The sequence below is a fragment of the Streptomyces sp. NPDC001194 genome (genome assembly GCF_042896985.1).
GTDB lineage: Bacteria > Actinomycetota > Actinomycetes > Streptomycetales > Streptomycetaceae > Streptomyces.
Map to the genome: position 1 here is coordinate 1 of NZ_JBIAXU010000025.1, position 56,738 is coordinate 56,738.

49 protein-coding genes and 1 pseudogene are annotated in these 56,738 nt (G+C 71.8%); 23 read left to right on the top strand and 27 right to left on the bottom strand.

What is annotated here, in order from left to right; genetic code table 11:
• Positions 1-128: 128 nt before the first annotated feature.
• Positions 129-701 carry a cob(I)yrinic acid a,c-diamide adenosyltransferase gene (locus ACFY1T_RS32655; RefSeq protein WP_390791406.1) on the bottom strand — a complete coding sequence of 191 codons (573 nt, stop codon included), beginning with the start codon at positions 699-701 and terminating at the stop codon, positions 129-131.
• Between the two features lie 12 nt (positions 702-713).
• Here ACFY1T_RS32655 and ACFY1T_RS32660 point away from each other — a divergent pair, with 12 nt between their 5' ends.
• The 4 genes from ACFY1T_RS32660 to ACFY1T_RS32675 all read left to right on the top strand — a co-directional run bounded on the left by ACFY1T_RS32660 (position 714) and on the right by ACFY1T_RS32675 (position 5,320).
• A complete protein-coding gene (locus ACFY1T_RS32660; RefSeq protein WP_390791407.1) occupies positions 714-1,073 on the top strand; it encodes a hypothetical protein in 360 nt (119 codons plus the stop codon).
• A 254-nt stretch (positions 1,074-1,327) separates the two neighbouring features.
• Positions 1,328-2,176: a 3-hydroxyacyl-CoA dehydrogenase family protein gene (locus ACFY1T_RS32665; RefSeq protein WP_030153790.1), complete on the top strand. Its 849-nt coding sequence runs from the start codon at positions 1,328-1,330 to the stop codon at positions 2,174-2,176.
• A gap of 172 nt (positions 2,177-2,348) precedes the next feature.
• Positions 2,349-2,672 (top strand): STAS domain-containing protein, encoded by a 324-nt coding sequence (locus ACFY1T_RS32670; RefSeq protein ID WP_030857175.1) that lies wholly within the window; start codon positions 2,349-2,351, stop codon positions 2,670-2,672.
• Positions 2,673-2,863: 191 nt separating this feature from the next.
• Positions 2,864-5,320: an ATP-binding protein gene (locus ACFY1T_RS32675; protein ID WP_390791408.1), complete on the top strand. Its 2,457-nt coding sequence runs from the start codon at positions 2,864-2,866 to the stop codon at positions 5,318-5,320.
• An 82-nt stretch (positions 5,321-5,402) separates the two neighbouring features.
• Here ACFY1T_RS32675 and nucS read toward each other — a convergent pair whose 3' ends face one another.
• On the bottom strand, positions 5,403-6,074 hold the full coding sequence (gene nucS, locus ACFY1T_RS32680) for an endonuclease NucS (protein WP_030857179.1): 672 nt from the start codon (positions 6,072-6,074) through the stop codon (positions 5,403-5,405).
• A gap of 219 nt (positions 6,075-6,293) precedes the next feature.
• Here nucS and ACFY1T_RS32685 point away from each other — a divergent pair, with 219 nt between their 5' ends.
• Positions 6,294-6,686, top strand: a complete 393-nt coding sequence (locus tag ACFY1T_RS32685; protein WP_030153794.1) for an SCO5389 family protein — start codon at positions 6,294-6,296, stop codon at positions 6,684-6,686.
• A gap of 62 nt (positions 6,687-6,748) precedes the next feature.
• Here the strand turns inward: ACFY1T_RS32685 and ACFY1T_RS32690 are convergent, their stop codons facing one another.
• Entirely contained in the window at positions 6,749-7,768 is a 1,020-nt protein-coding gene (locus ACFY1T_RS32690) for an LLM class flavin-dependent oxidoreductase (protein ID WP_390791409.1), read from the bottom strand.
• 241 nt (positions 7,769-8,009) lie between these two features.
• On the opposite strand from ACFY1T_RS32690, the gene ACFY1T_RS32695 reads away from it, so the two are divergent.
• Positions 8,010-8,336, top strand: a complete 327-nt coding sequence (locus tag ACFY1T_RS32695) for a hypothetical protein (protein ID WP_030857183.1) — start codon at positions 8,010-8,012, stop codon at positions 8,334-8,336.
• Positions 8,337-8,360: 24 nt separating this feature from the next.
• Here the strand turns inward: ACFY1T_RS32695 and ACFY1T_RS32700 are convergent, their stop codons facing one another.
• The 7 genes from ACFY1T_RS32700 to mce form a co-directional block, all read right to left on the bottom strand.
• Positions 8,361-9,203: an ABC transporter permease gene (locus ACFY1T_RS32700; RefSeq protein WP_390791410.1), complete on the bottom strand. Its 843-nt coding sequence runs from the start codon at positions 9,201-9,203 to the stop codon at positions 8,361-8,363.
• Positions 9,200-10,315 (bottom strand): ABC transporter ATP-binding protein, encoded by a 1,116-nt coding sequence (locus tag ACFY1T_RS32705; protein WP_051804965.1) that lies wholly within the window; start codon positions 10,313-10,315, stop codon positions 9,200-9,202. The genes ACFY1T_RS32700 and ACFY1T_RS32705 overlap by 4 nt, the downstream gene beginning before the upstream one ends.
• Before the next feature lie 188 nt (positions 10,316-10,503).
• Complete coding sequence (locus tag ACFY1T_RS32710) at positions 10,504-11,283, bottom strand: ABC transporter permease subunit (protein ID WP_390791411.1); 780 nt, start codon at positions 11,281-11,283, stop codon at positions 10,504-10,506.
• Positions 11,284-11,285: 2 nt separating this feature from the next.
• Entirely contained in the window at positions 11,286-12,305 is a 1,020-nt protein-coding gene (locus ACFY1T_RS32715) for an ABC transporter ATP-binding protein (protein WP_390791412.1), read from the bottom strand.
• A gap of 149 nt (positions 12,306-12,454) precedes the next feature.
• Positions 12,455-13,393 carry a cellulose-binding protein gene (locus tag ACFY1T_RS32720; protein WP_030153801.1) on the bottom strand — a complete coding sequence of 313 codons (939 nt, stop codon included), beginning with the start codon at positions 13,391-13,393 and terminating at the stop codon, positions 12,455-12,457.
• 193 nt (positions 13,394-13,586) lie between these two features.
• Entirely contained in the window at positions 13,587-18,122 is a 4,536-nt protein-coding gene (scy, locus tag ACFY1T_RS32725; protein ID WP_390791413.1) for a polarized growth protein Scy, read from the bottom strand.
• Positions 18,123-18,314: 192 nt separating this feature from the next.
• Entirely contained in the window at positions 18,315-18,743 is a 429-nt protein-coding gene (gene mce / locus ACFY1T_RS32730) for a methylmalonyl-CoA epimerase (protein WP_229336428.1), read from the bottom strand.
• 136 nt (positions 18,744-18,879) lie between these two features.
• Between mce and ACFY1T_RS32735 the strand changes: the two genes are divergently transcribed.
• The gene (locus ACFY1T_RS32735) at positions 18,880-20,076 is read left to right on the top strand and encodes an acetyl-CoA C-acetyltransferase (protein WP_390791414.1); all 1,197 of its coding nucleotides are present in this window, start codon (positions 18,880-18,882) and stop codon (positions 20,074-20,076) included.
• Between the two features lie 58 nt (positions 20,077-20,134).
• A complete protein-coding gene (gene meaB / locus ACFY1T_RS32740; RefSeq protein ID WP_390791415.1) occupies positions 20,135-21,094 on the top strand; it encodes a methylmalonyl Co-A mutase-associated GTPase MeaB in 960 nt (319 codons plus the stop codon).
• An 81-nt stretch (positions 21,095-21,175) separates the two neighbouring features.
• Here meaB and ACFY1T_RS32745 read toward each other — a convergent pair whose 3' ends face one another.
• The 6 genes from ACFY1T_RS32745 to ACFY1T_RS32770 all read right to left on the bottom strand — a co-directional run bounded on the left by ACFY1T_RS32745 (position 21,176) and on the right by ACFY1T_RS32770 (position 24,705).
• Positions 21,176-21,250, bottom strand: coding sequence for a 50S ribosomal protein bL37 (locus ACFY1T_RS32745; RefSeq protein WP_099895366.1), 75 nt, complete (start codon positions 21,248-21,250; stop codon positions 21,176-21,178).
• A 94-nt stretch (positions 21,251-21,344) separates the two neighbouring features.
• On the bottom strand, positions 21,345-21,911 hold the full coding sequence (locus tag ACFY1T_RS32750) for a PepSY domain-containing protein (protein ID WP_390791416.1): 567 nt from the start codon (positions 21,909-21,911) through the stop codon (positions 21,345-21,347).
• Positions 21,912-22,049: 138 nt separating this feature from the next.
• On the bottom strand, positions 22,050-22,526 hold the full coding sequence (locus tag ACFY1T_RS32755) for a MarR family winged helix-turn-helix transcriptional regulator (protein WP_030857204.1): 477 nt from the start codon (positions 22,524-22,526) through the stop codon (positions 22,050-22,052).
• A 63-nt stretch (positions 22,527-22,589) separates the two neighbouring features.
• Positions 22,590-23,420 carry an AIM24 family protein gene (locus ACFY1T_RS32760; RefSeq protein WP_390791417.1) on the bottom strand — a complete coding sequence of 277 codons (831 nt, stop codon included), beginning with the start codon at positions 23,418-23,420 and terminating at the stop codon, positions 22,590-22,592.
• Entirely contained in the window at positions 23,417-24,067 is a 651-nt protein-coding gene (locus ACFY1T_RS32765; protein ID WP_390791418.1) for an AIM24 family protein, read from the bottom strand. The genes ACFY1T_RS32760 and ACFY1T_RS32765 overlap by 4 nt, the downstream gene beginning before the upstream one ends.
• Positions 24,067-24,705 carry an AIM24 family protein gene (locus ACFY1T_RS32770; RefSeq protein ID WP_053689446.1) on the bottom strand — a complete coding sequence of 213 codons (639 nt, stop codon included), beginning with the start codon at positions 24,703-24,705 and terminating at the stop codon, positions 24,067-24,069. Before ACFY1T_RS32770 ends, ACFY1T_RS32765 begins: the two co-directional genes overlap by 1 nt.
• 172 nt (positions 24,706-24,877) lie before the next feature.
• On the opposite strand from ACFY1T_RS32770, the gene ACFY1T_RS32775 reads away from it, so the two are divergent.
• The 4 genes from ACFY1T_RS32775 (at position 24,878) to ACFY1T_RS32790 (ending at position 29,402) form a co-directional block, all read left to right on the top strand.
• Positions 24,878-25,228, top strand: a complete 351-nt coding sequence (locus ACFY1T_RS32775) for a DUF3817 domain-containing protein (protein ID WP_030153811.1) — start codon at positions 24,878-24,880, stop codon at positions 25,226-25,228.
• The gene (locus ACFY1T_RS32780) at positions 25,225-25,515 is read left to right on the top strand and encodes an MTH1187 family thiamine-binding protein (protein WP_390791419.1); all 291 of its coding nucleotides are present in this window, start codon (positions 25,225-25,227) and stop codon (positions 25,513-25,515) included. The genes ACFY1T_RS32775 and ACFY1T_RS32780 overlap by 4 nt, the downstream gene beginning before the upstream one ends.
• Before the next feature lie 95 nt (positions 25,516-25,610).
• On the top strand, positions 25,611-27,410 hold the full coding sequence (locus ACFY1T_RS32785; protein ID WP_390791420.1) for a glycosyltransferase family 2 protein: 1,800 nt from the start codon (positions 25,611-25,613) through the stop codon (positions 27,408-27,410).
• A gap of 3 nt (positions 27,411-27,413) precedes the next feature.
• Entirely contained in the window at positions 27,414-29,402 is a 1,989-nt protein-coding gene (locus tag ACFY1T_RS32790; protein ID WP_390791421.1) for a galactose oxidase-like domain-containing protein, read from the top strand.
• A 7-nt stretch (positions 29,403-29,409) separates the two neighbouring features.
• Here the strand turns inward: ACFY1T_RS32790 and ACFY1T_RS32795 are convergent, their stop codons facing one another.
• Both ACFY1T_RS32795 and ACFY1T_RS32800 read right to left on the bottom strand, forming a co-directional pair.
• A complete protein-coding gene (locus tag ACFY1T_RS32795; RefSeq protein WP_390791422.1) occupies positions 29,410-30,441 on the bottom strand; it encodes a glycoside hydrolase family 6 protein in 1,032 nt (343 codons plus the stop codon).
• 100 nt (positions 30,442-30,541) lie between these two features.
• Positions 30,542-31,543 (bottom strand): DUF5937 family protein, encoded by a 1,002-nt coding sequence (locus ACFY1T_RS32800; protein WP_390791423.1) that lies wholly within the window; start codon positions 31,541-31,543, stop codon positions 30,542-30,544.
• Between the two features lie 94 nt (positions 31,544-31,637).
• Here ACFY1T_RS32800 and ACFY1T_RS32805 point away from each other — a divergent pair.
• The 4 genes and pseudogenes from ACFY1T_RS32805 to ACFY1T_RS32820 all read left to right on the top strand — a co-directional run bounded on the left by ACFY1T_RS32805 (position 31,638) and on the right by ACFY1T_RS32820 (position 35,586).
• Positions 31,638-32,893, top strand: a pseudogene (locus ACFY1T_RS32805) (MFS transporter).
• 10 nt (positions 32,894-32,903) lie between these two features.
• Positions 32,904-33,410 carry a MarR family winged helix-turn-helix transcriptional regulator gene (locus ACFY1T_RS32810; protein WP_030857223.1) on the top strand — a complete coding sequence of 169 codons (507 nt, stop codon included), beginning with the start codon at positions 32,904-32,906 and terminating at the stop codon, positions 33,408-33,410.
• 59 nt (positions 33,411-33,469) lie between these two features.
• Entirely contained in the window at positions 33,470-33,799 is a 330-nt protein-coding gene (locus tag ACFY1T_RS32815; protein WP_390791424.1) for a DUF3817 domain-containing protein, read from the top strand.
• Between the two features lie 86 nt (positions 33,800-33,885).
• Positions 33,886-35,586: a methylmalonyl-CoA mutase gene (locus ACFY1T_RS32820; RefSeq protein ID WP_030857227.1), complete on the top strand. Its 1,701-nt coding sequence runs from the start codon at positions 33,886-33,888 to the stop codon at positions 35,584-35,586.
• 107 nt (positions 35,587-35,693) lie between these two features.
• Here the strand turns inward: ACFY1T_RS32820 and ACFY1T_RS32825 are convergent, their stop codons facing one another.
• Positions 35,694-36,320 (bottom strand): TetR/AcrR family transcriptional regulator, encoded by a 627-nt coding sequence (locus ACFY1T_RS32825; protein ID WP_390791425.1) that lies wholly within the window; start codon positions 36,318-36,320, stop codon positions 35,694-35,696.
• A 242-nt stretch (positions 36,321-36,562) separates the two neighbouring features.
• On the opposite strand from ACFY1T_RS32825, the gene ACFY1T_RS32830 reads away from it, so the two are divergent.
• The 4 genes from ACFY1T_RS32830 (at position 36,563) to ACFY1T_RS32845 (ending at position 40,758) form a co-directional block, all read left to right on the top strand.
• Positions 36,563-37,570: a tetratricopeptide repeat protein gene (locus tag ACFY1T_RS32830; protein WP_390791426.1), complete on the top strand. Its 1,008-nt coding sequence runs from the start codon at positions 36,563-36,565 to the stop codon at positions 37,568-37,570.
• A gap of 596 nt (positions 37,571-38,166) precedes the next feature.
• Entirely contained in the window at positions 38,167-38,817 is a 651-nt protein-coding gene (locus tag ACFY1T_RS32835; RefSeq protein WP_030857233.1) for a DUF6230 family protein, read from the top strand.
• A gap of 107 nt (positions 38,818-38,924) precedes the next feature.
• A complete protein-coding gene (locus tag ACFY1T_RS32840) occupies positions 38,925-39,464 on the top strand; it encodes a DUF6114 domain-containing protein (RefSeq protein ID WP_390791427.1) in 540 nt (179 codons plus the stop codon).
• Complete coding sequence (locus ACFY1T_RS32845) at positions 39,454-40,758, top strand: hypothetical protein (protein WP_390791428.1); 1,305 nt, start codon at positions 39,454-39,456, stop codon at positions 40,756-40,758. Before ACFY1T_RS32840 ends, ACFY1T_RS32845 begins: the two co-directional genes overlap by 11 nt.
• Before the next feature lie 111 nt (positions 40,759-40,869).
• Here ACFY1T_RS32845 and pyk read toward each other — a convergent pair whose 3' ends face one another.
• The 3 genes from pyk to pta all read right to left on the bottom strand — a co-directional run bounded on the left by pyk (position 40,870) and on the right by pta (position 45,741).
• Positions 40,870-42,300, bottom strand: a complete 1,431-nt coding sequence (gene pyk, locus ACFY1T_RS32850) for a pyruvate kinase (protein ID WP_030857239.1) — start codon at positions 42,298-42,300, stop codon at positions 40,870-40,872.
• A gap of 61 nt (positions 42,301-42,361) precedes the next feature.
• Positions 42,362-43,579: an acetate kinase gene (locus ACFY1T_RS32855; protein WP_390791429.1), complete on the bottom strand. Its 1,218-nt coding sequence runs from the start codon at positions 43,577-43,579 to the stop codon at positions 42,362-42,364.
• Between the two features lie 68 nt (positions 43,580-43,647).
• Positions 43,648-45,741, bottom strand: a complete 2,094-nt coding sequence (gene pta, locus ACFY1T_RS32860) for a phosphate acetyltransferase (RefSeq protein WP_390791430.1) — start codon at positions 45,739-45,741, stop codon at positions 43,648-43,650.
• Positions 45,742-46,043: 302 nt separating this feature from the next.
• Here pta and ACFY1T_RS32865 point away from each other — a divergent pair, with 302 nt between their 5' ends.
• Complete coding sequence (locus ACFY1T_RS32865) at positions 46,044-47,069, top strand: ATP-dependent 6-phosphofructokinase (RefSeq protein WP_390791431.1); 1,026 nt, start codon at positions 46,044-46,046, stop codon at positions 47,067-47,069.
• A gap of 202 nt (positions 47,070-47,271) precedes the next feature.
• Here ACFY1T_RS32865 and ACFY1T_RS32870 read toward each other — a convergent pair whose 3' ends face one another.
• Positions 47,272-47,895, bottom strand: coding sequence for a helix-turn-helix transcriptional regulator (locus ACFY1T_RS32870; RefSeq protein WP_030857247.1), 624 nt, complete (start codon positions 47,893-47,895; stop codon positions 47,272-47,274).
• Positions 47,896-48,299: 404 nt separating this feature from the next.
• Here ACFY1T_RS32870 and ACFY1T_RS32875 point away from each other — a divergent pair, with 404 nt between their 5' ends.
• Positions 48,300-48,695, top strand: coding sequence for a MerR family transcriptional regulator (locus tag ACFY1T_RS32875; protein ID WP_030857249.1), 396 nt, complete (start codon positions 48,300-48,302; stop codon positions 48,693-48,695).
• A gap of 14 nt (positions 48,696-48,709) precedes the next feature.
• Entirely contained in the window at positions 48,710-49,066 is a 357-nt protein-coding gene (gene trxA / locus ACFY1T_RS32880; RefSeq protein ID WP_390791432.1) for a thioredoxin, read from the top strand.
• Here the strand turns inward: trxA and glgB are convergent.
• From glgB to ACFY1T_RS32900, 4 genes are all read right to left on the bottom strand, one after another.
• A complete protein-coding gene (glgB, locus tag ACFY1T_RS32885) occupies positions 49,056-51,338 on the bottom strand; it encodes a 1,4-alpha-glucan branching enzyme (RefSeq protein WP_390791433.1) in 2,283 nt (760 codons plus the stop codon). The genes trxA and glgB overlap by 11 nt on opposite strands.
• Positions 51,335-52,780 carry a maltokinase gene (locus tag ACFY1T_RS32890; RefSeq protein ID WP_390791434.1) on the bottom strand — a complete coding sequence of 482 codons (1,446 nt, stop codon included), beginning with the start codon at positions 52,778-52,780 and terminating at the stop codon, positions 51,335-51,337. The genes glgB and ACFY1T_RS32890 overlap by 4 nt, the downstream gene beginning before the upstream one ends.
• 153 nt (positions 52,781-52,933) lie before the next feature.
• Positions 52,934-54,628, bottom strand: a complete 1,695-nt coding sequence (gene treS, locus ACFY1T_RS32895) for a maltose alpha-D-glucosyltransferase (protein ID WP_390791435.1) — start codon at positions 54,626-54,628, stop codon at positions 52,934-52,936.
• Complete coding sequence (locus ACFY1T_RS32900) at positions 54,625-56,619, bottom strand: maltotransferase domain-containing protein (protein WP_390791436.1); 1,995 nt, start codon at positions 56,617-56,619, stop codon at positions 54,625-54,627. The genes treS and ACFY1T_RS32900 overlap by 4 nt, the downstream gene beginning before the upstream one ends.
• Positions 56,620-56,738 lie beyond the last annotated feature (119 nt).

The window sequence follows — 56,738 nt, forward strand, 5'->3', positions numbered from 1 at the left end:
TGTAGATGTCGCAATCCACACCGAACCCGGAGGCCCTCACCCATTTCAAGAACCCAGCACGCGTGTCACCAACGTCCCGGAACAACACACCTAGGGCGTGTCCGCGAAGTCCCGCCCGCCCCGCGACCCTAGCGCTCGCCGCCGGGCACCCAGAGGACGTCGCCGATCTCCTTGTTGGCCGTACGGGCCAGGATGAAGAGGAGGTCGGAGAGGCGGTTGAGGTAGGTCGCGGTCAGCGGGTTCATCGCCTCGCCGTGCACCTCCAGCGCCGCCCAGGTGGAGCGCTCGGCGCGGCGGACCACGGTGCAGGCCTGGTGCAGCAGGGCCGCGCCGGGAGTGCCGCCGGGGAGGATGAAGCTGCGCAGCTTCTCCAGCCGCTCGTTGAAGGTGTCGCAGTCGGCTTCGAGCTTGTCGACGTAGAACTGCTCGACGCGCAGCGGCGGGTACTCGGGGTTCTCGACGACCGGGGTGCAGAGGTCGGCGCCGACGTCGAACAGGTCGTTCTGCACCCGTACCAGGACCTTCACGACATCCTCCGGCAGTCCGCCGAGGGCGATCGCCGTGCCGATGGCCGCGTTGGCCTCGTTGGCGTCGGCGTAGGCGGAGATCCGCAGATCGGTCTTGGCCGTCCGGCTCATGTCGCCGAGAGCGGTCGTGCCCTTGTCGCCGGTGCGGGTGTAGATGCGCGTGAGGTTCACCATGCGGCCAGCGTAGTGAGCCGCCCGCGGAAATGGCAGGCGGGACCACTCGTCTCCCGGCTGACGTCCGCGGTCGAGGGCCACGCGGGCCCGGAAGCGCAGAGATCGCATTTTGACGGACATGTTCGCCTCTGGTGGCGGGCCGGGACGGCCAAGTGGGTCGACGTCGTATCGGGGTTCCCGGCCTCCCGCCATCCCCGGGGGTCGGCGGAGCGTGCGGAGGCCGAGGGCGGGGCCCGTGCCGTCCGCGAGGCGGTGGACGCCGGCGACCCGTACGCGGCGAGCGGTGACGCCGCGACCTGGCTCGCCATCGCGCTCCGCGCCTCGACGCGCGGATCCGCGAGGACGTCCGCCACCTCGCCGCCCGCGGTCTGATGGCCCTGGATCCGGGCCACGTGGACGCCGCCGAGCGGGAGGTGGGACGGCTGGAGGCGATCGAGGAGCGGTACCGCTCGGGGGGTTGCGGGTGAACTGCCCGAGTTCGGCGGGCGGCTGGGCCGGATCGGTGTGATGTCCGTCAGTTGAGACGTGACGCGTGTTACTTCGCGGTCACACGAACCCTCGCTGGCGCTAGTCTCCGCCGGAGAGGCTTACGAGACTGGGCCGTATGGAAGAACGTGGGGTGTGCAGTGGCTGGGAAGCTCGCCGTCATCGGTGCCGGACTGATGGGTTCCGGAATCGCTCAGGTCTCCGCTCAGGCGGGGTGGGACGTCGTACTGCGTGATGTCACCGACGCCGCGCTGACCCGCGGCACCGACGGCATCAAGGCCTCGTACGACAAGTTCGTCTCCAAGGGCAGGATGACGGCCGAGGACGCCGAGGCCGCGCTCGCCCGCATCAAGACCACCACCGACCTCGACGCGGTCGCCGACGCCGACATCGTCGTCGAGGCCGTCTTCGAGAAGCTCGAGGTCAAGCACGAGATCTTCCGTGCGCTCGACAAGCTCGTGCGCGACGACGCGATCCTCGCGTCCAACACCTCCGCCATTCCGATCACCAAGATCGCGGCCGTGACGGAGCGTCCGGAGCGCGTCGTCGGCGCGCACTTCTTCTCGCCCGTCCCGATGATGCAGCTCTGCGAGCTCGTCCGCGGTTACAAGACGAGCGACGAGACCCTCGCCGCCACCCGCGCGTTCGCCGAGTCCGTCGGCAAGACCTGCATCGTCGTCAACCGCGACGTCGCCGGGTTCGTGACGACCCGTCTGATCTCCGCGCTCGTCGTCGAAGCGGCGAAGCTGTACGAATCGGGCGTGGCGTCCGCCGAGGACATCGACATCGCCTGCAAGCTGGGGTTCGGCCACGCCATGGGGCCGCTCGCCACCGCCGACCTCACCGGCGTCGACATCCTGCTGCACGCCACCAGCAACATCTACACCGAGTCCCAGGACGAGAAGTTCGCGCCGCCGGAGCTCATGCGCCGCATGGTCGACGCCGGCGACATCGGCCGCAAGAGCGGCCAGGGCTTCTACAAGCACTGAAGCGACATTGAGCGCCAGTTCGAATATCCGCACCCGCACGGGTGAATTAGGTATCGGTTCGCTCACGGTCGGCAACCTCTCTGCCCGAACGGCAGTCAGATGCAGTGAGAGTTGCCGACCGCGGACCAGTCGGATCCCTACGTACCCGTACCCAGGACTGCCGGGAGCACATATGCACATCAGGGGCGACCACGCCGAACTCGCTGTCGGGGGCCGCCTCGACGTGCGCAGCGCGGCGGACGCCCGTACGGCCCTCCACACCGCCCTCGACGACGGCCACGGCGACCTCGTGCTCGACCTCGCCGGGCTCGACTCCTGGGACGCGACCGGGCTCGGCGTGATCATGGGAGCCCACCGGCGGGCCGGCCGGACCGGCCGCCGCCTCGTCCTGCGCGGGGTGCCGCCGCAGATGCAGCGCCTCCTCGTCGCCACCCGGCTGCACCGCATCCTCGCGATCGAGGGCGGGCTGGAAGCGGAATCCCTCCCGAGGGTCTGACGCGGTCACCGTCCACCCCTCCTGCGGAAACGTAACGGTCCGGTGGTGATGGCACCCCTGCGGTTCCGTGCAGGACCGGGCACCGTCTAGGGTTCGGGCGGAAACCGGACCCGTAGCGACAGCGGAATGTGCGAAGGCCGGACGGTACGACACGACGGCTACGGCGCAGGGCGCGATCGGGGGACTAGGTCATGGACCGCACGCAGGGGCAGCCCGAACCGGTGGAGCAGCCCGCGACGGCGCCCGCACCTCCAGCGACGGCGTCGGCGCCTCCCGCGACGGCCTCCGCGGCGCCCGCACCGGCCGTCGCCGGGCCCGCCGTCGCGCGCGTCGTCACCCTCACCGCCGGGGACTTCACGCTCACCGTGAACCCCGTCGACGGCAGCGAGATCGAACCGCGCCGCCCCGGCACCGGCGGCAGCGCCCCCGCCAAGCGCGACGCCGCCGGCCGCGCCGCCCGTCACGCCGCCGCGCGGCCGCCCGTCCTGCCCGGCCCCGCCGTCCCGGCCATGCTCCTCGCCCGCGAGGAGGAGCGTGAGCGCCTCGTGCGGCTGCTGGGCCGCGGCCGCTCCGTACGGCTGACCGGACCCGCCGGCTCCGGCCGCAGCTCCCTGCTCGACGCGGTCGCCGCCGACTGCACGCGCCTGGCGCCCGACGGCGTCGTACGGCTCAGCGGGTACGGGCACCAGCAGCCCGGCGAGCTGCTGCACGCCCTGTACGCCGCCGTGTACGAGGCCTCGCACGAGCGGCCCGAGCGGACCCAACTCCTCGCCCGCGTACGGGACATCGGCGCCATCGTGCTCCTCGACGACCTGGAGATGGGCGGCGCCGCCCTCGACGAGCTGCTGCGCGCCACCCCCGAGTGCGCCTACCTGCTGGCCACCACCCCCGACACCCGCGCCCCCTCCGACGACTCGCACCTGGAGGAGATGTTCCTCGGCGGGCTCGGCGGGGCCGACTGCGTGGAACTGCTCGAAGCGGGCACGGGCCGGGCGCTGACCGAGGAGGAGGCCGCCTGGGCGGGCGACCTGCGGTTCGCGTCCGAGGGACTGCCGCTGCGCTTCGTCCAGGCGGCGGCGCTGCTGCGCCAGCGCGACGAGCGAAACCTTTCCTCGGCCGGTGACGAGGACGAGGAGCCCGGGGTCTTCGAGGAGCGGCCGCGCGACGCCGCGCTCATACCGCTGCCGACGCTGGCCGAGGGCGCGGCCCCCGCCGAGCTGCTGGCCTCCCGGGTCAGCGAGTCCGCCCGGGCGGCGCTGCGGATCGCGTGCGCGCTGGGCGGGGAGCTCCCGCACCACGCCCACCTGCCGGCGCTCGTGGGGGACACCCACGCCGACGCGGCGGTCGCCGAACTGCTGGGCTGCGGACTGCTCACCCCGGTCGGCACCCGCTACCGCCTGGCCGCCGGGGTCGCACGGCAGCTGGAGGAGGCCGGATACGGGGACACCGCGGCCGAGGAGGCCCGTACGGCCGCCCGCCACTACGCCTGGTGGACCGGGCACGCCTCGGTGACCCCGGAGCGGGTCGCGGCGGAGGCCGACGCGGTGCTGGCGGCGCTGGCCGGCGCGGACGTGGTGGCCGCCGTACTGCTGGCCCGGACCGCGGCCCCGGCGTTCGCGGCCTCGCGGCACTGGGAGGCCTGGGAGCGGGTGCTGCGCTCGGGGGCCGAGGCGGCGCGCAAGGCCGGAGAGGTCGCGGAGCAGGCCTACTTCCACCACGAGCTCGGCGTACTCGCACTGTGCGAGGGGCGGCTGGACCGGGCGCGGGCCGAACTGGAGGCCTCCATAGGCCTGAAGGGCGCCCTCGCCGACAAGCGGGGCACGGTGGCGGGCCGGCGGGCGCTCGCGCTCGTCGCCGACCGCGAGAAGGCGGGCGTGGAGGTGTCCCCGCCGCTGCGGCTGGAACCGCCGGCGCTGGCTCCGGCGCCCGCCGGGACCTCGCCGGCCCCGGAGACTTCGCCGCCCGCGGGGGCCTCAACGGCCGCGGAGGCCGTGACGACCGTGCTGCCGGTGGCCGGAGCCTCGGCGGCGCCCGCGGCGCAGGTGGCACCCGTGGTGCCGGTGATCGGGCGCTCCGAGGCCCCGACGACCCTCACGGAGGTCTTCGAGGAGGCCTTCCCCCTCGACCCGAAGCCGGCGCCGCCGGTGGTGCCCGCGGCCGGGCCCGCGCGGGCGCCGCGCAGGCTGCCGCTGCGCAAGCCGGTGCTGCTGGCGGCGGCGGGGGCGCTGACGGTGGTGGCGCTGGGCACGGTCATGGCCCTGGCGATGTCGGGGTCGGACGACCCCGGGACCCCGGCGGGCGGCGACGGCCCGGCAGCGTCCTCGACGCCGACGCCCGGGGCATCGGTGCCGGGCGTGCCGGGTACGAGCGGGAACGATCCTGCACCGGACCCTGGAACCCCGGCCCCCGACGCCACCGACCCCGGCTCCCCGGAGTCGACCCTCAGCCCGGACCCGAACCAGCCGCCGCGGCCGCCGTCGCGCAAGCCGGTCACGCCGCCGCCCTCGCAGAAGCCGTCCCCGGACGGGCCGAAGCCGCCGACCCCGGACACGTCGCCGACACCGTCGGCTCCCACGCCCACGCCCACGCAGCCGGATCCGACGCCCACCGCGACGGCCACACCGGCCAGCCCGACGGCGACGTCGTAACAGCGGCGCGCCGGGTCCGGCCCGGCGCGCCGCCGCATGCTCAGAGCCGCATGCTCACAGCCGCGCGCTCACAGCCGCGCGCTCAGAACAGGCGGAGCTTGTCGTCCTCGATGCCGCGGAGGGCGTTGTAGTCCAGCACCACGCAGTCCATGCCGCGGTCCGTGGCCAGAACGCGGGCCTGCGGCTTGATCTCCTGGGCCGCGAAAACGCCGCGCACCGGCGCCAGGTGCGGGTCCCGGTTCAGGAGTTCCAGGTAGCGGGTCAGCTGCTCGACGCCGTCGATCTCGCCGCGCCGCTTGATCTCCACGGCCACCGTCGCGCCGGAGGCGTCCCGGCACAGGATGTCCACCGGACCGATCGCCGTCATGTACTCGCGCCGGATCAGCGTGTACCCGTCGCCCAGCGTTTCGATGCGGTCCGCCAGGAGCTCCTGGAGGTGTGCCTCCACACCGTCCTTGATGAGACCCGGGTCGATGCCCAGCTCATGGGAGGAGTCGTGGAGGACTTCCTCCATGGTGATGATGAGCTTCTCGCCCGCCTTGTTGACGACCGTCCAGACGCCGGCCTCGTCCCCGCTCCCCTCCTTGAGGGTGCAGGGGGGCGACATCCAGTTGAGCGGTTTGTACGCCCGGTCGTCCGCGTGGATCGAGACACTGCCGTCGGCCTTCACGAGGATCAGACGGGGTGCCGAGGGCAGATGGGCGGTGAGCCGGCCCGCGTAGTCGACGGAGCAGCGGGCAATGACGAGACGCATGGTCGGCAACGCTACTCGACGGGAACCCCTCCACGCGATTCGCCCCCGAAAGCCCCGTTCGCCGATGGCGCGTTGTATGCGCATTCTCCTGGTGCGCCACCCATGGGGCGCCTACCGTGGTGAGCGGGAGGTGGCGGAGCGTGCACTCTGCGTCGCGACCTCCTTCCCTGCCCGTAAGACTCCGGCAACCCAACGGCCGGGGTCGCGAGAGGAGAACCCATGTCGCTCGACGTCTCACCGGCCCTACTCGAACAGGCCGAGCGAGGCGAGGTCGACGAAGCCGCTTTCGTCGACTGCGTCCGGACCTCCCTGCCCTTCGCGTGGGAGATGATCAGCTCGCTGGTGGCCCAGCTGAAGGTGGACGGCGGAGAGTTCGCCGACAACCAGACGCCGCCGCCCGACGAGCAGGCGCGTGGACAGCTGCTGCGTGCTCTCGCGAGTGACGCGATACGTGGTGCGCTGCAGCGGCACTTCGGGGTGCGCCTGGCGTTCCAGAACTGCCACCGGGTGGCCGTGTTCCCGCTGGATCCCTCGTCGGACGACCGGCTCGCCAAGTTCACTTCGATCCGTGGCCAGCTGCTCAACCAGTCGCCCGAGCTCCGGGACTGCTGACCGACCGTACTTCGCTGCCGCTCCGTATCGGGGGAGGTGCCATTGATACCGGGGCGGCAGCCTCAACCGAGACGGGGCAGGACCTCGGCGCCGAGGCGCCGTACGTTCTCCTCCGTCGCGGCGAGATCCCCGGAGCCTTCCGCGAGCAGCGCGAAGCGCGTGATGCCCGTCCGCTCCGAGGTGGCGGCCAGCCGGTTCGCCGCCTGCCGCGGGGTGCCCACGGGGTGCAGGTCGCACAGCAGCTCGGTGTAGGCGACGGGGTCCCGCATCGCGCGCTCCCGGCCGTCCACCGTCACGTGCGCGTCCAGCCCCTGCTTCAGCCAGCCCGGCATCGCCTTCAGCAGGGCCTCGCGGGCGTCCGCCGTACGGTCCGCCAGCTGGCACACCCCCGCCGACACGTGCGGAGCGTGCGGGTCGCGGCCCGCCGCCGCGGCCGTACGCCGGTACAGCGCGACCATCTCCGCCTTGTCCTCGTCCCCGCAGTGCATGCCCAGCAGCATCGGCAGCCCCCGCTCGGCGGCCAGGCGCACCGAGGCGGGGGAGGTGCACGCGACGATCACTTCCGGCCCTGATCCGTCCCCGTCCAGCGCCTCCGACGGACGCGGTACGACGGCCACTTCGCGGAACCCGTACCTTTCGCCGCCGGCCGCCACCCGCGGCTCGGCCAGCCAGCGCCGCAGCAGGTCGAGCCCCTCCGGGAACTCCTTCTCGTAGGCGTCCAGGCCGCCGCCGAAGACCTCCAGGTCCACCCAGGGTCCGCCCCGGCCCACCCCCAGGGTGAAGCGGCCGCCCGAGGTCAGGTGCAGCAGCGCCGCCTGCTCCCCGAGGGCCACCGGGTGCGTGTTCGGCAGCACGCTCACGGCCGTGCCCACCCGCAGTCGCCGGGTCCGCCCCAGCAGCAGGGCCGCCAGGGTCACCGCCGACGGGCAGACCCCGTACGGGACGAAGTGGTGCTCGGCGAGCCACACCGAGTCCAGCCCCGCCTCCTCGGCCACCTCCGCGGTGCGCACCGCCCGGTGCAGCGCCTCCCCCTGCCCCTGGCCCGGGAACTGGGCCGCCAGTACAAACGCTCCTACACGCATCGCCTTCGCCTTCCTCGTGGCTGACGCGGCCTCCCCCAGGTGGACCGGTTCATCTGATGGCAACAACGTCTGACACGTGCCAAAGGCACGGCCTGACACGAAAGTTATTGGGATAGTCAGGACAGCCCACCGCGAGCGCGTCGCGGACGGCCGACCTCTGTCAGCCACCCTGCGGGTACCCGGCCTCGCTGCGCGTAGTCTGGGAGAAAGTCACTTCAGTCCGCCCATACGTGAGGTATACGTGTCACCGCGCCACAACCGCCCCAGGGGCGGCGAGACTCCGGACGAACGCCCCAGCACCGGTCTCGACCGGTACGGGCTCGAGCGCACGGAGGAGTACCAGGGCGAGGAGTGGAAGGTCCGGCACGTCGCGGGCGCGAGCGCGGCGGGCAAGCGCTACCGCTGCCCGGGCTGCGACCAGGAGATCCCCTCGGGCACCCCGCACCTGGTGGCCTGGCCGGAGTACGGCGGCGTGGACGACCGCCGGCACTGGCACAAGGCCTGCTGGAACGCGAAGGACCGCCGCACCTCGAGGGTGCAGCGGTCCAGGAACGCTCCCAAGTACTAGCGGGTACCGGCGAGTACCGGGGGCTCAGACGTCGCGGCGGCCGACCACCGCGTACGAGCCCGCGACCGCGGCGCCCGTCACCAGCAGGATCAGCAGGACCTGGGTCAGGCTGTTCGGCGAGTTCCCGGTGTCGGCGTTCGGCAGGCCGAACAGCCCCATGAGGGCGACCGGGGCGTTGTACCGGAGGATGGCGCTGCCGAGCGGGGCCAGGGTCTCCCACATGCTGAGCATGCCCCCTATCACCGGCGGCAGCGTGACCAGCCCCAGCATCACGGCGATCGCTCCGGCGGAGTGCCGCAGCATGGCCCCGATGGCGAGGGCGAGGACCCCGAGCAGGGTGACGTAGACGCAGCCGGCCAGTGCGCGGGCCCATTCGCCGCCGCCGTGCGCCCCGGCACCGGCGCCGCCGCGCAGGATCGCGGAGGCGAGGCCCACGGTCGCCACCGACCCGGCGACGGCCGCGAAGGCGACGCCGGCGAAGACGAGGTACTTCGCGGTCAGCACCCGGGCCCGGTCGGGGGCGGCGGTGAGGGTCGTACGGATCATGCCGGTGCCGTACTCGGAGGTGATCGTCAGGACGCCGAGCACCATCACGGGGATCTGCCCCACCAGCAGTCCGAAGAGCGCGGGCGCCGTGAGCGGCACCTCCTGGTAGTCGCTCGCGCGCGTCTCGGAGACGGCGAGCACCCCGATGCCGACGACGAGGAGCACCATCGAGCCGAGCGTCCACACGGTCGAGCGCACCGAGATCAGCTTCGTCCACTCCGAGGCGACGGCGTGCCCGAGGTGCGGCCGGGGTGTCTGGAGCGGCGAGCTGTAGCTCTTCGGCCGGTCCGCGGTCGCCGCGGTGTTCGTGGAGCCGGTCATCGGGTGTCCTCGGTGGTGGTCCGGTCGGTGCCGGCGAGCTCGCCGGGGTCGCTGGGCATCAGGAAGGGCTGCCCGCCCGCTCCGGGCGGCGGGGGCGCGAAGAAGGCGCCCCGCGGCACCTCGGGCGCCTTGAGCTCGTCCTCCCAGGCGGGGACGGTCAGCGGCTCGGGCTCCCACAGCTCGGCGCGCGGGTCCTCGGTGGAGGTGTACTCCACGTCGGCCTGGGTCATCCGCATGTAGGCCTCCTCCAGCGAGGCCCGGTGCGGGGACAGCTCCCACAGCCGTACGCCGGCCTCGTGGGCGAGGTCGGAGATCCGGGGGAGCTCCAGGCCGGTCACGCGCAGTGTTCCCTCGGGCTCCTGGAGGACCCGGCCGCCGGCTTTGGTCAGGGCTTCACCCAGTGCATCCCGGCCAGCGTGATCATTGTCGGCCGCGCGCACCCGCGCGAATCCGGCCGAGTTGTGCGCGATGAATTCCTGGGTGCCCATGTCGGCCAGCAGCCGCCCGCGGCCGATCACGATGAGGTGGTCGGCGGTCAGCGCCATCTCGCTCATCAGATGTGAGGAGACGAACACCGTGCGGCCCTCGGCGGCGAGCCGGCGCATGAGGGTGCGGACCCAGAGGATGCCCTCGGGGTCGAGCCCGTTGACCGGCTCGTCGAAGAGCAGCACCTGGGGGTCGCCGAGGAGGGCGGCGGCGATGCCGAGCCGCTGGCCCATGCCGAGCGAGAAGCCCTTCGTACGCTGCCGGGAGACGTCCTGGAGGCCGACGACGGCCAGTACCTCGTCCACGCGCTTCTCGGGGATGCCGGAGAGCTGGGCGAGGGAGAGCAGGTGCCTGCGGGCGCGGCGGCCGCCGTGCACGGCTTTGGCGTCGAGCAGGGCCCCGACGTGCCGCTGGGCGTTCGGCAGCTGCCGGAAGGGCAGGCCGTTGATCGTCACGCTGCCCGAGGTGGGCCGGTCCAGGCCGAGGATCATGCGCATGGTGGTGGACTTCCCGGAGCCGTTGGGCCCCAGGAATCCCGTCACGTGACCCGGCCTGACCTGGAAGGACAGCTGGTCGACGGCGGTCTTGGCGCCGTAGCGCTTGGTCAGGCCGACAGCCTCGATCATTGCTCTGCCTCTGCTCTGCCCCTTGCCAGGACCGGACGGCTTTCGTCCGCGTAAGAGTTAAGAGGATATCGAGTCGCCTGCGGTTCCACCCCGGACCGGATCCCTGAGCTGCCCCTGACTCCGACCCGGGGATGACCCGTAGTACGTGAGGCGTCCGCCCCGGGACGGACGCCTCACGCACCGGGGGATCAGGCGTCGCGCTTCTTCAGCACCAGGTAGCCCCCGAGCACGGCGGCCAGCACCCACAGCGCCATGATCCCGAAGCCGCCCCACGGCCCGTAGGGGGCCTCGGCGCTGTCCATCGCCCCCGGGATCACCTGCATGATCTTGGAGCCGGCCTGGTCCGGGAAGTACTGGGCGACCTTCCGGGTGGCGCTGACCGCCCCGAGGATCGTCGAGACCAGGAAGAAGAACGGCATCAGGATGCCGAGCGACAGCATCGAGCTGCGCAGGATCGTCGCCACGCCCATCGAGAACAGGGCGATCATGGCCATGTAGAGGCCGGCGCCGATCACGGCGCGCAGGACGTTCGGCGCGTCGATGCCGATGCTGCGGTCGCCCAGGATGGCCTGTCCCAGGAAGAAGGACAGGAAGCTGGTGACGAGGCCCACGACCAGAGCGAGCCCGGTGGCCACGATCAGCTTGCCGGCCAGGAAGCTCGCCCGTCGCGGTACGGCCGCCAGCGAGGTGCGGATCATGCCCGAGCTGTACTCGGTGCCCACCACCAGCACACCGAAGACGATCATGGCGAGCTGGCCGAGGGTCATGCCCGCGAAGCTGGCCAGGGTCGGGTCGAAGGTGACCTGCTGCTCCTTCGGCATGTCGTTGAAGGTGGCGTTGAAGACGGCGCACAGGCCGGCGCTCACGCCGACCGTGACCACCAGTGCGGCGACCAGGGTCCAGGTGGTGGAGGCGACCGTACGGATCTTGGTCCACTCGGACCGGAGAACGGCGGGGAAGGAGGACATGGTCACTGCCCGCCCTTGCGCGTCGCCTCGTACCCGGCGCCCCACGCGGGGGCGTCGGCGGGCCCGGCCGGATCGCCGGCGGGGCCGGGCCCCGGAGGAAGCCCCGGTTCTCCCGGCGCGTGGGCGTGGTACTCGACGGAGTCCGCCGTCATGCGCATGAACGCTTCCTCCAGTGAGGCCCGTTGCGGGCTGAGCTCGTGCAGCACGATCTGGTGCTGCGCGGCCAGCTCGCCGAGCTGCTCCACGGCGACGCCGTCGATCTCCAGTACGCCGGTGGCCGGAACGCTGATGGCGTCGATCCCGGCTTCGTGCAGGACGTCCTTGAGCCGCTCCTGCTGCGGAGAGCGCAGCCGGACGTAGCTGCGCGAGTTCTTGTGAATGAAATCAGCCATCGACATGTCGGCCAGAAGCTTTCCCTGGCCGATGACGATCAAATGGTCCGCGGTCAGCGCCATTTCGCTCATCAGATGGGACGAGACGAAGATCGTCCGCCCCTCGGCCGCCAACCCCTTCATGAGATTTCGGATCCAGAGAATTCCCTCCGGGTCCAGACCATTGACGGGCTCGTCGAACATGAGGATCTCCGGATCGCCCAGCAGCGCGGAGGCGATTCCCAGCCGCTGGCCCATGCCGAGCGAAAATCCTTTCGACTTCTTCTTCGCCACGGCCGTCAGCCCGACAAGATCCAGCACCTCCGCGACCCGGCGCTCCGGGATGCGGTTCGACTGGGCAAGACAGAGAAGGTTGTTGTAAGCGCTGCGGCCGCCGTTCATGGCTTTCGCGTCCAGCAGCGCACCGATGTGCTTCAGCGGCTCCGGCAGTTCCCGGTAGTGCTTCCCGTCGATCCGGACCGTACCGCTGGTCGGGTTGTCGAGGTCGAGCATCATGCGCATGGTCGTGGACTTCCCGGCCCCGTTGGGGCCGAGGAAGCCGGTCACCACCCCCGGTCTGACCTGGAAGCTGAGGTGGTCCACGGCGGTCTTCGCGCCGAATCGTTTGGTAAGGCCCTCAAGCTCGATCATGCCGCTCACGCTAGAACGCCCGAGGGCCCCACGCCACCTCAAACAGGTGACATAGGGCCCTCGGGCAGGACGTTCGTCCACGGGCCGGTAGACGCAGGCCGTCCGACCGGTCGACCGCCGGTGAACTGCCGTGCGTGCTACCGCGCGTACTAGCGGCTCTGCTGCGCCGGAACGCCGCGGGTGACCGGCTCGTCGTCGACGATCGGGTTGGCCGCCGCGACGGCCGCACCGGTCAGCGTGGCCAGCATCTCGCGGACGTTGGTGAGCTGGGCGTTGATCGAGTCGCGGCGGTTGGTGAGCGCCGCCAGCTCGCGCTCGGACTCGCTGCGGATGCGGTCCGCCTTCGCGTTGGCGTCGGCGACGATGTCCTCGGCCTGGCGCTGCGCGGTCTCCACCGTCTGGCGGGCGCGGCGCTCGGCGTCGGTACGGAGCTTCTCGGCCTCCAGGCGCAGCTGCTCGGCGCGGTGCTCGATCTCCGCGAGGCGCTTCTCGGCCTTGGCCTGACGCGAGGCCAGGTCGCGCTCGGACTGCTCGCGGCGCTTGGCGAGGTTCGTCTCGAAGTCCGCGGCGGCCTGGGCGGCCTTGGCGCGGGTCTCCTCGAACAGGGCGTCGGCCTCCTCGCGCTTGGAGGCGGCGTCCTTCTGGGCCTCGGCGCGCAGGGTGGAGGCGTCGCCCTTGGCCTTCTCGACGATGCGGACGCCCTCGTCCTCCGCCTTCGACTTGCGGTCGGCGGCGAACGACTCGGCGTCGTTGCGCACCTGCTGGGCAGCCGACTCGGCGAGCTCGCGGTGCTGCTCGGCCGCGCGACGGGCCTCCTCGCGCAGGTCCTTCGCCTCCTCCTCGGCCAGGCGCAGGATCTTCTCGACCCGGGCGCCGAGGCCGGCGTACGACGGCTCGGCGTCGCTCACCTGGGCCTGGGCGTTCTGCGTCTCGAGGTGCAGCTCCTCGATCCGCTTTTCCAGAGAGTTGATACGTCCAAGGGCGCTGTCGCGGTCGGAGACCAGCTTGGTAATGCGGTCGTCCACCTGACCGCGGTCGTAACCACGCCGCACGAGCTCGAAGCCGAAGGGGGAGGAAGTGTCGCTCATGGGGTTCCTGTCGAATGAGACCGATGAGGTGCTACGTGAGGTGTTAGGGGAATCCTAGGCGCCCGAGCGGCGTGTCATCGAGTCAATCCGCGTTTGATCTGGACAATGACACCCCTTTTGAGTGGCAAGGCGACAGAATGCTTGTCACTCGTCCGCCTGAACCTTCATCAGGAACACACATCCCGATCGATTGCTAGCCCTCCGACGCCTTCCCACCCGAACGGGTGGAACCGGCTGAGGCTCCGGCCTTCACGCCCCCCGCGCCCTGACCGCCGACCGCCGGCTTTCCGCCGCCCGAAGGCGCCTCGAATGATTCCAACGCCTCAAGAACGTCCTGGACACGGGAGATCTCCGCCTGAATGTCCTCGCGCCTGCGCACCAGGACTTCCAGCTCACGGCGCCCCTCGTCGACCAGCCGCTCGGCCTCCGCATTCGCCTCCGCGAGGGCCTTCTCGGCCTCCCGGGACAGCTCGGCCTTCTTCTGCTCGGCCTCCTTGAGCAGCGCCTCGGCCTTGCGCACCGCGGCGATGCGGACCTTGCTCGCCTCGCTGCTCGCGTCCGACACCAGCGCCTTGGCCTTCGCCTCGGCCTCGACGCTCTGCTCGGTCGCCGCCCGCACCAGCTTGTCCACGCGCTCGCCGGCCGACTTCATCTGCTCGGCGGACTCGCGGCGGGCCCGCTCGTGCAGCTCCTCGACCTCGCCCTCGACGCGGGAGCGCAGCTCCTCCGCCCGCTCCCTTATGGCGGCCGCGTCCGTGCGCGCACCGACCAGCAGCTCGTCCGCGTCCGTACGGGCCTTCTCCACCAGGGAGTTGCCCTCGACGGTCGCCTCCGAGGAGATCCGCGCGGCCTCCTTGCGGGCCGCGTCGACCATCGCGTCGGCCTGCTCCTCGGCCGCCGTCGTGGCCGCCAGGGCCTGCGCCTGCGCGTCGTTCGTGAGCTTGTCCGCCTCGGCCGCCGCCTCGGTGATGAGCCGGTCCACCTGCTCCGCGGCCTCGCTGCGCCGCTTGTTGGCGGCTTCGCGGGCCTCGTCCAGCAGCCGCTCGGACTCGGTGCGGGCCTCCGTACGGGTGCGCTCCGCAGCCGTCGCCGCCTCGGCCTTGACCCGCTCGGCCTCCGAGCGGGTGCGGGTCGCGTGCTCCTGCGCCGAGGCCAGGGCCTCCGAGGCCTCCGCCCGCAGCCGTTCGGCCTCGGACTGCGCCTCGCCGACCGTGCGCTCGTTGTCCTTGCGGGTCTGCTCGGTGAGCTTGTCCGCCTCGGACGCCGCCTCCGTGATGAGCCGATCCGCCTGTTCGGCCGCCTCGCTGCGCAGCCGGTTCGCCTCCGCGCGCGCGTCGTCGAGCGTCTGCTCCGACTCCCGCTCGGCGCTCGCCAGCGTCTCGTTCGCCGCGACCGTGACCCGGTCGGCCTCCGCGGTGGCCTCGCCGATGATCCGGCCGCCCTCCGCACGGGCGTCGTCCAGGGTCCGCGCCGCCTCGGCACGCAGCCGCTCGGCCTCGGCCGCGGCCTCGCCGACCGTGGCCTCGTTGGCCGCGCGCGTCTCGTCGACCAGCCGGTCGCCCTCGTTGCGGGCGTCGACCAGGACCCGCGCCGCGTCCCGCTCGGCCGCGGCCAGCGTGTCGGACGCCTGGCGGGTGAGCCGCTCTGCCTTCGCCGTCGCCTCGCCGACCGCGCTCTCGTTCGCGGCGCGCGTCTCCTCGGTGAGCCGGTCCGCCTCGGACGCGGCCTCGGTGATGAGCCGGTCCGCCTGCTCGGCGGCCTCCGTACGCAGCCGGTTGGCCTCGGAGCGGGCCTCGTCCAGGGTGTCCGCCGCCTCGGCGCGGGTGGCGTCGGCCGCCAGGGCCGCCTCGGCGGTGAGCCGTTCGGCCTCCGCAGCCGCCTCGCCGATCGTGACCGCGTTCGCGGCCTCGGTCTCGTCGGTGAGCCGCTTCGCCTCCGCCGTCGCCTCCGCGACGATCCGGCCGCCCTCGGCGCGCGAGGACTCCAGGGCCTCCGCCGCCTCGCCGCGGATCCGGTTCGCGTCGTCCCGGGCGTCGGCCCGGGTGCGGGCCGCGTCGCGCTCGGCCGCGGCCAGTGCGTCCGTCGCCTCCGTACGCAGGCGCTGCGCGTACTCGGCGGTGTCGCTGCGCAGCTGCTCCGCCTCGGCGATCGCGTCGCCGACCGTACGCTCGGCCAGCGCCTTCGCCGCGTCCGTCTCGGCCCGCGCCTCGGTGCGGATCCGGTTGGCGTCCTCGGTGGCCCGCTCGCGCTCGTCGTAGGCGTCCGTGCGGACCCGCGCGGCCTCCTCCTCGGCCTCCGCCTTCGTACGCTCCGCCGCGTGCTCGGCGGCGCTGCGCAGCCCTGCGATCTCCTCGTCGGCCTGCTCGTGCAGACCGGCGACGGCGTCCCGCACCTGCTGGGCCGTGGCCTCCGCGGCCGAAACCAGCTCCGCGGCGCGCCGCTCCGCCTCCTCGGTCAGACGGGCCGCCTCGGCCTGCGCCTCCTCGGAGCGCTTGCGGGCCGAGGCCAGCAGCTCCTCGCTCTGCTCGCGGGCCTGGGCCCGCTCGCTGTCCGCGTCCGTACGCGCCGACGCGAGCGTCTCCTCGGCCTCCCGGCGGCGCCGGGCGGCCTCCTCCTGCGCGGCGGCCAGCGCCTCGGCGGCCTCCGCGGCGACCCGCTCGGCGGCGGCCTTCGCCTCCGTGCGCAGCCGGTTCGCGGTCTCCTGCGCCTCCGTGCGCACCCGCTCCGCCTCGGACTCCGCCTCGCTGCGCAGCCGTACGGCGACCTGCTCGGCCTCCGCGCGGGTGCGGCCGGCGTCGTCCGCGGCGTCCGTGCGCAGCTGGTCGGCCTCCGCCTCCGACTGCGCCTGGAGGGTGCGGATCCGCTCCGCCGACTCGGCGCGCAGCCGGTCGGCCTCCTCCGAGGTCTCCCGGCGGATGTTCTCCGCCGCCCCGCGGGCGTCGCGCAGCGTCTGCTCGGCCGTGGCCAGCCGGCCCTCGGCCTCCGTGTGCAGGCGTACGAGCTCCTCGTCGGCCTCCGCCCGCTTCGCCGCGAGGGCCCGCTCGGTCTCCTCGCGCCGCGTACGGGCCGCCGCGTCGGCCTCGGCCCGTACGGACTCCGCCTGCTCCTCGGCCTCGTCGCGCAGCCGCTCCGCCTCGGCGCGGGTCCGCTCCAGCGTCTCCTCGGCCTGCCTGCGCAAGGTCGTGGCCCGCTCGACGGCCTCGGCGCGGACCCGCTCGCTCTCGGCGCTCGCGCCGCCGCGCAGCTCGTCCGCGTCCGACTTGGCCTTGCCCAGGAGCTCCTCGGCGGTCCGGGCCGCCTCCTCGATCTGCTGGACGGCCTCGCGGCGCGCCTCGCCGCGGATCCGCTCGCCCTCGGCGACGGCCTCCGCGCGCAGCTGCTCGGCCTCGCCGCGCAGCCGCCGGGCCTCCTCCTGGAGCTCGACGGTGCGGGCCCGGTACTCCTCGGTGTCGTCCTTCGCCGCGCCCTTGAGCTCGTCGGCCGTGGCCGCCGCCTGGGCGCGCAGCCGCTCCGACTCCGACTCGGCCTCGCGGCGGATCCGCTCGGCCTCCTCGGAGGCGGCGCGGGTGGTGGCCCGGGCGTCCTCCGAGGCCTTGTTCAGTACGTCTTCCGCGGTGCGGGCCGCCTTCGCCAGCTGGGCGGCCGTGTCCTCGGCCGCCGCCGCGCGGGCCTGCTCCGCGGCCTCGGCGCGCAGCCGCTCCACGCCGGCGCGGGCGTCGGCGAGGGTCTGCTCGGCCTCGGCCTTGAGGACCTCGGCCTCCTTGGTGGCCTCGCCGACCAGCCGGGCCACCTGCTCCTTGGCGGTGCGGGTGCGCTGCTCGTTCACCGACTCCGCCGAGGCGAGCTGCCGGGCGGCGCTCTCCTTGGCGTCCGCGAGCAGCTTCTCGGCCTCGGAGCGCGCGCTGCGCAGGGCGCCGTCGGCCTCCTGGACCCGCTGCTCGGCCACCCGGCCGAGGTCGAGGGTCTGCTGCCGGGTCTGCTCGGCCTCGGCGCTGCTGCTCGTGCGCAGCCGCTCGGCGTGCTCGGTGGCCTCCTGGGCCTGCGCGGAGGCGGCGGTCAGCAGCCGCTCGGCCTCCTTGCGGGCGCGCAGCAGGGTCGCCTCGGTCTCCGTACGGGCGGCCTCGGCGTCGGCGGTCAGCCGGCGGCGGGTCTCCTCGGCGATGCGGGCTGCCTCGGCGCGGGCCGCGTTCAGGGACTGCTCGGCCTCGGCGCGCGACTCGTCCATGAGCCGGCGGGCCTGGGACTCCGTACGGGCGCGCAGCTGCTCGGCCCAGGCCACGTTCTCGTTGACGTGCGCCTCGACCGTCTGGCGGCGCTCGTTGAGCTCCTGGTCCAGGCGCTGGCGGCGGTTGACGGCCTCGGCGTGCAGCTCGGCCTGCAGGCGCGCCTGGTGCTCGGCGTGCTCCTGGAGGATGCGCTGGGTCTGCGCCCGGGCATCGCGCAGTTCGCGCTCGGCGTCCGAGCGCATCTGGTCGGCCTGGATCTGGGCATTGCGGAGCAGCTGCTCCGCCTGGTAGCCCATGTCCGCGCCGTCGTAGGCGGGGCGGGACGCCAGATTGCGGCGCACCTCGTGGAGCTTGGCGCGCAGCACTTCGACTTGGTAGCCGAGGTCTTCGGCGTGCTGGACGGCCTTCCCGCGCTCCTTCTTCAGCCGCTCCATCTCGGCTTCGAAGCGCGAGAGATGGTCGGCTTCAGCCTGATGGCTCTCCTGGCTTTCGTAGCCCCGCACAGCGCGGTCCCATCCGTCCCCTGGTCGCAAGCTCACTCCCAATTGAGCATCGCTCGCCCGCTGAACGACGCCCCCGGGGAATGGTGTCAGATACCGGGGCAGGGGTCACAGGCCCCGACCCCGTCTCCGCACCGAACCCCGGCCGAGCCATGGCCACTCTACCGGCCGGGGAATCGGGCCATCAGTGGTCCGTCAGTGGTCGGGGTTCGAGGTGACCAGTTCGGTGAGGACTCCGTGGCAGTCCTTGGGGTGCAGGAAGGTGATCGAGGAGCCCATGGAGCCCGTGCGGGGCTGGTCGTAGAGGACCCTGACGCCCTTGCCGCGGATGGCCTCCGAGTCGCCCTGGACGTCCTCGGTGCCGAAGGCGATGTGGTGCACGCCCTCGCCGTTCTTCGCCAGCCACTTGCCCACCGCGGAGTCCTCCCGGGTGGGTTCGAGGAGCTGGAGGTAGGAGGCCCCGCCGTCGGAGGTCTCGTTGATCTTGAGCATGGCCTCGCGCACCCCCTGCTCCTCGTTGACCTCGGTGTGGAACACCTCGAAGCCGTACGTGGCACGGTAGAACTCGACAGTCTTGTCCAGGTCGAAGCAGGCGATCCCGATGTGGTCGATTCTTGTCAGCATGGGACCAGTGCACCGCTGCGGAGGGCGGTCACGCAACGTGCCAGCGATCACACCGACTGGCCGGTGACGGCGCGGGTACTGCTCAGTACATTCATGTAAACCCTCGTTCACCCTCATCTTCAAGGGGCTGTGCTCCATGTCCGGAACGAACAACACCACGTCAGTGATCGTCGCCGGGGCCCGCACCCCCATGGGGCGGCTGCTCGGCTCGCTGAAGTCCTTCTCGGGCGCCGACCTCGGCGGGTTCGCCATCAAGTCCGCCCTGGAGCGGGCGGGCATCGCCGGCGACCAGGTGCAATACGTGATCATGGGCCAGGTGCTGCAGGCCGGTGCGGGCCAGATCCCGGCCCGCCAGGCGGCGGTCAAGGGCGGCATCCCCATGAACGTCCCGGCGCTCACGATCAACAAGGTGTGCCTCTCGGGCCTCGACGCGATCGCGCTGGCCGACCAGCTCATCCGCGCGGGCGAGTTCGACATCGTGGTCGCGGGCGGCCAGGAGTCCATGACCAACGCCCCGCACCTGCTGCCGAAGTCTCGAGAGGGCTTCAAGTACGGCGCGATCGAAATGCTGGACGCGATGGCCTACGACGGCCTCACCGACGCCTTCGAGAACATCGCGATGGGCGAGTCCACGGAGAAGCACAACGCCCGCCTGGGCATCGAGCGGGCCCCGCAGGACGAGTTCGCCGCCACCTCGCACCAGCGGGCCGCCGCCGCGCAGAAGAACGGCGTCTTCGACGCCGAGATCACCCCGGTCGAGATCCCGCAGCGCAAGGGCGACCCGGTCCTCTTCTCCCAGGACGAGGGCATCCGCCCGGAGACCACGGTCGAGTCCCTCGGCAAGCTGCGCCCCGCGTTCGCGAAGGACGGCACGATCACGGCCGGCACCTCCTCGCAGATCTCCGACGGCGCCGCCGCGGTGGTCGTGATGAGCAAGGCGAAGGCCGAGGAGCTGGGTCTGGAGTGGATCGCCGAGATCGGCGCCCACGGCAATGTGGCCGGTCCCGACAACTCGCTGCAGTCGCAGCCGTCGAACGCGATCCTGCACGCCCTGGAGAAGGAGGGCCTCCAGGTCTCCGACCTGGACCTCATCGAGATCAACGAGGCCTTCGCGGCGGTCGCCGTGCAGTCAATGAAGGACCTCGGCGTCACCCCGGAAAGGGTGAACGTCAACGGTGGCGCCATCGCCCTGGGCCACCCGATCGGCATGTCCGGCGCCCGCGTGGTGCTGCACCTCGCGCTGGAGCTCAAGCGCCGGGGCGGCGGGGTCGGCGCGGCCGCGCTGTGCGGCGGCGGCGGCCAGGGCGACGCCCTGATCGTCCGCGTGCCGTAAGGCGGCAGTCCGAAGAAGCAGTTCTTGATCCCTACCCGAACCGAGGAGCGCAGCACGTATGACGGTGGACGTCCCCCAGCTGGTGGCCCAGGCGCGTGAGGGCAGGCCGAGAGCGGTGGCCCGGCTGATCTCGCTGGTCGAGGGGGCGTCCCCGCAGCTGCGCGAGGTGATGGCGGCCCTGGCCCCGCTGACGGGCGGGGCGTACGTGGTGGGCCTGACCGGCTCCCCGGGCGTCGGCAAGTCCACGTCGACCTCGGCGCTGGTCTCCGCGTACCGCAAGGCGGGCAAGCGGGTCGGCGTCCTCGCCGTCGACCCGTCCTCGCCGTTCTCCGGCGGTGCGCTGCTCGGGGACCGGGTCCGGATGTCGGACCACGCCTCCGACCCGGGGGTCTACATCCGCTCCATGGCCACCCGCGGCCACCTGGGCGGTCTCGCCTGGGCCGCCCCGCAGGCGATCCGGGTGCTGGACGCGGCGGGCTGCGAGGTGATCCTGGTCGAGACGGTCGGGGTCGGACAGTCGGAGGTGGAGATCGCCTCGCAGGCCGACACCTCGGTGGTGCTCCTGGCGCCCGGGATGGGCGACGGGATCCAGGCCGCCAAGGCGGGCATCCTGGAGATCGGCGACGTGTACGTGGTGAACAAGGCGGACCGGGACGGCGCCGACGCCACCGCCCGGGAGCTGAACCACATGCTGGGCCTCGGGGAGTCCCGGGGCGCGGGCGACTGGCGGCCGCCGATCGTCAAGACGGTCGCGGCGCGCGGCCAGGGCATCGACGAGCTGGTCGAGGCCCTGGAGAAGCACCGGGCGTGGATGGACGAGCGCGGGGTGCTGGCCGAGCGCCGTACGTCCCGGGCCGCGCGCGAGGTGGAGACCATCGCGGTGACGACCCTGCGGGCCCGGATGGCCGACGTGCGCGGGGACGCGCACCTCGACGCCCTCGCGGCCCGGGTCGCGGCCGGCGAGATGGACCCCTACGCGGCCGCGGACACGCTCCTGGCGACGCTGACGGAGTCCTGAGCGGCCGTACGGCGTACGCACGCGAGAGCCGCGCCCCGGTCTTCGGGGGCGCGGCTCTCGTACGTCCGGGGAACGGACCGGTCAGGCGTTGGGACGCTTGCCGTGGTTCGCCTTCTTCTTCTTGCGTGCTCGCTTCTTGTTGCCGCGCTTGGCCATGACGCCACTCCCTCGAAGATCGGGGTAATCCGGGCGTTCGCCAGTCTAGGGGCGCCCGATCGGGTCCGCACGGGAACCGGTGGACCGGCGCGTTTCAGTTGCCGTCGTCGTCGGAGTCCGATCCGGACACCGTCGCCTTGCCCGACGTGGCGTCGACGTGGACGTTGGTGGTCTTGTTCCCGGACTGGATCTCCACGTTCCAGTAGCGGGAGCCGTTGTCGTCATCGTCGTCCCATTCCACGGACCGGACCTGGCCGGAATGGGCGGCCACGGCCGCCTTCATCGCCTTCTGGGCGGTGACCTTCGCGCCGACCAGCGCCTTGTTCCCGCCGTCGCCGTCGTCATCGCTGTCGGCGTTCTCGGTGAACACCTTGCCGCTGCGGGTGTCGACCGTCAGTTCCGCGTGCTTGCCGTTCTTGCCGATGACGTCGACGTGCCAGACGGCGCCGTCCCTGTCGAGGGACTCCACGACGCCGGGGTACTTCTTCAGCGCCGCGGCGGCGGCGCCCGCGGCGTCCACGTCGGCGCGGACCGGGGCGGCCGCGGGGGCGGATCTCGCCGTGTCGGCGGTGTGCGCGGCGGCGGCGGCCGCCGCCGGGCCCCCGGTGATCAGGACGACGGCCGCGGCCGTCGCGACGCAGGCCTTGTGCTTGCGGTGCATGGCTGACCTCCTCTGGCCGGCCATGCGCTTACGGTTGCTCGGCGGGCGGCCGGCGAGCGAGCGTTACCCCTCATTCTCGGGGCCGCCGCCGGGGACGGCACCCCGGATGGGCGCCGTCCGCGCGGTACCGGGCCGCCGTCAGGCCATGCCGCGTTCGTCCCGCAGGTGCGCCGCGACCGGCTCCAGCGAGGCGCGCAGCGCCGCCAGGGCCTCCGGCGGCAGCAGGTCGATGAAGTGCCGGCGGACGGACGCCACGTGGTGCGGGGCGACCTTCCGCATGAGCTCCATGCCCTCGTCGGTCAGGACGGCGTACAGGCCCCGGCGGTCGGACTCGCAGTTCACCCGGACGACCAGGCCCGCCGTCTCCATGCGGGTGATCTGGTGGGACAGCCGGCTCTTGGACTGGAGCGTCGACGTCGCGAGATCGCTCATCCGCATCCGGTGGTCCTGCGACTCCGAGAGGTTCACGAGGATCTCGTAGTCGTTGTTGGTGAGTCCGAAGGGCTGGAGATCCTTTTCCAGCTGGTGCATCAGCAGCCTGCTGACGTCCAGATGGGTGCGCCAGGTGCACTGCTCGGCCTCGGTCAGCCAGCGTGTGGCCGTCTCGGTCTCCATGGTCTCCATGAATGAACTCTACCTAAGAAGTTGAATTACGTACAAAAAGGGAGGTGGAATATGTCAGAGTCCCAGGCGCCGCTGGAGATCGCCCAGCTGCCCCGGCATCCGCGGCACGCCCAGCTGCCCCAGCGGACCCTGCTGCCCGTGGCCGCCGCCGTACCCGGCCCCGGGCACGCCCGCCGACTCCGCGCCGGCCCCGACGGCACCGATCGCCTGCTCCGCCATCAGCATCTCCGAGGACTGCAGCAGCACCGTCCCGGCCCCGACGAACTCGAACTGGTGCTCCTCGCCCGAGCTGCCGCCGATGCCGGTCAGCGACCGCAGGCCGCCGAGGACGCCCGACATGTAGCCGTGGTCGTAGTGGTGGCAGGGGGACGGGCAGTCCGCCCAGCCCACCAGCGCCTGCGGGTCCACGCGCAGCGGCGGCTCCATGAACACCACCGGTCCGTTGGACGCCGCCACGAACTTCCCCGTTCCGATCAGGGTCAGGAAACCCGGCACGATCGACTGCTTCAGGGCGAGCGTGGGCTGGTAGGCCAGCAGGTTGCCCGACCGGATCGTCAGGTTTCCATTGTCCAGGTCGTACGAGTTCACGTCGAATGCCCGGTCGGCCAGGAGCATCTTGCCCTGGCCCTCGGCCACCACCCAGTCGGCGGCGTGCATCGGCGAGTGGAAGCTGGTGCGCAGCAGCCGGTCGAAGCGGCCGTTGCCGACGCCGTTGAACTCCATGCGCCCGTAATAGGCGATCATCTTGCCCTTCTGCAGGAACCACTGGCTCCCTTTGAGCTCCACGCAGAAGGTGTAGGCGTTCACGTTGTCGTCGGAGGGCAGGGTGTGCGGGTCGAAGACCGTCGGGCCGCCGGGCCCGCCGATGACAGGACCAAAGTTCACAGCTTCTCCTCCGAGGCCTGCACGTACACCGCTCCCTGTCCCGACAGCTCCAGCTGGAAGGCCTCGCCCGAGCCGCGCCCCACCATGTCCCGCCAGCCGAGCGCGGTGGAGAGCTTGTTCCTGACGTCCCCGTGGTGGGCCACGTACGCCTGCGGGTCGACGTGGACCGGCCGGTTCGGGGTGATGGGCAGCTCGATGACCCCGCCGTGGGCCATGACGGCGACGGAGCCGTGCCCCTTGAGGGTGGTGGTGAACAGGCCCTGGCCGGTCACCTGACCGCGGACCATGCCCATGACGCCGCCCTGCGAGCCCATGAACATGGTGCCCTGCTGGAGCGTGCCGTCGAAGGCGAGCAGCCGGTCGGCCTCGACGTACAGGGTCTCGCCGGTCAGGTTGATCACCTGGATGTGGTGGCCGCCGTGGCCGAACATCACGGTGCCGCTGCCCTCGACCGCCATCAGCGGAGTCTGCTCGTTCGCCACGCGGCGCCCGATCATGCCCATCACCCCGCCCTGACCGCCGGTCAGGCTCGGGGTGAAGGAGACGTCGCCGCGGTACGCGAGCATCGCGCCGCGCTGGCTGAACATCCTCTGCCCCGGGACCACCTGGGCCTCGACCATCTTCGAGTTGATCTCGCGGAACGGCATCAGATGTCGCCCCCGATGGTGTTGCGCTCGCTGGGCTGCACGTAGACCAGGCCCTCGCCCTCGAAGCGGATCTGGAAGGCCTCGCCCGAGCCCTCTCCGATCAGGGTCCGGAAGTTGATCCCCGACTGGAAGGACTGCTGGAGGTTCCCGGTGTGCGCGATGTACGCCCCCGGGTCGACGGAGAGCGGGTACTGGGCGCTGACGCGCAGCACCACCGCCGGGCCGTCGGACATGATCGCCGCCTGCCCCGAGCCCTCGACGGTGGTGGTGAACAGGCCGTTGCCCGTCGCCCCGCCGCGCAGGCCGGTGAAGGTGGTGCCGGTGCGCAGGCCGGCGTCGGTGCACAGCAGGTTGCTGGACTCGACGTAGAGCTTCTCACCGCGCAGGTTGACCAGGTTGATCTCGCTCGCGCGGTCGGCGAAGAAGCAGGTGCCGTGCCCCTGCACTTCCATCACGGTCATCTGCTCACCCGTCAGTCGACGGGTCACCATGCCCCGGAGGCCTTCGCCGCCGCCGGTCATCTTCTTGAAGGCCATCTGACCGTCGTACGCGACCATGGAGCCGTTCTTCGCTTTCACGGCATCCCCGGTCAGGTCGACGGCGAGCACCTTGCTGCCTTGGAGTCGGAACTGAGCCACGGGATGACGTTATCGGCAGCGGGCGGAGGCGAACAGGGCCCGGTGGCCGATATCCGGCGACCGCGGCATCCCGCACACTCGGGACGCGGCCCCGCGGCGGCCCCGCCGCAAGATCGGGCAGGGCGGCTGAGAGACTGGAACGGACCCCCGGCCACCACCCCGAAGGTTCATCGTGGACATCAAGACCGCTTCCGCCCTGCACCGGCTGCGCCTCATCTCCGTACCGGAGGCGCTGTCGTTCCCGGCCCTGCTGATCTTCGGATCGGTGCTGAGCCGCATCTCCGACATCGACTACCTGATGATGCCGCTCGGCATCCTGCACGGGATCCTGTTCGTCATCTACGCGGTCTTCCTGCTGGACGTGTGGAACAAGGCGAAGTGGCCGGTCAAGAAGGTCGCCCTGTTCTTCCTGCTGGCGCTGCTGCCCTTCGGCGGCCTCTACGGCGACAAGCTCCTCAAGCGCGAGGAGGCCGACAGCGTCATGGCGGCCCGCGCCCGGCGCGAGGCGGCGAACGCAGCGTGATCGTCGCGTTCTCGGTGACCCCGCTGGAGGTCGGTGAAGAGGTCGGCGAGTACGTGGCCGACGCGGTGCGCGTCGTCAGGGAGTCGGGACTGCCGAACCGCACGGACGCCATGTTCACCTCGGTCGAGGGGGAGTGGGACGAGGTGATGGACGTGGTCAAGCGCGCGGTGGCGGCCGTGGAGGAGCGGGCGCCGCGGGTCTCCCTGGTCCTCAAGGCCGACATCCGCCCCGGAGTGGTCGACGGCCTGACGTCCAAGGTGGAGACGGTGGAGCGCCACCTGGCCTAGTCCGGCCCCCCGTTCGGCCGAGCCCCGTTCGACACGCCCAGGGTTTGTCACCTTTTGTGGTGATATAACCCTGGGCTTCGAGCACTGGAGGGGCCGTGCGGCCGGAAGGCTTCGACTACGAGACCCACAGCCGCCTCGCCGGTCCGTTCGCGGAGCCGGACGCCGACACCACCGGCCCCTACCGGGTGGGTTACCGCTCCCTGCTGTCGCGCGAGCAGCTCCGCACCCGAATACGCGCCGTCCTCCTCATGGCCCTGGCTCCCGTCGCCGCGGCCGGGCTGCTGCTCTACCTCGTCTGGCCCACGCACCGGACCGTCCGCGAGGGCGGTGAGCGCTGGCTGATCCGGCTCGACGCCGCGATGCTCTGCTCCATCGCGATGATCATGCTCTTCATGCTGGTCAACGTCCTGTCGGTGGCCCACGCCACGATGGTCGCCCGCGACCCCGTACCGGTGCCGCCCCAACCCGGCACCAAGGTCGCCTTCCTCACCACCTACGTCCCCGGCAAAGAGCCGATCGCCATGGTGCGGGCCACCCTCCTCGGGGCGGTCGCCCTGCGGCACGACGGCCCGCTCGACGTATGGCTGCTCGACGAGGGCGACGACCCCGAGGTCCGGGCCCTGTGCACGGAGCTCGGCGTACGGCACTTCACCCGCAAGGGCGTCGCCGGCTGGAACACCCCCAAGGGCCCCCACCGCGAGCGGACCAAGCACGGCAACTACAACGCCTGGCTGGCCGCGCACGGCGACGACTACGAGTTCTTCGCCTCCGTCGACACCGACCACGTCCCGCTGCCGAACTTCCTGGAGCGGATGCTCGGCTACTTCCGCGACCCGGACACCGCCTTCGTCGTCGGCCCCCAGGTGTACGGCAACTACACCGGCGCCGTCACCAAGGCCGCCGAATCCCAGCAGTACCTCTTCCACGCACTCATCCAGCGCGCCGGCAACCGCTACGGCGCCCCCATGTTCGTCGGCACCAACAACGCCGTGCGGATCAGCGCCCTCAAGCAGGTCGGCGGGCTCTACGACTCCCTCACCGAGGACATGGCCACCGGATTCGAGCTGCACCGCCGGCGCAATCCGGCCTCCGGGCGGTTCTGGAGGTCCGTCTACACACCCGACGTCCTCGCCGTCGGCGAGGGCCCGGCCTCGTGGACCGACTTCTTCACCCAGCAGCTGCGCTGGTCGCGCGGGACGTACGAAACCCTCTTCCGGCAGTACGGGAAAGGCATCCTCCGGATGCCGCCCGGGCGGGTGCTCAACTACACCCTGATGCTCGTCTACTACCCGATGACGGCCGTCAACTGGCTCCTCGGCGTCCTCAGCTGCGTCCTGTTCCTGTGGTTCGGCGCCTCCGGCACCCAGGTCTCCTCCGAGGTGTGGCTGATGCTCTACACCGACGCGGCCGCCCTCCAGGTGGGCCTGTACCTGTGGAACCGCCGCCACAACGTCTCCCCCCACGAACCCGAGGGCTCCGGCGGCCTGGCCGGCATGGCGATGTCCGCCGTCTGCGCCCCCGTCTACCTCGCCTCGCTCGCCGCGGCCCTGCTGCGCACCCGGAGCGGGTTCGTCGTCACCCCCAAGGGCGGCGACTCCAGCCCCGACCGGCTGCGCACCTTCCGGATCCACCTCGGCTGGGCCGCCGTCCTCGCCCTCTCCCTCGCCGCCTCGGTCCGGCTCGGCCACACGCACGCGGCGATGCGCACCTGGGCGGTGCTCGCCCTGCTGATCGCCCTCGCACCGGTGGCCGTGTGGGCCTGGACCCTGCTGCGCGAGCGCCGGGGCCGGGCCGCCGCCCCCGCCCGGACCGCCGGATCCCTGGAGCTCGGGCTCGGCCGCGGGCCGGGCGAGGAGCCGGAGCCGGCCTTCGCCACGCCGACGGGAGGGAACTGACCCATGGCCTACCGGCCTTCGAAGCAGTTCAAGAACACCGTGCTGGGCACCGGTGCCCTCGTGGCGCTGGCCGCGCTCAACGCACCCGCCGCGCTCTCCTTCGCGCAGGAGCGCTACCACTCGTACAAGATCGGACAGTCCGGCTACAAGATCCGGTACGGCTCGTGGGGAAGGGTCGCGATGCCCGCGGAGTACCGGATCAACGCGATGCACGCGGCCCTGCTGCACACGGGCAAGGTGCTGCTGATCGCCGGCTCCGGGAACAACCAGAAGAAGTTCGACCAGGGCACCTTCGACACCGTCCTGTGGGACCCGAAGGACGACAGCTTCAAGAAGATCCCGACGCCGGAGGACTTCTTCTGCTCGGGCCACAGCCAACTGCCCGACGGGCGTCTGCTGGTAGCGGGCGGCACCGCCCGCTACGAGGTGCTGGACGGCAAGGTCACCCGCGCGGGCGGCGGGATGCGGGTCAAGAACGAGAACCCCGACAAGGCGGTCCGGCTGAGGAAGGGCACCCGGTTCCGGTCCCCGTCCGGGGTGGAGTACGTGTCGAAGTTCGACGTCACCGTGGCGAAGGCCACGCGCGAGTTCGAGGTCACGTACGGGAGGAAGGGGCGGCTGAAGCCCTGGCAGAGCAAGGTGGTGGCCTCGGAGGCGCGGGTCTTCGTCGAGGCGGTCCGCGCCGGCGCCGAGGGGCTGACGACCGAGGCCGCGCAGTACCGGATCCTCGGGCTCGAGGGGAAGGACGCCGACGACGTCTACGGGCTCGCGGAGCGCCTCAGCGTCGAGAAGCAGGACTTCCAGGGCATCAAGTCGGCGTACGAGTTCGACCCGGCGGCCGAGAAGTACGTCCCCGTCGACCCGATGAAGGACGCCCGCTGGTACCCGACGCTGGTGGCGCTGCAGCACGGGAGGGTGCTCGCGGTCTCCGGACTCAACGACGTGGGGGACGTGGTCCCCGGCGACAACGAGTACTACGAGCCGAAGACGAAGAAGTGGACCCGGGGCCCCTTCCGCTACTTCCCGACCTACCCCGCGCTCTTCCTCATGCAGGGCGGCAAGCTGCTCTACACCGGCTCCAACGCGGGCTACGGCCCGGCCGACAAGGGGCGCGAGCCCGGCGTGTGGGACCTGAAGGACAACACGTTCAAGAAGGTGGCGGGGCTGGCCGACCCCGACCGGCTGGAGACCTCGTCCTCGGTGCTGCTGCCACCGGCCCAGGACCAGCGGGTGATGGTGCTGGGCGGCGGCGGGGTCGGCGAGTCGAAGCTGTCGTCGAGCCGGACCGCGATCGTGGACCTCAAGGAGGACGACCCGGTCTTCCGCTCCTCGGCGCGGCTGCCGCAGGGCACCCGGTACCTGAGCAGCGTGCTGCTGCCGGACGACTCCGTGTTCACCACCGGCGGCTCCCGCGACTACCGGGGCCGGGGCGCCAGCGACGTGTACAAGGCGCAGTTCTACCACCCGCGCACCGACTCCTTCGTCGCCGCCGCCGATCCCACGGTGGGCCGCAACTACCACTCCGAGGCGCTGCTGCTGCCCGACGGGCGGATCGCGACCTTCGGCTCCGACCCCCTCTTCGCGGACAAGGACAACACCCGGCTCGGCAAGTTCGAGCACCGGCTGGAGGTGTACTCGCCGCCGTACCTGTACCGGGACCCGGCGCTGCGGCCCGTACTGGGCGCCGGGCCGGCCGAGGTCGGCGGGGACGGGCGGGCCACCTTCGCGGCCCCGCACCCGGAACGCATCCGGCGGGCCCGGCTGATGCGGCCGAGCGCGGTCACGCACACCACGGACGTGGAGCAGCGGTCGGTCGAGCTCGGGCTGACGCGGACGGCCGGCTCGGTGACGGTGGACGTGCCGAAGGACCCCACGCTGGTACCGCCGGGCTGGTACATGCTCTTCGTGACGGACGCGGACGGCACGCCTTCGCAGGCCAAGTGGATCCGGGTGCCGGAGCCGAAGCGGCCTCCCGCGCACGAGACCCCCTAGGCCGCGCTCACTGCCTGGCGCGGGCGGCCAGGCCCAGTGCGTAGTCCGGCCACCACCGGCCGGCCGCCGGGCCGCCGCGGCAGGGGCCGTCGGATTCGCCGGGCCGCTTGATCCAGAGGTACGCGTCGACGAGGGGGTCGCCGGTCCTGTCGGTCGGCGCGATCCCCAGGGCCCGGCCGGGCGGATTGCACCAGGCCTCGTGGCCGCCGCCGGAGAGCGGGCCCTCGCCGTTGCGGCTGGTGTCGATGACGAAGTGCTTGCCGTGGGCGGCCTCGGAGATACGGGCCCCGTACGCGCGGCCGGCCGCGTCGGGCTGGAAGTTGGAGACGTTGAGGGAGAAGCCGTCGGCCTGGCCGAGCCCGGCCCTGTAGAGGGGCTCGACGAGCTTCATCGGGTCCGGGATCCACGCCGGATTGCCGGCGTCCAGGTAGACCTTGGTGTTCCGGTTCTTCTTCAGCCGGGCGACGGCCTCGGACAGGAGCCGCAGGCGCTCCACGTGGTGGGCGGCCCGGGTGCAGCCGTCCACGATGTGCGGGACGGCGTCCGGCTCCAGGACCACCACGGCCCGGGCGTCGCCGACGGCGTCGGCGAAGGCGCCGATCCAGTTGCGGTAGGCGGTGGCGTCCGCGGCCCCGCCCGCGGAGTGCAGGCCGCAGTCGCGGTGCGGGATGTTGTACGCGGTCAGCACCAGGACCCGGCCCGCCGCCTTGGCGCCGCGCGCGGCCCGGCGGATCGCGGGGCCGGGGTCGTCACCCGGTCCCCACAGGGCCATGGGCCGCTCCGAGATCCGGCGCAGCAGCTGGGCGTCGCTGTTGCGGCCCTGTGCCTCCCAGGCGGCGACCTGCCGGGCCGCCTCGCTCTCCGGGTCCACCCAGTACGGGGACCCGCCGGGCGAGACCCGCGCCTCGGCCTCGGGCGGCGCCTCCGCGGGCGCGTGCGGCGGGGCGGACCCCTCGTTCCCGCAGCCCGGGGCAGCGGCGATCAGCAGCGCGAGGCCGAGCGCGGCGGCGAGGGATCTGGGGCGGGGGCGGCCTGGCATCCGGGTTCCTCGAAGGGTCGGCGCACGGACGGTCGGAACTGCAGACCGGCACATCGTGGCATGACGGTCGGTGACCCCCGCTCCGCGACACCGGGCCTGCCTACGTCCGGGGCGCACTGCCCGTCGTCAGGGCGATGGCGAGCGGGGTGCGCTCGTAGAGGATCCGGTGGCCGTGCCGGGCGGAGATCAGCAGCCCCGCGCCGTGCAGGGCCTTCAGGTGCGCCGAGACCGTGGCCGGGGCGAGCCCGAGGCGGTGGGCCAGCGCGGTGGTGGAGGCCGGCTCGTCGAGCGCGCACAGCACGTCGGCCCGGCCCCGGCCCAGCAGCCGCGCGAGCGCCTGCGGGGCCGGTCCCGCCGACGCCGTCCACAGCGCGCCGATGCCGCGCGCCGGGTACACGAGCGTCGGCTGCCAGGGCGGGTCGTACCCGCCGACCACCTCCGGCCACACGAACGCGCTCGGCATCAGGAGCAGGCCCTGCCCGTCCAGGCAGCGGTCGTGGTGGGCGGGGCGGTCGATGGTGAGCGTCCCGTCGGACCAGCGGAGGTCCGGGTGGAGGCCGTCGAACAGCGCCTCCAGTCCGCCGGCCGCCAGCCGCCGCGAGTGGAAGAGGATGTCGGCCTCCAGCAGGGCCCGCAGCCGAGGCCAGTGCGGGGCGATCAGCACGTCCCAGGCCTGCTCGTACAGATCGGCCAGCTCCCGCACGGCACGGGCCGGATCGGCGAGCATCCGCCGGCCGAGGTCGCTCTCGGCGGCGCCGGGGGTGCAGACCAGGGCGCGCCGCAGGTCCTCCCGTACGGCCCGCGGATCGGCGGACGCCGCGGACCGGACCCGCTCCAGCTCCTCCTCGAAGGTGACGGAGGGGCCGAGCGGCGGCGGGCTCAGGAAGTCCGGGTTGTGGCCGGCGCGCGGCATCAGCAGCCACAGCGGCCGCAGGTCCAGCCCGTCGGCGGCCGCGCGGATGCCCCGCAGCCAGGGCAGGTGGTACTGCTGCCGCCCCGGCCGCAGCAGGGTCCGCACCGCCTCCTGCGTCTCCCAGCGCGGCGAGACGGAGAACCGGCACCGCAGCAGGTCCCCGGCTCCGAAGCGGAAGTGAAAGGCCAAGGTCCCCCTCCGGGTCGTGCGCGGCGATCCGGCAGTGATTCGGCAGAGGCCGAATCACTGCCCCGCCCCCACCGTAGCCCCGCAGGCTCACCGCATGTCCACCACCGCCAACGAGACCGCCGCCGGGTACCGGTCCGCCTTCCGGGTCCGGGAGTTCCGGCCCGTGTTCGCCGCGCACCTGCTGTCCGTCCTCGGCATCGTCGTCGCCGAGATCGCCCTGACCGTCCTCGTGTTCCGCGCCACCGGCTCACCGCTGATGAGCGCGCTCACCTTCGCCCTCGGCTTCCTCCCCTACGCCCTCGGCGGCACCCTCCTCGCCGGGATCGCCGACCGCAGGCCCGCCCGCCGGGTCCTCGTCGGCTGCGACCTCGTCTGCGCCGCCTGCGCGGCGGCGATGGTCCTGCCCGGCACCCCCGTCGCCGCTCTGCTGGTCCTGCGCTGCGCCATGGCCTTCGTCGCGCCCCTGTTCCAGGGCACCCGCAACGCCTCCCTCGCCGACATCCTCGGCTCCGGCGACGTCTACGTCCTCGGCCGCTCCCTGATGCGGATGGTCTCCCAGAGCGCCCAGCTCATCGGCTTCGGGCTCGGCGGGCTGCTGCTCACCGTCCTCGCCCCGCGCGCCGCCATCGCGCTGACCGCCGCCGGCTTCCTCTGTTCGGCCCTGCTGCTGCGCTTCGGCACCGCGGCGCGGCCGGCCCGGGCCGCCGCAGGTCGCACCTCCCCGCTCGCGGGGATGCGGGCCGTCCTCGGCGATCGCCGGCTGCGCGCCCTGACCCTGCTGTTCTGGCTGCCGCCCGTCTTCGCCATCGCCCCCGAGGCACTGCTCGTCCCGTACGCGGACGGCATCGGCGCCGGCACCGCGGCCCTGGGAGTGATGATGTGCGCGCTGCCCGTCGGCACCATCGCGGGTGAACTGTGGGCCGGCTCGGTGCTCGGCCCGCGCGCCCGCTCCCGGCTCGTGGCCCCGCTCGCGGCCGCCGGCCTGCTGCCGCTGCTGGTGTACGCGGCCCGGCCCTCGGTGGTGGCCGTACTCGCCGCCCTGCTGCTCGCCGGGCTCGCGCACGCGTACACCCTCGGCCTCGACCAGTGGTACGTCGACGCCGTCCCCGACGGGCTGCGCGGCCGGGCGATGACCCTGCTGAGCACCGGGCTGATGACCCTCCAGGGAGCCGGCATGGCCCTGGCCGGGCTGGCCGCCGAGTTCCTGCCGGTGCACGTGGTCGTCGCGGGGGCGGGCGCCGTCGGCACGGTGGTGGTCCTGCTCCTCCTCGCCGAACTGCGGTCCGCGGGCCCGAGGGAGGGCCGACCGAAGAATGAGACGGGGCCCGCCGCCAAATGACCGCCCGGTAGGGTCGGGTGCGTGTCCAAGCCGCTCAGCCTCCCCTTCGATCCCATCGCCCGCGCCGACGAGCTCTGGCAGCGCCGCTGGGGCCCCGTGCCCTCGATGGCCGCCATCACCTCGATCATGCGCGCGCACCAGATCCTGCTCGGCGAGGTCGACGCGGTGGTCAAGCCGTACGGGCTGACCTTCGCGCGGTACGAGGCGCTGGTGCTGCTCACCTTCTCCAAGGCCGGCGAGCTGCCGATGTCGAAGATCGGCGAGCGGCTGATGGTCCACCCGACGTCGGTGACGAACACGGTGGACCGCCTGGTGCGCTCGGGGCTCGTGGCCAAGCGGCCGAACCCGAACGACGGCCGCGGCACGCTCGCGTCCATCACGGACAAGGGCCGCGAGGTCGTCGAGGCGGCGACGACCGACCTGATGGCGGTCGACTTCGGGCTCCGCGCGTACGACGCCGAGGAATGCCAGGAGATCTTCGCCCTCCTGCGGCCGCTGCGGGTCGCCGCCGCGGACTTCGAGGAGTAGGCCCGCGGTCGCGGGGCCCCCGTCAAGATCGAGCAAAACGGACGGTTAGGCTCATCGGCATGAAGAAGAGCGTGCTGACCCGCTACCGGGTCATGGCCTATCTGACCGCGGTCATGCTGTTGATCCTCTGCACCTGCATGGTTTTCAAGTACGGCTTCGACACCGGCGCCGACCTGACCCTCGCGGTCTCGCAGGTGCACGGTGTGCTGTTCATGATCTACCTGGTGTTCGCCTTCGACCTCGGGTCCAAGGCCCGCTGGCCGTTCCCGAAGCTGCTGTGGGTGCTGGTCTCCGGCACGATCCCGCTGGCCGCCTTCTTCGTCGAGCGCAAGGTCCGCGCCGAGATCGAGCCGCTCGTCGAGGGCGCCCCGGTCACCGCCGGCGCCTAGAGCGCCGCCCGCGTACCGGTACCCCGGAGATACTCTCCGGGGTTTCCCATCGACATTTACTAGGACGTCCTAGTAAATTCATGGGTATGGACGCTGACGCCATCGAGGAGGGCCGCCGCCGCTGGCAGGCCCGCTATGACAAGGCCCGCAAGCGCGAGGCCGATTTCACCACGCTCTCCGGGGATGACGTCGAACCCGTCTACGGGCCCCGCCCCGGCGACGCGTACGAGGGATTCGAGCGCATCGGCTGGCCGGGGGAGTACCCGTACACCCGCGGCCTGCACGCCACCGGGTACCGCGGCCGGACCTGGACCATCCGCCAGTTCGCGGGCTTCGGCAACGCCGAGCAGACCAACGAGCGCTACAAGATGATCCTGGCCGCCGGAGGCGGCGGGCTCTCCGTCGCCTTCGACATGCCGACCCTCATGGGGCGCGACTCCGACGACCCGCGCGCGCTGGGCGAGGTCGGCCACTGCGGGGTCGCCATAGACTCCGCCGCCGACATGGAGGTCCTGTTCCGGGACATCCCGCTGGGCGACGTGACCACCTCGATGACGATCTCGGGCCCGGCCGTGCCCGCCTTCTGCATGTACCTGGTCGCCGCCGAGCGGCAGGGAGTGGACCCCGCCGTCCTCAATGGCACGCTCCAGACGGACATCTTCAAGGAGTACATCGCCCAGAAGGAGTGGCTCTTCGAACCGGAGCCGCACCTGCGCCTCATCGGCGACCTCATGGAGTACTGCGCGAAGGGCATCCCGGCGTACAAGCCGCTGTCCGTCTCCGGCTACCACATCCGCGAGGCCGGGGCGACGGCCGCGCAGGAGCTCGCGTACACCCTCGCCGACGGCTTCGGGTACGTGGAGCTGGGCCTGTCCCGCGGTCTGGACGTGGACCACTTCGCGTCCGGCCTCTCCTTCTTCTTCGACGCCCACCTCGACTTCTTCGAGGAGATCGCCAAGTTCCGCGCCGCCCGCCGGATCTGGGCGCGCTGGATGAAGGAGGTGTACGGGGCGCAGAGCGAGAAGTCGATGTGGCTGCGCTTCCACACCCAGACGGCCGGCGTCTCGCTGACCGCGCAGCAGCCGTACAACAACGTCGTACGCACCGCCGTCGAGGCCCTCGCGGCCGTTCTCGGCGGCACGAACTCCCTGCACACCAACGCCCTCGACGAGACCCTCGCGCTGCCGAGCGAGCAGGCGGCCGAGATCGCCCTGCGCACGCAGCAGGTGCTGATGGAGGAGACCGGGGTGGCCAACGTGGCCGACCCGCTGGGCGGATCCTGGTACGTGGAGCAGCTCACCGACCGCATCGAGGCCGACGCCGAGAAGATCTTCGACCAGATCAAGGAGCGCGGCCTGCGCGCCCACCCGGACGGGCAGCACCCGATCGGGCCGATCACCTCGGGCATCCTGCGCGGCATCGAGGACGGCTGGTTCACCGGGGAGATCGCCGAGTCGGCGTTCCAGTACCAGCGCTCCCTGGAGAAGGGCGACAAGCGGGTCGTCGGCGTCAACGTGCACCACGGGTCGGTGACCGGGGACCTGGAGATCCTGCGCGTCAGCCACGAGGTGGAGCGCGTCCAGGTCGAGCACCTGGCGGCGCGCAAGGCGCGGCGCGACGACGCGAAGGTGAAGTCCTCGCTGGACGCGATGCTGGCCGCCGCCCGCGACGGGTCGAACATGATCCCGGCGATGCTGGACGCGGTCCGCGCCGAGGCCACGCTCGGGGAGATCTGCAACGTGCTGCGGGACGAGTGGGGCACCTACACGGAGCCGCCGGGCTTCTGATCCCGTCCGAACGCCGGAAGGCCGGTCGCGGGCGCCCCTTCGGGGTGCCGGCGACCGGCCTTCGCCGTTTCGCGGCGGTGCCGGGCGGGGCGGGTGTCGGGCGCGGCTCAGGCGTGCGCCGGGCCCCGGAGGCCGTGCATCAGGAGGGCCGTGAAGGTGGCCACCCAGAGCTCGTCCACCGGCTCGGAGCTGACCAGCGCCCGGTGCACCACCGTGCCCGCGATCACGTCGAAGATCAGGTCCGTGGTGCGGCAGGCGAGCTCCTCGTCGTCCTCGTACGGGAGTTCGCCGCGGGCCTGGGCCCGTTCGCGACCCAGTACGACGAGACGTTTCTGCCGGTCCACGATCGCCGACCGGATCCGGTCGCGCAGGGCCTCGTCCCGGGTGGACTCGGCGACGACCGCCATCAGGGCCGTACGGGCCTCCGGCCGCCGCAGCAGCGCCGCGAACTGGAGGACCACGTCCTCTATGTCGGCTTCGAGGGAGCCCCGGTCGGGGAGTTCGAGGGAGTCGAAGAGCTCCGCGACGGCGTCCACGACCAGCTCGTTCTTGCCCGCCCAGCGGCGGTAGAGGGTGGTCTTGGCGACTCCGGCCCGGGTCGAGACGTCGCCCATCGTCAGCTTCGACCAGCCCAGGTCGACCAGCGCGTCCCGCGTCGCGGCGAGGATCGCGGCGTCCGCGGCGGCGCTGCGGGGGCGTCCGGTGCGTCCGGTCGGGGAGCTGGCGTTGCGCATGGCGGAGACCATACCCGTCGGTAGCCAAAGCGGCGGGCCCCGAAATGCTGTGGTTCAGATCACGGGGCGCGAAGGGGCGCGGGGAGTTACGCTACGGCTCGTAGCGTAAGAGCGACGACCACGCGAAGAGCTACCGGCGCCAGGTGGGGACCCGGCGCCAACAACGCACCACCGAGGGTACTCAAGAAGGCATTTCGGCCGATCTTTTTCGTCCGCGCGCGCACACGGGGGAGGATGTACGCATGCAGCCCAGAAACATGTCCATGAGCGGCGTCGTCGACCTCGCCGCTGTGAAGGCGGCCGGCGAGGCCAAGGCGAAGGCCGAGCAGGCCCGTGCCGAAGCGGCCCGGCAGGCCGCCCAGGGCGGCGCGCCCGCGTCCGCCGGTGCCGTGCCGCCGTCCGCGCTCGTGATCGACGTCGACGAGGCCGGCTTCGAACGCGACGTCCTCCAGCTCTCCGCCGAGGTTCCGGTCATCCTGGACTTCTGGGCCGAGTGGTGCGAGCCGTGCAAGCAGCTCAGCCCGCTGCTGGAGCGCCTGACCGTGGAGGCGAACGGCCGCCTCCTGCTGGCCAAGGTCGACGTCGACTCCAACCAGATGCTGATGCAGCAGTTCGGCATCCAGGGCATTCCGGCCGTGTTCGCCGTGGTCGCGGGCCAGGTGCTGCCGCTGTTCCAGGGCGTGGCGCCCGAGCAGGAGATCCGCGCGACCCTCGCCCAGCTGGTCCAGGTCGCCGAGGAGCGCTTCGGGATCATCGGCATCGAGGTGGACCCGAACGCCGAGGGCGGCCCCGCGGGCGCGCCGGCCGCCGACGAGGCGCAGGCCCCGGCGGGACCGCACGACGCGCTGCTGGAAGCGGCCGTCGTCGCGCTGGACGCCGGTGACCTGGGCGGCGCGGTGCAGGCGTACAAGAACGTACTGGCGGACGACCCGGCCAACACCGAGGCCAAGCTGGGCCTGGCCCAGGCCGAGCTGCTCGCCCGGGTCAAGGACATGAACCCGCAGGCGGTGCGCGCGGCGGCGGCCGAGAACCCGAAGGACCCCGCGGCCCAGATCGCCGCGGCGGATCTGGACCTGGTCGGCGGTCACGTGGAGGACGCCTTCGGGCGCCTGGTGGACACGGTCCGGGTGACGGCGGGTGCGGACCGGGACGCGGTACGGGTCCGGCTGCTGGAGCTGTTCGAGGTCATCGGGGCGGACGACCCCCGGGTGGGGGCGGCCCGTACGGCGCTCGCGCGGGTGCTGTTCTAGGGGCTCCGCCCGCGGTGTCAGGGAGATCGGCGGAGTACCGACGATTTATTGACACGTAGCCAAACAGCAGCCGCACTTTGCCAAAACTTGGCAATTGCGGCTGCTGTTACTCGCAGTAAGTGGAACCCCGTGAACTGTCCGGTGTGTTCGTAAATCCACCACTGTGTCGTGGCCCTTGGTGACACCCAGCGTCGTCACCCGATGGCGCCGGGTCGACCCCTGGTTATCTTGCCGTTACCCGCCAGTAACGAACCCCCTTGTGCCCCGGCCTGGAATGGACCACGATCGGCGACGCTCGGTCCTTCCCGCAGTCCCGCTCGTCGGAGCCGCGGCGTAGGGTCCCCACCGGGCCGGCCGGTGCCAGGGGCGCCGGCTGCTGGACAGGGGGGTCTTCGCCTCACCGGCGGAGCCTGTCCTCCTGGTTGCGCGAACGCGTGACCCAGTGGTTGTCGCTCGGGGGTGAACGCCGGTGTATCGGACGCGGCTCTGCCGCGGCTCGGCCGCCTGCGCTCCTTCCCGAGGACGTAGCACTTCTCCCATCCCAGGACGGGTACGGCCCGGACCGGAGATGTACGTCCGAGAAGGAGGAACGAATAATGAGTTCTCAGGTTCGTGGCGGGACCAGATGGAAGCGCTTCGCGCTCGTCATGGTGCCGAGCATCGCGGCCACCGCCGCGGTCGGTGTGGGTCTGGCGCAGGGTGCCCTCGCGGCGTCCTTCAGCGTCTCCGGCCAGGACTTCAAGGTCTCGGCCGACAAGCTCGACGGTGACGACCTGCTCCAGTACGGCAGCGTCGCCAAGGGCAAGGGTCTCGACGGCAAGGACGCGGCGCACCCGGTCACCATCTCCGGGTTCCGTCACGCCGAGATCACCAACATGTGCCAGTCCCTGGTCACCCCGATTCCCGGCCTCGGCAACATCACGATGCAGCTGCGGACGGGCAACAAGGGCAAGCCCGCCGTCGCGGACAACATCTACCTGGATGTCGCCGAGCTCGACACCGACGCCACGTTCACCGACCTGGACATCGGTGTCGCGGTCGGCGCGGCGAAGGACGACACGCACCCCACCGCGCCGCAGGCCGGCACGGTGGCGAACGGCTCGCTGTTCTCCCAGCGCGCCAAGAAGGCCGTGCTGACGAACGTGCGTCAGAAGGCATGGGCGACGACGGCGGGTACCTTCACGCTGCCCGACCTCAAGCTGCGCCTGCTCAGCGGCGACCAGCCGTGCTACCAGGACGAGAAGTAGTCCGTCCCGGGGCGTGACCGGTGGAGGCGGGTGGCGGCTTCGGCCGCCGCCCGTCCCGCCGGGCTCCCCCAGTTCTCCGTACCACCGTTTCCAGGGAGCTGTTGTCCATGAACCCCCAGGCCCCGGTTCGCGCCGCAGACGACGCACGGCTCACCGCGGTGTACTACCGCTTCCACGCCTGGAGTGGTGGCCGGCCCTTCTGGGCGGGCCTCTTCACTCTCATCGGGGGCATTCCCATCGCGTACTTCCCGTACGCGGACCTCCGGCTGGGCAACGTCACCATCGCCATGGCGACGACCGCGGGCGCGGGCTCACTGATCATCGGTGTCCTGCTGATCACGCTCGGACTGGCCCTCTGGTTCCAGCAGGGCATCCGGGTCTTCGCCGGAGTGGCGTCGATCCTGCTCGCGCTGGTGTCCCTGCCGGTGTCCAACCTGGGCGGCTTCTTCCTCGGCTTCCTGTTCGCCCTGGTCGGCGGAGCCCTCGCGCTCTCGTGGTCGCCGGGCAAGCCACAGGACGCGGAGCCGGCCAAGACGGAGGAGTTCGCGGACGGCGCACCGGGAGTGCCCGGCCCCCGCGAGACGGAAACGGCTTACGCGACAGAGACGACTGCCCACGCCGATGGCGGGAGGAACAGTGCGGGGTGACGAGACGCAGCGGGACGTGACCCCGAGCGCAGAGTCCCGTGAACGAAGGGGTCCGCGGCACGCGGCGCCCCGGAAGTCGCTGCTGAACAAGATCCAGATACCCGTCGGCAAGACGATGGCGCTGGCGGCCATGCCGACCGCCGTCTTCGTCGGGATGGGCATGGCGCCGAAGCTGGCGCTCGCCGACGAGGAGATCCCCTTCGCGCCCGGCCCGTGCGTCACGCGGTCCGACGAACCCGCGGAGTCGGCCTCTCCGAGCCCGTCGACGTCCGCGTCGCCCTCGCCGAACGCGTCGCCCTCCGCGAGCCCCTCGCCGGGTGCGTCGAAGGCCGCGAAGCCCGGCGCCACCCCTTCGGCCCCGAAGCCGTCCGCCAGCAAGCCGGCGGAGAACACCGCGTCGAAGCAGACGGCCCCCTCGGCCCCCGCCGGAGGTGCCGCCACCGCGTCCCCGTCCAAGACCCCGAACCCGCTGGACCCGCTGGGCATCGGAGACAAGGTCAAGGGCATCGTCGACGGGATCACCACCCCGATCCTGGGCGCGCACCCCTCGGCCACCCCGACGCCCACGCCGACCAAGTCCGCCCCGACGACGCCTCCGGTGACGAAGCCCGATCCGAAGGCGGACCCCAAGCCGGACCCGGCCGCGGACGCGATCCGCGACGCCGCGAAGAAGGCCGGCGTCGACGTCAAGGAGCTGTCCGAGGACGTCAAGGACACCGCGAAGACGCCGAAGGACGAGACGGGCAAGAAGGCCGACGAGGACAAGGACAAGCCGGACGAGGCGAAGGACGCGGACGGGAAGCAACCCTTCCCCTGCCCGACGTACGACGCCAAGGCGCTGGCCGACGCCGAGCTGGAGCCGGGCATCCCGCTCCTGCCGGACGAGCCCTGGTACCTCGACAGCTCGCTCCTGACCCTCTACGGCCTGGATTACCACGGCATCGTCGAGGTGAAGACGGCGGGCGGCAAGACGAAGAAGGTCCTGAAGTTCACGGCGGATTCGCTGGACATCAAGGACCTCTACCAGACGGTCGGCAAGAGCGGGAACGTCGCCCACCTGAAGTCCCGCCCGGGCTCCACCTCCAAGATCCGCGGCGGCACGGTGACGATGTACACCGAGAGCCTCAAGGGGAACCTCTTCGGTCTGATCCCGATCGAGTTCACCCCGAACAGCCCGCCGCCCCTGAACGTGCCGTTCGCGTTCTTCTCGAACGTCAAGGTCGTCCAGGCCGGCCAGTTCGGCGGCACCCTCACGGTCCCGGGCCTCCACAACTACGTCGGCCCGCCCGAGTAGTCCCGTACGGCGCCCCGCGCCGCATGCAACGCACCGAGGGCGGCACCCCGGTCCCTGTCAGGGGATCCGGGGTGCCGCCCTCGGTCTCTGTGCGGCGGAGGTGCGGCCGGGTCAGGCCGGGGACTGTCCGCCCAGGTGGTGGACGCGGACCATGTTGGTCGTGCCCGGGACGCCGGGGGGCGAGCCGGCGGTGATGACCATGGTGTCGCCGGCGTTGTGGCGGCCCAGCTTCAGCAGCTCGCCGTCCACCAGGTCGACCATCGCGTCGGTGGTGTCCACGTGCGGGACGATGTAGGACTCGACGCCCCAGCTCAGCGTGAGCTGGTTGCGGGTGTTGACGTCGGTGGTGAAGGCCAGGATCGGCTGGGTCACGCGGTAGCGCGACAGCCGGCGGGCGGTGTCACCGGACTGCGTGAAGGCGATGAGCGCCTTGCCGTCGAGGAAGTCCGCGATCTCGCAGGCCGCGCGGGCGACGGAGCCGCCCTGGGTACGGGGCTTCTTGCCCGGGACCAGCGGCTGGAGGCCCTTGGAGAGGAGCTCCTCCTCGGCGGCCGTGACGATCTTAGACATCGTCTTGACCGTCTCGATCGGGTAGGCGCCGACCGAGGACTCGGCCGACAGCATGACCGCGTCCGCGCCGTCGAGGATCGCGTTGGCGACGTCGGAGGCCTCCGCGCGCGTCGGGCGGGAGTTGGTGATCATCGACTCCATCATCTGGGTCGCGACGATCACCGGCTTGGCGTTGCGGCGGCACATCTCGATGAGCCGCTTCTGGACCATCGGGACCTTCTCGAGCGGGTACTCGACGGCCAGGTCGCCACGGGCCACCATGACCGCGTCGAAGGCGTCGACCACGGCCGCCATGTTCTCGACGGCCTGCGGCTTCTCGACCTTGGCGATGACCGGGACCCGGCGGCCCTCCTCGTCCATGACCTTGTGGACGTCCTTGACGTCGTCGGCGTCGCGGACGAAGGACAGGGCGACCATGTCGCAGCCCATCCGCAGGGCGAAGCGGAGGTCGTCGACGTCCTTCTCCGACAGTGCGGGGACGTTCACGGCGGCACCCGGCAGGTTGATGCCCTTGTGGTCCGAGATGACACCGCCCTCGATGACGATGGTCTTGACCCGCGGGCCCTCGACCTCGGTCACCCGCAGTTCGACGTTGCCGTCGTTGATCAGGACCTGGTCACCCTTGGCGACGTCGCCCGGCAGGCCCTTGTAGGTGGTGCCGCAGATGGACTTGTCGCCCGGGACGTCCTCGGTGGTGATGGTGAACTCGTCACCGCGCACCAGCTCGACGGGGCCCTCGGCGAAGGTCTCGAGACGGATCTTGGGGCCCTGGAGGTCGGCGAGGACGCCGACCGCGCGCCCGGTGTCCTCGGAGACCTTCCGGACGCGGTCGTACCGCTCCTGGTGTTCTGCCTGGGACCCGTGGCTGAAGTTGAATCGGGCCACGTTCATACCTGCCTCGATGAGCGCTTTCAGCTGCTCATACGAGTCGACGGCGGGGCCCAGCGTGCAGACGATTTTGGAACGGCGCATGACTGGATCCTATCGGTTTGTTTCGTAGCGGAATATTCCGTCTGGTGGAAAGTCCAAGTGACTAGCGGGTAACCAGCGCGTACGCCTGGGTGGCGATCTCCAGTTCCTCATCCGTCGGGACCACGGCCACCGCCACCCGCGCGTGGTCCGGCGACACCAGCCGCGGCTGCGAAGAGCGCACGGCGTTGGCCTCCGGGTCCAGCGCGAGCCCCAGCTCCGCGAGGCCCTCGACGGCAGCTTCCCGGACCTGGTGCGCGTTCTCGCCGACCCCCGCCGTGAACGCCACCGCGTCCACCCGGCCGAGCACCGCCGAGTAGGCGCCGATGTACTTCTTCAGGCGGTGGACGTACGCCGCGAAGGCGAGCCGCGCCGACTCCTCGCCCTCGCCCGCCCGCCGCAGCACCTCGCGCATGTCGTTGTCGCCGCACAGGCCCAGCAGACCGCTCTTCTTGTTCAGGAGCGAATCGATCTCATCCACCGAGAAGCCCCCCACCCGCGCCAGGTGGAAGACGACCGCCGGATCCAGGTCGCCCGAACGGGTGCCCATGACCAGACCCTCCAGCGGGGTCAGGCCCATCGACGTCTCCACGCACACCCCGCCGCGGACCGCCGAGGCCGAGGCCCCGTTGCCCAGGTGCAGCACGATCACGTTCACGTCCTGCGCCGGCCGGCCGAGCAGGGCGGCCGTCGCCCGCGAGACGTACGCGTGGGAAGTGCCGTGGAACCCGTACCGCCGGATGGCGTACTTGTCCGCCGTCGCGGCGTCGATCGCGTACCGGGCCACGTACTCCGGCATCGTCGAGTGGAAGGCCGTGTCGAAGACCGCCACCTGCGGGATGTCCGCGCGCAGCGAGCGCGCCACCTCGATGCCGGTCACGTTCGCCGGGTTGTGCAGCGGGGCGAGCGGGATCAGGCTGCGGATCTCCGCCAGCACCTCGTCGTCGATCACCGTCGGCTGTGTGAACCGGGTCCCGCCGTGCACCACCCGGTGTCCGACGGCCGCCAGCTCGGGGGAGTCCAGCCCCAGCCCGTCGGCGGCGAGTTCCGCCGCGACGGCCCGGAGCGCGGCCTCGTGGTCCGCGATCGCGCCGAGCCGCTCGCGCTTGCCGCCGCTCGCGCCCGGGCCGGTGAGCGGCTCGTGCACGAGGCGCGAGGTCTCTTCCCCGATCCGTTCCACCAGGCCGACGGCGAGGCGGGTGGAGTCCGCCATGTCGAGCAGCTGGTACTTCACCGAGGAGGAGCCGGAGTTGAGGACGAGTACGCGCGATGCGGTGGTCACGATGGGCGTCTTTCCTTGTCGCGGGAAGGGGAAGGGGAAGGGGAAGGGGAGGAGGAGCGGGGGAGGGGTCAGCCGGTGGGTGCCTGCGCGGGCCGCGCGCCCTGCGCCTGGATCGCGGTGATCGCCACGGTCGTGACGATGTCCTGCACCAGCGCGCCGCGCGAGAGGTCGTTGACCGGCTTGCGCAGACCCTGCAGCACCGGGCCGACCGCGACGGCGCCCGCCGAGCGCTGCACGGCCTTGTACGTGTTGTTGCCCGTGTTGAGGTCGGGGAAGATCAGCACGCTCGCGCGGCCGGCCACCTCCGACCCGGGCAGCTTGGTCGCGGCGACCGAGGGCTCGACGGCGGCGTCGTACTGGATCGGGCCCTCGACAGCCAAGTCGGGGCGGTGCGCGCGGACGATCTCGGTGGCCTTGCGGACCTTGTCCACGTCCGCGCCGCTGCCCGAGGTGCCGGTCGAGTACGAGAGCATCGCGATCCGCGGTTCGACCCCGAAGGCGGCCGCGGTCGCCGCCGACTGGACGGCGATGTCGGCGAGCTGCTCGGCGCCCGGGTCCGGGTTGACCGCGCAGTCCCCGTAGACGAGGACCCGGTCGGCGAGGCACATGAAGAAGACCGAGGAGACGATCGAGGCGTCGGGCTTCGTCTTGATGATCTCGAAGGCGGGCCGGATGGTCGCGGCGGTGGAGTGCACCGAGCCCGAGACCATGCCGTCGGCGAGCCCCTCCTGGACCATCAGGGTGCCGAAGTAGTTCACGTCGGTGACCACGTCGAGTGCCAGCTCGACGGTCATGCCCTTGTGGGCGCGGGCCTGCGCGTAGTACTCGGCGAATCGTTCCCGCAGGGGGGAGGTCGCCGGGTCGATGAGCTGCGCGGCGGAGATGTCGACGCCCAGGTCGGCGGCCTTCTTCAGGATCGCCTGCTCCTCGCCCAGCAGGGTCAGGTCGCAGACCCCGCGGCGCAGCACCACGTCCGCGGCCCGCAGCACGCGCTCCTCGCCGCCCTCGGGCAGCACCACGCGGCGGCGCTCGGCGCGGGCCCGCTCCAGCAGCTCGTGCTCGAACATCATCGGCGTGACCCGCTCGGAGCGGGCCACCGACAGCAGCCCGCGCAGCTCGGCGGTGTCCACGTGCCGCTCGAACAGGCCGAGCGCGGTCTCCAGCTTGCGGGGGGTCGCGGAGTTCAAACGGCTCTGCAGCGAGAACAGTTCGGCGGCCGTCGGGAAGCTGTTGCCGGCCACGGAGACCACGGGCGTGCCCGGAGCCAGCTTCGAGGCCAGGGTCAGGATGGCCGGTCCCGGACGCTCGTTCAGGGTCAGCAGCACGCCGGCGATCGGCGGGGTGCCCGAGGCGTGCGCGGCCAGCGCCCCGATGACCAGGTCGGCGCGGTCCCCGGGGGTGACGACCAGGCAGCCGGGGGTCAGGGCGTTCAGGAAGTTCGGCAGCATGGCGCCGCCGAAGACGAAGTCCACGGCGTCGCGGGCCAGCCCGGCGTCGTCCCCGAGGAGGACCTCGGCGCCGAGCGCCCGGGTGATCTGGGCGACGGTGGGGGCGGAGAGCGACTTGTCGTCCGGCAGCACGTAGCAGGGCACGGGCAGGCGGGCGGCCAGCCGCTCCGCTATGCCGTCCCGGTCCTCGGCGGCCACCCGGTTGACCATCATCGCGACGACGTGGCAGCCGAGGCTCTCGTACGCGCGGAAGGCGTTGCGGGCCTCGGCGCCCACGGCCTCGGCGGGGTGCCGGGTGCCGCCGACGACGGGTACGACGACGGCCCCCAGTTCGTTGGCGAGGCGGGCGTTGAGCGCCAGCTCGTCGGGGAGGTTCGTATCGGCGTAGTCGGTGCCGAGGACGAGCATGACCTCGTAGTCGCGGGCCACCCGGTGGTAGCGGTCCACTAGTCGGGACACCAGTTCGTCGGTGCCCTTCTCGGCCAGGATGGCGGAGGCCTCGTGGTACTCCATGCCGTAGGCCGCCCGGGCGTCCTGGTCGATCCGGTAGCGGGCCTTCAGGAGGTCGAAGAGCCGGTCCGGTCCGTCGTGGAGCAACGGCCGGTAGACGCCGACCCGCGCCGTCTGGCGGGTCAGCAGCTCCATGATCCCCAGCTCGACGACCTGGCGGCCGTCCCCCCGCTCGATACCGGTCACGTACACGCTGCGCGTCACGCGTGGTCTCCGTCCCATCGTGTGGATGTCGTGGATGTAGGGGAAGCAGTGGATTTTTCCCCGTTAGGGTGGGCCTGACCTCTTGACAATACCTCGGCGGACAGATAGGGCGCCCGCCGGGAAAGGCCTGTCCGGAGGGGCCGAAAGGCCTGGTGGACGGAGCAGCGCGGAACGCGCCGCACCCCCGGCCCGTGGAACAATCGGACACGCTTCACCATGACGAACACGACGCCCTTCAGATGTACGGCTGTCCGCCCGCACGCGAACGGCCCGGTACGACCAGGAGCAGGAGACACAGCACGATGCGTATCGGAGTTCTCACCGCAGGCGGCGACTGCCCGGGCCTGAACGCTGTCATCCGTTCGGTCGTACACCGCGCCCTGGTCGGTCACGGCGACGAAGTCATCGGCTTCGAGGACGGCTTCAAGGGCCTCCTGGACGGCCACCACCGCCCCCTCGACATCAACGAGGTCAGCGGCATCCTGGCCCGCGGCGGCACGATCCTCGGCTCGGCCCGCATGGAACGCGCGCGGCTGCACGAAGCCGCCGAGAACGCCCAGGAATTGGCCACGCGCTACGGCATCGACGCGCTCATCCCGATCGGCGGCGAGGGCACCCTGACCGCCGCGCGGATGCTGTCGGACGCCGGGATGCCGGTCGTCGGCGTGCCGAAGACCATCGACAACGACATCTCCTCCACCGACCGCACCTTCGGCTTCGACACCGCCGTCATGGTCGCCACCGAGGCCATCGACCGCCTCAAGACCACCGCCGAATCCCACCAGCGCGTGATGGTCGTCGAGGTCATGGGCCGCCACGCCGGCTGGATCGCCCTGGAGTCCGGCATGGCCGGCGGCGCCCACGGGATCTGCCTGCCGGAGCGCCCCTTCGAGGTGGACGCCCTGGTGAAGATGGTGGAGGAACGTTTCTCCCGAGGGAAGAAGTTCGCCGTCATCTGCGTCGCCGAGGGCGCGCACCCGGCCGAGGGCTCCATGCCGTACGAGAAGGGCGCCATCGACCAGTACGGCCACGAGCGCTTCGCCGGCATCGGCAACCGCCTGGCCGTCGAGCTGGAGCACCGCCTCGGCAAGGAGGCCCGCCCGGTCATCCTCGGCCACGTCCAGCGCGGCGGCACCCCCACCGCCTACGACCGCGTCCTGGCCACCCGCTTCGGCTGGCACGCGGTGGAGGCCGTCCACCGCGGCGACTTCGGCAACATGACCGCCCTGCGCGGCACCGACATCGTGATGGCCCCCCTGGCCGAGGCGGTCACCGAACTGAAGACGGTCCCCGAGGCCCGCATGTACGAGGCCGAATCGGTCTTCTGACCCACCCGCCCCCGGGCCCCGCGTCCCGCCCGGACGGGACCTCCGGCCCGGATCGCGCAGACGAACGGCCTTTGTCGCGTCCACGGCGGGACGCGGCCGGGGCCGTTCGCACGCGCGGCGGCCCGCGTCCGCGGGAACCCGGGGCGCGTCGGCGAAGTCCCGCCCGCCCTCCGGGCGGCCGGCGCCACTTCGCGGACGCGCCCTAACGGGGCCCGGAGGCGTAGGACCAGAAGTGGGTCACGATGTCGGCCAGGAACTGGCGGCCCGCGTCGCCCGTGCCGGCCTCGCCCGAGGCGCCGCCCCAGCTCAGGGTGGCCACCATCTTCGACTGGTACTCCCCGTGCAGCCGCTCCAGGACCGGCTCCAGGTGCTGCTTCGGCACCGGAAGCAGCTTGGCCAGCGGCTTCACGTACGCCTGCCAGCGCGTGGTCACCGCATTGCGCAGCAGCTCCGCGAGCTCGTCCTGCTTGCCCGTCGCCGCCACGAACTGCGCCAGCGACAGCCCGAGCACCTGGGCCAGGGCCACGGACTGCCGTTCGTTGCCCTTCCAGCGCCCGGTGTCCTCCATCTTCTGGTAGGCGGCCGTCTCGATCCCGATCCGCCGGGCCAGCTCGTCCGCCGCCATGCCGCGCGCCATCCGGTGCTCCCGCAAGGTCACGGGCTCGGCGAGCAGCTCGCCGGGGGCGCACCACAGGACGCCGGCCAGTGCCGTGAGCTCGGCGGAACTCGGCGATATCTCACCGCGCTCCCAGGCCATCACGGTCTCGGGCTCGACGATCAGTCCGTACTGGGCGCGCAGGCCATAGGCGACATGACCGGGAGCCATGCCCAGGGCTGCGCGGAGGCGACGCGCGGCGGGGGCATTGAAGGGAGGGCTGGAGTGCACAGGGCACACCGTAGGAGTGCCCAAGGGGTGGCGACTACAGACCGTTCAAACAAGCCCAGAACTCGTAGGAACGTCCTATGGAGTTCGACGCTGCGGGCCAGTTTCCCGGCGACTGTCCGGTAATCGGAACGGTGCTAGATCCATTTGCCAGCCTACGGTTCCGGCCCACCGCGCGAAACCCCTGCGCACGATGTTCACGGATCATCCGCACCCCCTCCTGAACCGGAGTCCGGCCCCGAGCGTGATCCATGTCGGGGCCCTCGCATACGGGGGTGGCGAGGGCCCCGCCCCGATCCGGATCCGCTCCTTGCCTTGACGTCGGCGTCAAGGATTACGGTCGGGGCATGCGAATCGGCGAACTGGCGGAGCGGGCCGGGACCAGCACGAGGACCCTGCGGTACTACGAGTCGCGCGGCCTGCTGCCCGCGCGCCGCACCGGCAACGGCTACCGCACGTACGACGAGGACGACCTGCGGCTGCTGCGCCAGATCCGCATGCTCCAGGACTTCGGCTTCGAGCTGGAGGAGACCCGCCCGTTCGTCGACTGCCTGCGCGCCGGCCACCCGGCCGGTGACTCCTGTCCCGCGTCCCTGGCCGTCTACCGGCGCAAGCTCGCCGAGCTCGACGGGCTGATCGGCCAGCTCGCCGACGTACGGGAGCAGGTCGCGCGGCAGCTCGCCGCCGCCGAGGACGCCGCCGGTGAGGCGGCGTCGCCGCGCTGTGAAATGACCGGACCGTAGAAGAGGGGAACCACATGATCCATGCCAAGGGTGTCGCCGAGGTGACCGACGCGGACTTCGAGGCGCAGGTGCTCGCCGAGCGCGGGCGGCCCGTCCTCGTGGAGTTCACCGCCGACTGGTGCGGCCCGTGCCGGCAGCTCGCCCCCGTGCTCTCCGCCGTCGCCGCCGAGGAGGCCGACCGCCTCAAGGTCGTGCAGATCGACGCGGACGGCAACCCCGCCACCGTCGTCCGGTACGGGGTGCTGTCCATGCCGACCCTGCTCGTCTTCCGCGACGGCGAGCCCGTGAAGCAGATGGTCGGGGCCCGCGCCAAGCGCAAGCTCCTTCAGGAGCTCGAGGAGTTCACCGGCGCGGGCGCCGTCACGGCCTGAGCCAGACCGTCGCCAGCGGCGGGAGCGTCATGCGCAGGCTCACCGGCCGGCCCTGCGCGGGCACGGGCTCGGGCCGCAGCGGCTGCAGATGGCGCACGCCGCTGCCGCCGTACTGCTCCAGGTCCGTGTTCAGGACCTCCCGCCACCACGGCACCTCCTCCGGGACGCCGATCCGGTAGCCGTGCCGCACCACCGGCGAGAAGTTCGACACGCACAGAAGCTGCGAACCGTCCTGCGCGTACCGCAGGAACGCGAAGACGTTGTCCTCCGCCGCGTCCGCGTCCACCCAGGCGAAGCCCTCCGGCACGGAGTCCCGCTCCCACAGGGCGGGAGCCGCCGTGTACGTGCGGTTCAGATCGCGCACGAGGTCGCGCACGCCCCGGTGGTCGGCGGCCGCCGCGTACGAGGAGTCCAGCAGCCACCAGTCCGGCCCGTACGTCTCCGACCACTCCGAGCCCTGGGCGAACTCCTGCCCCATGAACAGCAGTTGCTTACCCGGGTGGGCCCACATGAAGCCCAGGTACGCACGGTGTATGGCCCGCTGCTGCCACCAGTCACCGGGCATCTTCGACACGAGAGAGCCCTTGCCGTGCACCACCTCGTCGTGCGAGATCGGCAGCACGTAGTTCTCGCTGTACGCGTAGATCATCCCGAACGTCATGTCGTGGTGGTGGTACTTGCGGTGCACCGAATCCTTCGACGCGTAGCGCAGGGTGTCGTGCATCCAGCCCATGTTCCACTTCAGCCCGAAGCCGAGCCCGCCCCCGTCCGTCGGCCGGGTCACGCCCTCCCAGGCCGTGGACTCCTCCGCGATCGTCACCACGCCCGGACAGCGTCGGTACACCGTCGCGTTCATCTCCTGGAGCAGGGCCACCGCGTCCAGGTTCTCCCGCCCGCCGTGCTCGTTCGGCGTCCACTCGCCCTCGCCGCGGGAGTAGTCCAGGTAGAGCATCGAGGCGACGGCGTCCACCCGCAGCCCGTCCACGTGGAACTCCTGGCACCAGTACACGGCGTTCGCCACGAGGAAGTTGCGGACCTCCTTGCGCCCGTAGTCGAACTCCAGCGTCCCCCAGTCCGGGTGGGCGGCCCGCCGTGGATCGTGGTGCTCGTACAGCGGCCGTCCGTCGAACTCGGCGAGCGCCCACTCGTCGCGCGGGAAGTGCGCGGGCACCCAGTCGACGATCACCCCGATCCCGGCCCGGTGCAGCGCGTCCACGAGGAAGCGGAAGTCGTCCGGGCCGCCCATCCGCGAGGTCGGCGCGTAGAACCCGGTGACCTGGTAGCCCCACGAGCCGCCGAAGGGGTGCTCGGCGACCGGCATCAGCTCGACGTGCGTGAAGCCCAGCTCCTTGACGTACGGGGGGAGCTGCTCGGCCAGCTGCCGGTAGGAGAGCCCGGGCCGCCAGGAGGCCAGGTGCAGCTCGTACACCGAGAAGGGGGCCTGGTGCGGCGGGCGGTTCCCGCGCCCTGCCATCCACTCCCCGTCCTGCCACTCGTAGTGGGACGCGGTGACCACCGAGGCGGTGGCCGGCGGCACCTCCGCGGCGCGGGCCATCGGGTCGGCGCGCAGCGTGTGGCTGCCGTCCGGCCGCGTGATGTCGTACTTGTACAGCGCGCCCTCGCCCACCCCCGGCAGGAACAGCTCCCACACGCCGCTCGCGCCCAGCGAGCGCATCGGGTACGCGACCGAGTCCCAGTACGAGAAGTCCCCGGTGACCCGCACCCCCTGGGCGTTCGGCGCCCACACCGTGAACCGGGTGCCGGCCACGCCCTGGTGCTCCATGGGCCGGGCCCCGAGCGCCGTCCACAGCTCCTCGTGCCGGCCCTCGCCGATCAGGTGCAGGTCCAGCTCGCCGAGCGCGGGCAGGAAGCGGTACGGGTCGTGCACCTCGATCTCGTCCTCGTCGTACGCGACCAGCAGCCGGTAGTCCGGCACTTCCGCCAGCGGCAGCAGACCCGAGAACAGCCCGTCGCCGTCGTCGTGGAGCTGGGTCCGCAGCCCCTTCGCGACGATCGTGACCGCCTTGGCGTACGGGCGCAGCACGCGGAAGGACACCCCGCCCCGCTGGGCCCGGGCGCCCAGCACCCCGTGGGGGTCGTGGTGGCGTCCCTCCAGCAGCCGGGCCCGGTCCGCGGCCCCGAGCGCGGGCGCCGGCCGCACCCCGTGCGCGGGAGCCCGCCGGGCGCGCGGCGCCTGGGCTTTGCGCGCCGCGGCCGGAGCCGGGGGCGGGGGCGGCGGGGTGGTCGAGGATGACTGACGGGCGGGGCTCACGTGTGCGGCCTCCTAGGCGGCTGCGGGCGGGGGTGGGGGGAGAGGGAGGGGAAGCCTTCGGCGGGGGCGGCGCCCGGCTGCGTCCGGCCGAACCCCCGGTCCGCGCCGGCGGCCAGCCGCCGGATCGCCGCCATCGGCACGTGCAGCCAGTCGGGGCGGTGGCGGGACTCGTAGCGCGCCTCGTACACCGCCTTGTCGGTCTCGTACGCGCGCAGCAGGACCAGGTCCTCGCGCGGGTCCCGGCCGGTGGTGCGGGCGTAGCCCTCGCAGAAGGCGGCCCGGCAGGCGTCCGCCCAGGCGGGGGCGAACGGGCGGTGGGAGCGGGCGGCGTAGTCGAACGAGCGCAGTATCCCGGCGATGTCGCGGACGGCGGGCTCGGGGCGGCGCCGGTCGGCCAGCGGCCGCGCCGGCTCGCCCTCGAAGTCGATCAGGGCCCAGCTGCCGTCGGCGGTGCGCAGGGTCTGGCCCAGGTGCAGGTCCCCGTGGATCCGCTGGGCGGGCACCCCGGCCCCGCGGGAGGCGGCCAGCGCGTCGAACGCCCCGCGCAGCCCGGCCTCGTACGGCCGCAGTGCGGCCACCTCGCGGGCGGTGGCCGCCAGCCGGGCCGTCATCCCGGAGGCGAGCCGGGCCGTCTGCTCCGGGCCCAGCGCGACGGTGGGCAGCGCGTCGGCGAGCGCGCTGTGCACCTCGGCGGTGGCCCGGCCCAGCGCGTGCGCCTCGGCGGTGAAGTCGGCCCCGTCGCGGAGCCGGCCCAGCGCGAGCTGCCAGCCGTCGTCGGAGCCGCGCAGATAGGGCTGGAGCACGCCCAGGGTCAACGGTTCTCCACCGGGCAGCGCGGCCTCGTACCAGGCGACCGGTGCGGGGACGCGCGCGCATCCGGCGGCCGCCAGCGCTCTCGGCAGCTCCAGATCGGGGTTGACCCCGGGGCCGACCCGGCGGAACACCTTCAGGATGTACGAATCCCCGTAGATCAACGAGGAGTTGGTCTGCTCGCCGGACAGCGGCCGGGGGGCGAGCGCCGCCGGGATCAGCGCCATCGGATCGCGGTCGAAGCGCAGCGGTCCGAGGGTGCCGGGCGCGCGCAACCGTTCCAGCAGCAGCGCCGCCAGCCGCGGATCGCCGAGCCCCTCGTACACGCACTGGCCGGCGTACGGTCCCTGCTCGGCCCGCCCGATCAGGGCGGGCGCGAGCGCGGGCGGCAGGGCGGGGCGCACGCCCAGCAGCAGCTGGTAGCAGTCGCCGTCGACGTCCAGCAGCAGGTGGACGAGCCGCGGGGAGGAGCCCGGCGGCAGCAGGTCCGCCGCCGAGATCATCCGGAGCCGGCCGATGCGCCGGCCCTTGCCGGCGAACCAGCGCTGGAGCGGCAGCCAGTCCCGGAGCATCGGCTCCAGCGGACTGAGTCCGGTCGTGCTCGTCGTCCCGGCGGATGCAGCCTCCGACATGGCGTCGCGTCCTTTCCCCGGGCCGTCACAGAATGCGGAGAGTGTCCCGGATCGCGTCAGTTGCTTCTCCGGCGGTGTACAAGTGTCGGGTCAGGATGATCCGTACAGGGGCGGGCGATTGACCCATTCGCGCGCCCACCCCGTACTCGGCGGCTACTCGCCCAGCAGGCGGAACCAGTAGAAGCCGTGCCCCGCGATCGTGAGCAGGTACGGCCACTCGCCGATCGGCGGGAAGCGCACGTCACCCGTGAGCTCCACCGGTACCCGCCCGTTGAACGAACGCAGGTCCAGCTCGGTGGGCTGCGCGAAGCGCGAGAAGTTGTGCACGCACAGCACCAGGTCGTCCCCGTACTCGCGCAGGAAGGCCAGTACCGCCGGGTTGGACGAGGGCAGTTCGGTGTACGAGCCGAGTCCGAAGGCCGGGTTCGCCTTGCGGATCTCGATCAGCCTGCGGGTCCAGTGCAGCAGTGAGGAGGGCGATGCCATCGCGGCCTCGACATTGGTGACCTGGTACCCGTGGACCGGGTCCATGATGACCGGCAGGTTCAGCCTGCCCGGATCGCAGGAGGAGAAACCGGCGTTGCGGTCCGGGGTCCACTGCATGGGGGTGCGCACGCCGTCGCGGTCGCCGAGCCAGATGTTGTCGCCCATTCCGATCTCGTCGCCGTAGTAGAGCACCGGCGAGCCGGGCAGCGACAGCAGCAGGGCGGTGAACAGCTCCATCTGGTTGCGGTCGTTGTCGAGGAGCGGGGCGAGCCGGCGCCGGATGCCGATGTTGGCCCGCATCCGCGGGTCCTTCGCGTACTCGGCGTACATGTAGTCGCGCTCTTCGTCGGTGACCATCTCGAGGGTGAGCTCGTCGTGGTTGCGCAGGAAGATGCCCCACTGGCAGCGGTCCGGGATCGCCGGGGTCTTGGCCAGGATTTCGGAGACGGGGTAGCGCGACTCTCTTCGTACGGCCATGAAGATGCGCGGCATGACGGGGAAGTGGAAGGCCATGTGGCATTCGTCCCCGCCCTTCGCGAAGTCGCCGAAGTAGTCGACGACGTCCTCGGGCCACTGGTTGGCCTCGGCGAGCAGCACGGTGTCGGGGTAGTGCGCGTCGATCTCGGCTCTGACCCGCTTCAGGAGCTGGTGGGTGCGCGGCAGGTTCTCGCAGTTGGTGCCCTCCTCGGCGTACAGGTAGGGCACGGCGTCGAGCCGGAAGCCGTCGATGCCGAGGTCGAGCCAGAAGCGCAGCGCCGAGACGATCTCCTCCACGACGGCCGGGTTCTCGTAGTTGAGGTCCGGCTGGTGCGAGAAGAAGCGGTGCCAGTAGTACTGCTTGCGCACCGGGTCGTACGTCCAGTTGGAGGTCTCGGTGTCAATGAAGATGATGCGGGCGTCCTGGTACTGCTTGTCGTTGTCGGCCCACATGTAGTAGTCGCCGTACGGACCGTCCGGGTCCTTGCGCGACTGCTGGAACCACTCGTGCTGGTCGCTCGTGTGGTTCATGACGAAGTCGATGATCACCCGCATGCCGCGGTGGTGCGCGGCGTCCACGAACTCCACGAAGTCGGCGAGATCGCCGAACTCGGGCAGCACGGACGTGTAGTCCGCGACGTCGTAGCCCCCGTCACGGAGCGGCGAGGCGAAGAACGGCGGCAGCCAGAGGCAGTCGACGCCCAGCCACTGGAGGTAGTCGAGCTTGGCGGTGAGCCCCTTCAGGTCTCCTACGCCGTCGCCGTTGCTGTCGTGGAAGGACCGTACGAGCACCTCGTAGAAGACCGCCCGCTTGAACCAGTCGGGGTCGCGGTCCTTCGCGGGGGTGTCCTCGAACGTGTCGTGGACGGGATCGTTGATCATCATGTGGTGGGTGACCCTCCGGTGGGCGGGGACGGTCGCAGAGCCGCGAGTACGTGTGCGGGCGTTCGGCCCGGCTCCAGTCGTACGTAGTTGGCCCTGCCCCAGTGGTAGGTCTCGCCGGTGAGCTCGTCGCGCACCGCGAGGGACCCGTGCCAGTCGAGGCCGAGTACCGGCATGTCCAACGAGACCGTCGCCTCCTGGGTGTGGTGCGGATCGAGGTTGACGACCACCAGTACGGAATTGGCGCCCGCGTGCTTCGAATAGGCGATCACCTGGTCGTTGTCGGTCGTGTGGAAATGGATGTCGCGCAGCTGCTGGAGCGCCGGGTTGCGGCGGCGCAGCCGGTTGAGGGCGGTGATCAGCGGGGCGATCGTGCGTCCCTCGCGGTCGGCGGCGGCCCAGTCGCGCGGCCGGAACTCGTACTTCTCGGAGTTCAGGTACTCCTCGCTGCCCTCCCGGACCGGAGTGTTCTCGCACAGCTCGTACCCGGCGTAGACGCCCCAGGTGGGGGAGAGGGTGGCGGCGAGGACGGCGCGCACCTCGAAGGCCGGGCGGCCGCCCTGCTGGAGGTACTCGTGGAGGATGTCGGGCGTGTTGACGAAGAAATTCGGCCGCATGACGGAGGCGGAGCGGACGTCCGCGAGCTCGGTCAGGTATTCGGTCAGCTCGTCCTTCGTGTTGCGCCAGGTGAAGTACGTGTACGACTGCTGGAAGCCGATCGCCGCCAGCGCGCGCATCATGGCGGGCCGGGTGAAGGCCTCCGCCAGGAAGATCACGTCGGGATCGGACTTGTTGATGTCCGCGATCACCTTCTGCCAGAAGACGACAGGCTTGGTGTGCGGATTGTCCACCCGGAAGATCCGGACGCCGTGGTCCATCCAGTACCGGAGGATGCGGACCGTCTCCTCGACGAGACCGGCCATGTCGGTGTCGAAGTGGATCGGGTAGATGTCCTGGTACTTCTTCGGCGGGTTCTCGGCGTACGCGATCGTCCCGTCGGCCCGGTGGCGGAACCACTCGGGGTGCTTCTCCACCCAGGGATGGTCCGGCGAGCACTGGAGCGCGAAGTCGAGCGCGATCTCCATGCGCAGCTCACGGGCGCGGGCGACGAAGGCGTCGAAGTCCTCGATCGTTCCGAGGTCGGGGTGGACGGCGTCGTGGCCGCCTTCGGTGGAGCCGATGGCCCACGGCACACCGGGGTCCCAACTTCCAGCCGAAAGGGTGTTGTTGGGGCCCTTGCGGTAGGTACTTCCAATGGGGTGGATCGGTGGCAGGTACACCACGTCGAACCCCATCGCGGCGACGGCCGGCAGCCGTTCGGCGGCGGTCCGCAGCGTTCCGCTCACGGGCTCCTCGCCGGGCTCGACGACGGCTCCCTCCGAGCGCGGGAACATCTCGTACCAGGAGCCGAAGAGGGCCCGCTTGCGCTCCACGACCAGCGGCAGCGCCTTGGAGGCGGTGACCAGCTCCCGGTACGGGCGCCGGGCGAGGGCGGCCTGGACCGGGGACGCGAGGGCGGCGGCGTACCGCAGCGACACCGGGCGGTCCTCGTCGCGCATGGCGCGGGCGGCGGCCAGGACGTGCTCGCGGCCGTCCTTCTTCGGGATCCTCGAGCCGGCCCGCTCGTAGAGCTCGGCGCCTTCGAGCAGGGTGAGCCCGGGGTCGATGCCCGCAGGGATCTTGATGGCGGCGTGGGCCTGCCAGGTGCCGACCGGGTCGCTCCACGCCTCGACCGTGTACGTCCACCTCCCCTCGGCCTCGGCGGAGACCCGGGCGCCCCACCGGTCGGTGCCGGGCGCCAGTTCGCGCATCGGCACGGGGGGCCGCAGCCGCCCGTTGGGGTCGCGGAGCACGACATGGGCGGCGACGGCGTCGTGGCCCTCGCGGAATACGGTGGCGGAGATCTCGAAGACCTCTTCCACGACCGCCTTGGCGGGTCTGGCCCCGCAGTCGACGGCGGGGCGGACGTCCAGCACGGGAATGCGACCGATCATGATGGGATCACCTGGGGGCAGTTCGCAGGGCTCGGTGACAACAGCCCAGCCGGAGCACCGGCTGGTCGTGCACGCTCTGTTCGCTCTGTTTCTAGCCGCTCAGAAGACGGCTGGGCTGC

Bases quoted from the DNA above. Each gene is read 5' to 3' on its own strand.
- ACFY1T_RS32670 (WP_030857175.1), top strand. From the start codon at position 2,349: ATGCACATCAGGGGCGACCACGCCGAACTCGCTGTCGGGGGCCGCCTC.
- ACFY1T_RS32870 (WP_030857247.1), bottom strand. From the start codon at position 47,895: ATGGCTCCCGGTCATGTCGCCTATGGCCTGCGCGCCCAGTACGGACTG.
- ACFY1T_RS32815 (WP_390791424.1), top strand. From the start codon at position 33,470: ATGAAGAAGAGCGTGCTGACCCGCTACCGGGTCATGGCCTATCTGACC.
- ACFY1T_RS32700 (WP_390791410.1), bottom strand. From the start codon at position 9,203: ATGACCGGCTCCACGAACACCGCGGCGACCGCGGACCGGCCGAAGAGC.
- ACFY1T_RS32890 (WP_390791434.1), bottom strand. From the start codon at position 52,780: ATGTCGGAGGCTGCATCCGCCGGGACGACGAGCACGACCGGACTCAGT.
- ACFY1T_RS32735 (WP_390791414.1), top strand. From the start codon at position 18,880: ATGTCCGGAACGAACAACACCACGTCAGTGATCGTCGCCGGGGCCCGC.
- ACFY1T_RS32820 (WP_030857227.1), top strand. From the start codon at position 33,886: ATGGACGCTGACGCCATCGAGGAGGGCCGCCGCCGCTGGCAGGCCCGC.
- ACFY1T_RS32865 (WP_390791431.1), top strand. From the start codon at position 46,044: ATGCGTATCGGAGTTCTCACCGCAGGCGGCGACTGCCCGGGCCTGAAC.
- trxA (WP_390791432.1), top strand. From the start codon at position 48,710: ATGATCCATGCCAAGGGTGTCGCCGAGGTGACCGACGCGGACTTCGAG.
- ACFY1T_RS32690 (WP_390791409.1), bottom strand. From the start codon at position 7,768: ATGCGTGTAGGAGCGTTTGTACTGGCGGCCCAGTTCCCGGGCCAGGGG.
- ACFY1T_RS32840 (WP_390791427.1), top strand. From the start codon at position 38,925: ATGAACCCCCAGGCCCCGGTTCGCGCCGCAGACGACGCACGGCTCACC.
- ACFY1T_RS32835 (WP_030857233.1), top strand. From the start codon at position 38,167: ATGAGTTCTCAGGTTCGTGGCGGGACCAGATGGAAGCGCTTCGCGCTC.
- mce (WP_229336428.1), bottom strand. From the start codon at position 18,743: ATGCTGACAAGAATCGACCACATCGGGATCGCCTGCTTCGACCTGGAC.
- ACFY1T_RS32685 (WP_030153794.1), top strand. From the start codon at position 6,294: ATGTCGCTCGACGTCTCACCGGCCCTACTCGAACAGGCCGAGCGAGGC.
- ACFY1T_RS32900 (WP_390791436.1), bottom strand. From the start codon at position 56,619: ATGATCGGTCGCATTCCCGTGCTGGACGTCCGCCCCGCCGTCGACTGC.
- ACFY1T_RS32750 (WP_390791416.1), bottom strand. From the start codon at position 21,911: ATGCACCGCAAGCACAAGGCCTGCGTCGCGACGGCCGCGGCCGTCGTC.
- ACFY1T_RS32705 (WP_051804965.1), bottom strand. From the start codon at position 10,315: ATGATCGAGGCTGTCGGCCTGACCAAGCGCTACGGCGCCAAGACCGCC.
- ACFY1T_RS32755 (WP_030857204.1), bottom strand. From the start codon at position 22,526: ATGGAGACCGAGACGGCCACACGCTGGCTGACCGAGGCCGAGCAGTGC.
- ACFY1T_RS32765 (WP_390791418.1), bottom strand. From the start codon at position 24,067: ATGCCGTTCCGCGAGATCAACTCGAAGATGGTCGAGGCCCAGGTGGTC.
- meaB (WP_390791415.1), top strand. From the start codon at position 20,135: ATGACGGTGGACGTCCCCCAGCTGGTGGCCCAGGCGCGTGAGGGCAGG.
- treS (WP_390791435.1), bottom strand. From the start codon at position 54,628: ATGATGATCAACGATCCCGTCCACGACACGTTCGAGGACACCCCCGCG.
- ACFY1T_RS32790 (WP_390791421.1), top strand. From the start codon at position 27,414: ATGGCCTACCGGCCTTCGAAGCAGTTCAAGAACACCGTGCTGGGCACC.
- ACFY1T_RS32675 (WP_390791408.1), top strand. From the start codon at position 2,864: ATGGACCGCACGCAGGGGCAGCCCGAACCGGTGGAGCAGCCCGCGACG.
- ACFY1T_RS32715 (WP_390791412.1), bottom strand. From the start codon at position 12,305: ATGATCGAGCTTGAGGGCCTTACCAAACGATTCGGCGCGAAGACCGCC.
- ACFY1T_RS32825 (WP_390791425.1), bottom strand. From the start codon at position 36,320: ATGCGCAACGCCAGCTCCCCGACCGGACGCACCGGACGCCCCCGCAGC.
- ACFY1T_RS32720 (WP_030153801.1), bottom strand. From the start codon at position 13,393: ATGAGCGACACTTCCTCCCCCTTCGGCTTCGAGCTCGTGCGGCGTGGT.
- ACFY1T_RS32655 (WP_390791406.1), bottom strand. From the start codon at position 701: ATGGTGAACCTCACGCGCATCTACACCCGCACCGGCGACAAGGGCACG.
- ACFY1T_RS32710 (WP_390791411.1), bottom strand. From the start codon at position 11,283: ATGTCCTCCTTCCCCGCCGTTCTCCGGTCCGAGTGGACCAAGATCCGT.
- ACFY1T_RS32795 (WP_390791422.1), bottom strand. From the start codon at position 30,441: ATGCCAGGCCGCCCCCGCCCCAGATCCCTCGCCGCCGCGCTCGGCCTC.
- nucS (WP_030857179.1), bottom strand. From the start codon at position 6,074: ATGCGTCTCGTCATTGCCCGCTGCTCCGTCGACTACGCGGGCCGGCTC.
- ACFY1T_RS32875 (WP_030857249.1), top strand. From the start codon at position 48,300: ATGCGAATCGGCGAACTGGCGGAGCGGGCCGGGACCAGCACGAGGACC.
- pyk (WP_030857239.1), bottom strand. From the start codon at position 42,300: ATGCGCCGTTCCAAAATCGTCTGCACGCTGGGCCCCGCCGTCGACTCG.
- ACFY1T_RS32830 (WP_390791426.1), top strand. From the start codon at position 36,563: ATGCAGCCCAGAAACATGTCCATGAGCGGCGTCGTCGACCTCGCCGCT.